Source organism: Litoreibacter ascidiaceicola (assembly GCF_900129235.1).
GTDB classification, from domain to species: Bacteria; Pseudomonadota; Alphaproteobacteria; order Rhodobacterales; family Rhodobacteraceae; genus Litoreibacter; species Litoreibacter ascidiaceicola.
The window spans coordinates 227155-283495 of record NZ_FQUV01000004.1 but is presented as its reverse complement, the minus strand read 5'-3'; the positions used below and the strand labels follow the sequence as shown (position 1 = coordinate 283495).

Here is a 56341-nt window from a genome sequence, read left to right as displayed (position 1 = left end):
TTGTTACAAGCAAGGTGGTCGGACGGCATGGAGTGGAAGCCCGGGAAGTTGGCATATTTGGCAATGTCATACAGGCCCATGGACTTGTTGTTTGCCAGACCGGATGCGTCCGCACCGTCGATGATGCCGGTTTCCAGCGCGGTAAAGATCTCGGTGAAATCCATCACGATGGGCGACGCGCCCAGCTTCTCGAAGATCTTCGTTTCCATGCCGGGAGGGGAGCGGAACTTCCAGTTCTTGAAGTCCGCGACCTTGGCGATAGGCTTGGTCGAAGCAAAGCTTTCCTGACCATAAATCCACCAGCCGATCAGCTCCATGTCATATTTGTTGTAAAGCTGCGCTGCCGCGTCCAGACCGCCGCCGTAATACAGCCAGGACAACTGCTGGTAAGGCGTGTCGTAGCCGCCCATGATGTCGCCCACGAACTGGAAGGCAGGGTTCTTACCAGTCTGGTAGGCGCCGCCTGTCATGTCGCAATCCAGAATACCGGATGCAGCCGCGTCGAAGGTTTCCACCGACTTCACAACGGAGGAGGCGTAGAACATCTCGACTTCGATGGCGCCGCCGGACATGGCTTGGATGTTCTCCACATACTCGGTCGCGAGCTTGCCCGAAATCGATTCCGGAGCGTAGTGCGTTTGGATGCGGAGCTTGGTGGTCGCGTGGCCTTCAGCGACCGCGCCAGTGGCGAGCAGGGCCAAAGCCGCGACTGAGCTCGCGGCGGTGTTCAAAATCTTCATGGTGTCCTCCCAGACGAATATATTGTTTTCGCATTCCGGATCAGACGGAGGTCTTCCCCCAATGTTGACCCTGCGTCCAATGACCCTAGCAACCGAATCTGGCGCTGCCAACAAATATTCTATTTTTTCACAAATTTTGAAATTTTATTGCAATTTCAAAATTATTTGGGATAGCTTTGAGGTCAGCCCGACCGCGCAACTGGCATTCGCCGCGAAGCTGCGCTAGATCGGCCCCGAGCAGGAGAGCATTGATGACCACCACCGCGACAGTCCCGAAGATGGATACGCCTGCGATCTATGACGACCTTCACAGAAAACTGGTCACCGCGCAATTCGACCATGGCGAGAAGCTGAAATCCGAGGAGTTGCGCCACACCTACGGCTGCTCGGCCAACACCATCCGCGAGGTGCTGTTCAGGCTGTCCACCGTGGGGCTCGTGGCCTTCGAGGAGCAACGCGGCTTTCGCGCCCGACGCACCTCGCGTGAGCGCCAGCATGACCTGACGCAGTTCCGCATTTTGCTGGAGCAGGAAGGCGCTAGCCTGTCGATGAAACACGGCGACATCGAATGGGAAGCGCGGCTTTCGGCGGCGCATCACAAACTGAGCCATATCGAGGGCGAGGTCCGGCGCACGGGCTCTGTCGAGCATGTGCTGCCGCTTTGGTCGAACGCCGAATGGGAATTCCATGACACGCTGATTTCAGCCTGCAATTCGCCACTGCTGCGCGAGACCTACAAAACGATCTACGACCAGTTCCGCCAGCAGCTGGTGTCCCGCGCCAGCAATTACGGCTATTATGTCGACAATATCGAGGAGCATCGCGCGATCCTAGAAGCCGCCCTTGCCCGCGACGAGGCGCTTTGCCGCCAACACATCCACGACCACCTTGCGCGCAACATGATCAGCTAGGGCTGACCGTGCCTAGATTGGTCGTTTCAGGTCGTCATCGAGATAGACCTGAATGATCTCCTTGAAGCTGCTTTCCGCCTTGAAGCCTAACGCAAGGGCGCGCTCGGGTGCGAAATTGCGCGGCCAGCCTTCGACGATCTTCTGGATCACCGGATCGGGCTGTGGCTTGATCAGCTTCACCACGTCGTTGCCCGCCAGATCGCGCAGCGCCTCGATTTGTTCGGCCACGGTGCAGCTGACACCCGGCAGGTTCAGGGCGCGGCGATTTTGTAGCAGATCGGTGTCCAGCGTTGCGGCATGGGTCAGGAACCCCGTGGCGGAGCGCGGGCTGGCGTGCCAGTGGCGCGTGGTGTCGGCCACGGGCAGAATGGCCTCCTGCCCGTTCAGCGGCTCGCGGATAATGCCCGAGAAAAACGACGACGCGGCGGCGTTGGGTTTACCGGGGCGCACGCAGATGGTGGGAAGGCGGATGGATATGCCGTCGATGAAGCCCTTGCGGGAAAAGTCGGAGATCATGGTCTCGCAGATCGACTTTTGCGCGCCATAGCTGGTTTGCGGTGCGGACAGGAAATCGTCGCTGATCTTGTCGGGATACGGCCCGCCAAACACTGCGATGGACGAGGTGAAGACGATGCGGGGGCGGTAGCTTGGGTCCGCCTCATGCTCCGCTCGCAGCGCTTCGAGCAACTCCCAAGTCGGGTGCATGTTGATAGCCCAGCCCTTGGTGAAATCGGCCTCGGCCTCCCCCGACACGATGGACGCAAGGTGGAAGATCACATCGGGCTTGGTTTTGGCAAGGGTTTCGGGCGTGCCTGCATCGGCGATGGAGCCTTTGATCTGTGCGGCCCCCGCGACGGGGTCCGATGGGAACGCGATGTCGTGCAAAGTGATGTCGACCGGTTGGCCGTTCAATCCGTTTGCCGCGATGTGACGGGCCAGTTTCTGGCCGACCATGCCGCCGCCACCAAGGATGAGGGCCCTCATGCTGTCACCCCGTTGCGCTTGAGAAGCTCGAGGTAGAGGCCGGAATGGTCCTTGTCCGCGCCGTCCATGTTCTCGACGAAATCAGCGAAGCGGTCGCGGGTCATCTCGGCTGTGGGCAGTGTCAGGCTCAACTGGCCGCTTTCATTGAGCAGGTTGTCGAGATCCTTGAGCTGGAATTTGGACAGGCCGCCGGGGACGAAATTGCCTTCTGTCATCCGCTCGCCATGCTGTTGCAGAATGGTGCTGTCGGCGAAGCCGCCTTTGAGCGCGGCGCGCACGGCGGCGGGATCAGCACCACCTCTTTGGACGAGCAACATCGCCTCGGCGACGGCGGCGATGGTGACCGCCACGATCGCCTGATTGGCCAGCTTGGAGAGCTGGCCAGACCCTGTGGGGCCGACATGGACGGGGCGACCCATGGCCTTCAGAACTGGCGTGGCGCGGTCGAAGGCGTCCGCATCGCCGCCTGCCATGATCGCCAGCGTGCCTGCCTCCGCGCCCTTGGTGCCACCTGAGACGGGAGCGTCAAGATGCTGGAACCCAAGACCGGCCAAATGTGCGGCCTGCGTGCGCGCCTCTTCGGGCTTGGTGGAGGACATGTCGATCCAGAGCGCGCCCGGCTTCATGGCACCGGTGACGGCGGCGTCGGTGACGAGGCTGCCGACCGCAATGCCGTCCGACAGCATGGTGATGACGACATCCGCATCGGCCACCGCACCGGTGACCGTATCGTGCACGGTCGCCCCCGCCTCCGCGAGCGGTTCGGCCTTGCTGCGGGAGCGGTTCCAGACGGCCAGCGGGAAGCCCGCTTTTGCAATATTGCGCGCCATGGGAGCGCCCATCAGTCCGGTGCCAAGTAGCGCGATTTTGTGGTCTTGCATTGAGTTCCCCGTTCAGGCTTTGGATGGCTGTTTGCGGTAACACTAAGCCAAGGCTTCGCGTGTGAAAAGCATTGAAGCGGTCCGGATTTAATTCTAGGCATTGGCGAGTCGTGCCGCCCGTCTGCTCCGGGCGCTGCATCACAACTTGTCATTTCAGAAGGGATTTTCCGTGTCAAAACTTAGACTTATCGGAAAGCGGGCAATTATAACGGCCGCTGCGCAGGGTATCGGTCGCGCCTCGGCTTTGGCCATGGCCAATGAGGGCGCGAAGGTATTTGCCACCGATGTGAATGCCGAAGCGCTGGCCGGTCTGGCCCACGAAAACATCGAGACTTTCGTGCTGGATGTCCGGGACGCGGACTCGGTGAAAGACGGTGTGGCGAAGGTAAATCCTGACATATTATTCAACTGCGCAGGGTTCGTGCATCACGGCACCGCACTGGATGCCACCGATGCGGAATGGGACTTCGCGTTCGATTTGAATGTGCGGTCGATGTGGCGGATGATGCAGGCGGCGCTGCCGGGCATGCTGGAGCGCGGTGGCGGCTCGATCGTGAATATGTCGAGCGCTTGCTCCTCGATCATCGGAGCCCCGAACCGGTTCATTTATGGCACCACAAAAGCGGCGGTGATCGGGATGACCAAGTCGGTGGCCGTCGACTACATCACCAAGGGCATCCGGTGCAATTGCATTTGCCCCGGCACGGTGGAAAGCCCGTCTTTGGAGGAGCGCCTGCACGCGTTGGGCAAGCAGGTCGGCGGCTATGAAGAAGCCAAGAAGCAGTTTGTGGCGCGTCAGCCGATGGGCCGGATCGCGACTGCCGACGAAATTGCAGCGCTGGTCGTGTATCTGGCCAGCGACGAGAGCGGGTTCACGACAGGTCAGCCGCATATCATTGACGGCGGATGGTCTGGCTGAGGTCGGGAGTTTGAGTATTTGTGACCAAATGGAAACAAGGGTGTTGCTTCTGGCGGCGCGCGTTAACCTTAACGGGATGTGAAGATGGCGGATAAGTCAAAGCTAAGATCGCAGAAGTGGTTCAACAACCCTGACAACCAGGAAATGACCGCACTTTATCTGGAGCGGTATCTGAATTACGGGCTGACCCGAGAGGAGCTGCAATCGGGCAAGCCGATTATCGGGATTGCGCAGACCGGATCGGATTTGAGCCCGTGCAACCGGCACCATATCGAGCTGACCAAACGGGTTCGCGACGGGGTGATTGCGGCGGGCGGGACTGTGATCGAGATACCCGTGCATCCTATTCAGGAGACCGGCAAGCGGCCCACCGCAATGCTGGACCGAAATCTGGCGTATCTGTCTTTGGTGGAGACGCTGTTCGGCTACCCGATCGACGGTGTCGTGCTGAATATCGGCTGCGACAAGACCACGCCCGCGCTTTTGATGGCGGCGGCGACGGTGAACATTCCGGCGGTTGCCCTGAGCGTGGGGCCGATGCTGAACGGCTGGTTTAATGGCGAGCGGACCGGCTCCGGCACGATCGTGTGGAAGGCCCGCGAGATGCAAGCGGCAGGCGAGATCGACGATGACGGGTTTATGGATCTGGTGGCGTCCTCGACGCCGTCGGTTGGCTATTGCAACACCATGGGCACGGCCACCACGATGAACTCCTTGGCAGAAGGCTTGGGGATGCAATTGCCGGGGGCGGCGGCGATCCCTGCGCCCTATCGCGAGCGCGGGCAGATCAGCTACCACACCGGTCAGCGGATTGTGGAAATGGTGCATGAGGACTTAAGGCCATCTGACATCATGACCCGAGAAGCCTTTGAAAACGCTATTGTTATCAACTCGGCCATTGGGGGGTCGACCAACGCGCCGATCCATCTGAACGGGGTGGCAAAACACTTAGGCATCGAGCTAACAAATGACGACTGGCAGGGCATCGGCCACAAGGTCCCGCTGTTGGTAAACCTGCAACCGGCGGGCAAGTATCTGGGCGAGGATTACCATCGTGCGGGCGGCGTGCCTGCGGTGATCGGTGAGTTGCTGAAGGCGGGGTTGTTGCCACATCCGGACGCGGTGACTGCCAATGGCAAGACCATGGCCGAGAACTGCGATGGGGTTCTGACGGGCAATGACGACGTGATTTACTCGATTGATGCGCCGATGTTGAAAGATGCGGGCTTTATCAACCTGAAAGGCAACCTGTTCGATTCAGCTATCATGAAGACCAGCGTGATTTCTGAGGAATTCCGCACGCGGTATCTGTCAAACCCCGACGACCCTGACGCCTTCGAGGGCCGCGCGATTGTGTTCGACGGGCCGGAGGATTTCCACCACAAGATCGACGACGAGAGCCTTGCAATTGACGAGCATTGCATTCTGATCATGCGCGGCGCGGGGCCGAAAGGGTATCCGGGCGGTGCGGAGGTCGTGAACATGCGGCCTCCGGCCTATCTGCTGAAAAAGGGTATTCATGCCCTGCCCTGCGTGGGCGACGGGCGGCAATCGGGGACATCTGGGTCGCCGTCGATCCTGAACGCATCGCCCGAGGCGGCGGATGGTGGCGGTTTGGCCTTGGTGAAAACCGGCGACCGTGTTCGGATCGACCTGCGCAAATGCACCGCTGACATGCTGGTCGACGATTCCGAGCTGAAAGCACGCGCCGAGAAACTGGTGAACGGCTCCATCGCGGTGCCGGACAGCCAGACCCCGTGGCAGGAGATTTTCCGCGCCATGGTGCGTCCGTTCTCGGAAGGGATGACGCTGGAGGGTGCCACCAAATACCAAGACATCGCGCGCAAATATATGCCGCGTGACAACCATTAGGGAGATTTAAGATGAAACTAGTACGCTACGGAGATGTGGGCGAAGAGAAGCCCGGGATGATTGACGCAGACGGTGTGCTGCGAGATTTGAGCGCGCATGTGAAGGACATTGACGGCGCGCATTTGGGCGACGCGGTGCTGCATGCGTTGAGTGAACTAAATGTTGATCACCTGCCTGTTGTAGAAGGCAACCCGCGTATTGGCCCTTGCGTCGGGAACATCGGCAAGTTCCTGTGTATCGGCCTGAACTACTCGGATCACGCGGCTGAAACGGGTGCAGCTATCCCCGAGCATCCAATCCTGTTCTTCAAAGCCAATTCTGCCATTGTGGGGCCTTACGACGACGTGATGATGCCGCGCGGGTCGACCCATACCGACTGGGAGGTCGAGCTGGGTGTGGTGATCGGCAAGGAATGCAAATACGTCTCCGAAGCCGACGCGCTGGACTATGTGGCGGGCTATTGCGTGATCAATGACGTCTCCGAGCGGCATTTCCAGACACAACTGACCGGCCAATGGACCAAGGGCAAATCCTGCGACACCTTCGGGCCGACCGGCCCGTGGCTGGTGACCAAGGACGAAGTTGGCGACGTGCAGAACCTTGCCATGTCTTTGGACGTGAATGGCAAGCGCATGCAGACCGGTAACACCAATACGATGATCTTTACCGTAGCGCAGATCATCGAGCATTTGTCTGGCCTGATGACCCTGCATCCGGGCGATGTGATCACCACCGGCACTCCTCCGGGTGTGGGCATGGGGATCAAGCCGGAGCCGGTTTACCTCAAGAAAGGTGACGTAATGGAGTTGACCATTGAAGGCCTTGGGACGCAGCGCCAGTCCGTGGGCGAAGACGCATGAGCAACCCCGGCCTGTTAAAAATTGGCGGTGCGACGGAGAAGATGATGTCGCGCCTGACGCCGGAATTCACCATCCACGAGTTCTCCGAGATTTCGGATATGGATGCGTGGGCAAGTGAACATGGTGCCTCGGTTGAGGCGGTGATGACGAACGGCCATGACGGGGTTCCGCCTGCGGTTATGGCGGCGTTGCCAAATCTGAAAGCAGTGTCCGGCTATGGCGTCGGCTATGACGCGGTGGACACGGATGCCTGTGTGGCGCGGGGCATCAAGGTGTCGCATACGCCGAACGTGCTGAATGGCGAGGTGGCGAATACCACCTTGCTGCTGCTGCTCGCAGGTTTGCGCAACTTCCGCCATGACGAGGCGTGGGCGCGCTCGGGGGATTGGGAGGCCAAGGGCAACGCGCCGTTGTCGAACTCGCCCGATGGCAAGACCATCGGGATTTTAGGGCTGGGCCGCATTGGGCAGGAGATTGCCGACCGCTTGTCGGTGTTCAACCCGACCATCGTGTACCACACACGGACCAAGAAAGACGTGCCGTATAAGTATTACGCCGATCTGGTGGAGATGGCGAAAGCTTGCGACGTGTTGGTGTGCATCACGCCGGGTGGGCCGTCGACCAGCAAGATCGTGAACAAAGATGTGCTGGAAGCTCTGGGGCCAAAGGGCATGTTGATCAACGTCTCGCGCGGCTCGGTCGTGGACGAGGACGCTTTGATTGCGGCCTTGGACAGCGGCAAGCTGGGTCTGGCTGGCTTGGACGTGTTCGAGCGGGAGCCGCATATTCCTGACGCGTTGAAAGCGTCAGATCGCACGGTGCTGTTACCGCATGTAGGCTCCGCCACGCATGAGACGCGCGCGGCGATGGGCGCGTTGACGGTGGACAACCTGTTACAATGGAAGGCCGACGGCTCGATGAAGACACCTGTTCCGGAATGCGCGCATCTATGAAAATCACCTCGGTTCAGACGCGGCTATTTAATGTTCCACTGGACGAGGTGCTGGTGGATGCCAAGCATGGCGATCACCATTTTTTCCAACTGATCACCACGACGGTGCGGCTGGAAGATGGTTCCGAAGGGACGGGCTATACTTACACGGGCGGAAAAGGCGGCACCGCGATTGCCGCGATGATCCGCGACGACCTGACCCCGTTTCTGGTTGGCCAAGATGCGCGCGACGTTGAAGCGTTGTATGACGCCATGCAGTGGCACGTGCATTACGTGGCGCGGGGCGGGATCGCCTCTTTCGCCATTTCTGCGGTGGACATTGCGCTGTGGGATTTGCGGGGCAAATCGCGTGGCGAGCCATTGTGGAAAATGGCCGGTGGCGCGTCGGATAGATGCCGGGCCTATGGCGGCGGGATTGATCTGGGGTTTGCGCTGCCCAAACTGCTGGACAGTTTACAGGTGTTTCTGGACCGCGGGTTGAACGGAGTGAAGATCAAGATCGGGCAGCCGACATTGGCCGAGGATATTGAACGCATCGCGGCTGTTCGGAAGATGATCGGGCCGGATGTGGCTTTTGCGGTGGACGCCAATTATTCAATGAGCGTCGATCAGGCGATCGAGGCGGCCAATGCGTTCAAGCCGTTCGATCTGATGTGGTTCGAAGAGCCGACTATCCCCGATGATTACAAAGGCTTTGGTCGCATTGCGGAGGCGACAGGTATGCCCCTTGCGATGGGAGAGAACCTTCATACGATCCACGAGTTCGAATATGCGGTGGCCGATGCCAAGTTGACCTATCTGCAACCTGACGCGTCGAACTGCGGCGGGGTCACCGGATGGCTGCAAGTGGCCGCACTGTGCCACGAACACGGGATATCCCCCTGCTCGCACGGGATGCAGGAACTACATGTGAGCCTTGTGGCGGCCCAACCCGATGCGGGCTGGATCGAGATGCACTCGTTCCCGATCGAGCGCTACACAACTCGACCGGTTGTGATCGAGGACCACATGGCGGTGGCACCGAACACCGCTGGGACCGGAGTGGTCTTCGACTGGGACCAACTGACTCCATTTGAGCAAAAGTAAGCGACGGCGCCGCGATCTGACGCGGCACAAGCCCCCCGTCGTTGTCCCTGATTTGGCAACGCGCTGTTTCCATATCCGGCCCCCGATGCCCCAGAATTGCCTAATTCTTTTTGCACTAACTATTCCCAGATATTTGGCGTGAGACCCGCCGCAAAGTAACCCGTGAGGAATTGAACGATGCGTAAAATAGTAATGAGCTGCGCCGCATGTGCGCTTGCACTGACTGCTGGCATTGCCGGCGCAACCGGACTTAACGGCGACGACTCTTCCGGCCTTGGTGCCCAATTGGACGAGCGCCGTGTTGACATCAAAGGCGGCGTTTTCTTTCCTCCGATGATCTTGGCGAGCGCTGGTGAAGTGATCACCATCCGCAACGAGGAAGACACCGTGCATGACGCCACCGCGATTGACGGCAGCTGGACAACCGGCCCGATCCAACCCGGAGCCGTTGCAGAAGTCACTGTCGGCGCAGACATGTTCTTGTGCTTCAAATCGACTTATAACGAGGGATATAAAGGCGCGTTCGGGTCCGTAGAGACCGGCGAAGCCCCTGAGTGCTTCGAGCTGTCCGGCGCTGGCGATGGCAGCAACGACGGCCAGAACTAATCAAGTCTGATTGGTTTAACCACTCTGGAATGAGAAAAGGCCCTGCCGGGAACGGCAGGGCCTTTTACATTTCGGCGTGCTCATTGCGGAAGTGATGCATAAGAAAGGCCGCGCGGTCGTCCCCGCGCGGCCTCCGTTTAGAAGTTACTTCTTAACGATACGTCCGTCCGTATACGGTGCCACAGGGCCGTTGGCCGCCATGTATTCCGCCAACACATCCGCCACGTCAGGCCCGAAATCATAGGCGTTGTCCGCTGTGGTGAACATGCTGAAGCCGTCGCCCCCGCCGCGCACGAAGTTGTTGGAGACCAGCTTGTAGGTCGCAGCAGGGTCAATCGCGACCCATGCGTCACCGTCCTTCACCGATACGTCCTGAATGCGGCCCTCGTTCGGGGCCACGGATGGATCCCAGCTGAACTGCAGCCCTGCCACTTGAGGGAAGCGGCCTTTGACCTCCTCAACCTGACTCACACCATTTTCCAATGCGTCGATGACGGTTTGGCCCGACACCTCGAAGGTCGATAGCGTGTTCTGGAACGGCAGCACGGTCAACACCTCGCCCATTGTCACTTCGCCTGCGTCGATCGAGGAGCGGATCCCGCCGGAGTTGGCGATTGCGATGCTCACACCCTGGTTCTTCACGCGGGCCAGCATGGCGTCGGCGATCAGGTTGCCCATCGAGCATTCCTCGACACGGCAGACGTCGCGGTCGCCGTTGAGGGTATCAGCAGCCTCGGCAACGACCTTGTTGCGGATTTCGTCCAGCGGCGCGGCCAACTCACCGATGCGCGACACGATAGCCGCGTCTTCGACCACCTGGCCGTCGATCAGGATCGGCTCGCCCTTGGCTTCGGTGATTTTGCCGTTATCGTCGAAGGTGACGTTCAACTCGCCCAAGAATTTGCCGTATGCGTAGGCCTGTACGATGGCTGTGTCGTTGACCATGACAGGATAGATGTCGACCGCACGCTCTTGGGTGTTGGACAGCAGCGTGTTGGAGTGACCGCCGACGATGACGTCAACGCCGGTGGTGTTGGCTGCGACCAGCTTGTCGACCACGAAGCCGGAGTGGCTGAGTACGATGATCTTGTTCACGCCCTCGGCGGTCAGCTTGTCGACCTCACCCTGCACCGCTTCGGATGGGTCAGTGAAGATGATATTCTTGCCGGGGGACGCCAGATCGGGCGTGTCCTGCGGTGTCAGGCCGATCAGGCCGATTTTCTCGCCGCCGCGCTCGATGGTCGTGGATTTCATCAGCTTGTCGGCCAGCGCAGGCTCTCCCGAAACGTCCGCGTTGGACATCAGAACCGGAAAGCCCACCGAATCCATGAAGCCGGCCAGAACTTCAGGGCCGTCGTCGAATTCATGGTTGCCAACGGTCATGCCGTCATATTCGAGGCCGTTCATCATCTCGGCCGCGACCTTGCCTTTATAGTAGGTATAAAACAGCGTGCCTTGGAACTGGTCGCCGCCATCCACAAGGATGGAGTTGTTGGAGCGCGACCGCGCGTCCTTCACGGCATTGACCAAACGGGCCCAACCACCGAAGCATTTGCCCTCGGTATTGTCCTCGGCAGAGCAGCCTGAATCGTATTTGCTGATCGGCTCGAACCGCGCGTGGAAGTCGTTGGTGTGCAGGATGGTGAGCGAATAGTCGGCTGCAGCAATCCCTGAAGTCAGGGTCAGGGCTGCAGCACTGGTGAGAAGGGTCTTAAGCATTTGGATGGTCCCCCAATTGGATATCTGCCGATAGAGTGGCGCTATTAATTGCCGGAGTCAAAGCCCCGTCGCGAGTTGGCGTAACGTCACCTTATGACAGGTCTATGACTTGACCAGAACTTGGGCAGCAGGCATGTGAACCGCATGCTTATTTACAAGATCATGACTGCCGATGCGTGGTCCGAATTTCAGAGGAAAGGCCGCTTTACCGGCGCGCCGATTGACCTGACGGACGGCTACATTCATTTCTCGACCGCCCAACAGGCGCAAGAGACCGCTGCCAAGCACTTTGCGGGACAGAAGGATTTGTGGCTGGTGTGGGGGGAGGCCCCCGCTGACGCCGCGTTGAAATGGGAAGTGTCGCGAGGCGGGGCCGAGTTCCCGCATTTGTATCGCGACTGGTCGTTGTCCGAGGTTTCCGGCCACGCGGCGCTGCCATGGACTGGCACCACGCATGTGTTCCCAGAGGGCATGGCATGAAGGTTTTAGAACGGATTGCCCTTGCGGGTATGCATTGCGTAGACCCCGAGCGGGCGCATGGCTTGGCCGTGCAATCCTTGAAGTTGGGCCTTGGGTTTGGCCAAGGGCCGATCTCCTCGCCCCGCTTGCGCACGACACTGGCCGGACTGGAACTGGCGAACCCCGTTGGCTTGGCCGCAGGGTTCGACAAGAACGCCGAAGTGGTCGGACCGCTGGCGCAGGCTGGTTTCGGCTTTCTGGAAGTCGGTGCTGCGACCCCGCGCCCGCAACCGGGCAACCCCAAACCGCGTCTATTCCGGTTGACCGAGGACCAAGCGGCGATCAACCGTTTCGGCTTCAACAACGAGGGCATGGATGTGATCGCGGAGCGGCTTGCGTCGCGTGTTGTCGGTGTGCCTGTGGGGTTGAACCTTGGGGCCAACAAGGACAGTCAGGACCGCGCGCAGGACTTCGCCACCGTGCTGCGCCGCTGCGGGCCGCATGTGGATTTCGCCACGGTCAACGTGTCGTCACCCAACACCGAGAAGCTGCGCGATCTGCAAGGGCGTGCGGCGCTGTCGGCGTTGCTGACGGGTGTGATGGAGGCGCGGTCCGAGCTGCGCAGCCCCATTCCGGTGTTCCTGAAGATCGCGCCTGATTTGGATGACGACGCTTTGGCGGAGATTGCCGAGGTTGCCGTTGAGACGGGCCTTGCGGGGATCATCGCGACCAACACGACCTTGTCGCGTGACGGGCTGAAGTCGCCTCACAAAGTAGAGGCGGGCGGGCTGTCAGGCCAGCCTGTGTTCGAGAAAAGCACCCGCGTTCTGGCGCAGTTGTCGGAGTTGCTGGACGGTGCGATGCCGTTGGTCGGCGTGGGTGGTGTCGGCTCTGCCGAGCAAGCCTATGCCAAGATCCGTGCGGGCGCGTCGGCGGTGCAAATTTATACCGCCATGGTCTATGGCGGGCTGTCTTTGGCAGGCGAGATTGCGCAGGGCTTGGATCAATTGCTGGAACGCGACGGCTTCGCGCATGTTGCGGACGCGGTTGGCATAGGGCGCGGCGACTGGCTTTAAGCGGCCTCGGCCTCCAGCGCGGGATAACGCAGGCTTAATGTTACTGCGCGTGCGACGAACAGCACCAGCAGGCTGAGCCACAGGCCATGGTTGCCGAACGCGGGCATCAGGATCGCCAGCGCCGCGCAATAGACCACGAAGGAGATCGCCATCATGTTGCGCATGTCGCGGGTGCGTGTGGCCCCGATGAAAATACCGTCCAGCATATAGGCCGCCACGCCCACCACAGGGGCGATGATCATGTAGATCAGGTAGCCGCGCGCCTCGGCCTGCACCTCGGGGGCGGTGGTCATGATGTCGATAATGGGCGCGCCGAATAGCGCGAAGGAAACCGCCAAAAAAGCCGTGACGATGACGCCCCAGAAGGACGTTAGGTAAGCACTACGGCGCAATCGGGGGCGGTTGCGTGCGCCCAAGGCTTGGCCCACCAATGCCTCGGCAGCGAAGGCGAAACCATCGAGCGCATAGGCGGTGATGTGCAGGAATTGCAGCAGGATCTGATTTGCGGCGAGCGTGACGTCGCCAAAATCCGCGCCAAAGAACAGAAACGAGATAAAGGCCGCCTCCAGCAAGATGGAGCGCAGCATGATGTCCGTGTTCACCGATGCCATTCGGGTCAGGCGGGTGCGGTCAAACACGCGGGGCCAGTCTTTCCACGCGGGGGTTTGGAACGCGTCACGGCAGAGCCACAGGCCAAGTCCCAGACCCGTCCATTCTGCAATGAAGGTCGCGAAGGCCACGCCCTCCACGCCCCAGCCCAGTTGCAGCACGAAGACGAGATCAAGCGCGATGTTGAGCCCGTTCATCCAAAGCTGCATAACCAGCACAGCGCGGGTACGCTCCAGCGCGATGAGCCAACCGGTGATGCCGAAAAGCGCAATGGCGGCGGGGGCGGAAAAGATGCGGATGCCCATGTAGTCACGGGCGAGGCTCTCGACCTCGGCACTGGCAGGGGACAGCTGGAACGCGCCCCAGAACAGCGGGATTTGCAATACCATGATGGCAAGGCCTGCCGCGATGCCGATCATCAAGGAGCGCGAGAGCATGGCCGAAACCTCGCCCGTCTGCCCTGCCCCGTGTGCTTGCGCAGTCAGACCCGCCGTGCCCATGCGCAAAAAGCCGAAGAGCCAGTAGAACCCAGACAGGATGATGGCGCCAATGCCAACAGCCCCGATAGGAGCCGCAAGACCCAACTGGCCGACAACGCCCGTATCCACCGCGCCCAAAATGGGCACGGTCGCGTTGGAGATCACGATGGGAAGGGCGATTTTGAGGACGCGCCCGTGAGTCAGGCTGTTAGCCATCGTCGCGGGTGGGCATCAGAAAATGCCCTGTGGCCTGCGCGAATATACGGTCGTGATTGTCCTGCCATGCCTCCACATGCACCGAGGCGTAGCGCCTGCCGGAACGGTTGACCCGCGCCCGCGCATAGGCGTCGCGCGGCAGGCCCGTGCGCAGATAGTCCACGGTGAAGTCGATAGTCTTGGGCATTGGCGGCAGGGTATCGCCGGCCAGCTTGCCCTCCTCCATGTCGGCCCATTGCGACGACCATGTCAGCTCGATGATCGAAGTGATTTCCAGAAAGGCCGCCGTCACGCCCCCGTGGATCGCGGGCAGCATCGGGTTGCCGATAAGGTCTTCGCGGTAGGGCAGCACGGCGGTGAGCTCGTCGCCGCGACGGTCGAACTGGACACCGAGATACTGGATATATGGGACGCTTTCGACGAGACCGCGCAAGGCGGCATCGCGGCGGGTTTTGATGACCTGTACGGGTTCGGGTTTCCGCATGGCTCAGGCTCCTTTCGCGCGCTGGAAGGTGAACGCGCCTGTCGCCGAAGCCACCGCGTTATCGTCATCGTCATCCAGCGCCGTTGCCCGCACAAAGGCGACCGAGCGCGTGACGTGATAGCACTCGGCCCGTGCGCGGATGCGCTGGCCGGGCGTCGCGGCGCGCATGTAGTCGATGCGCAGGTCGATTGTTGCCGTTCCCACCGGCGCGTCGCCATGCGACATCACCGCCGCCCCGCCGCAGGTATCCATCAACGCGGACACCGCACCGCCATGGATCACGCCCGTTGCGGGGTTGCCGACGAGGCGTTCGTCATAGGGCATAGAGATTATGGCAATGCCATCGCCGATTTGCTCTAGGCTCATCCCCAAGGCGCGGGAATGCGGGATTGCTTCGATGAACTGGCGGGCAAGCTTGATGCGGTCGTTTTGTGTGATCATGCGGTCATCTGTGGCAGCTTTCTGTGCCGTGGCCAAGCCGTGCGATGTTCGCATTAATCATTTTTCCGTCGTATCAGCGACTGGATTGGCGCACGCACCTATGCGAGGATGTGATTTGCGCAGCTTGTTAAACGAGACAGGGTATCTTCGATGACATCAGACAATCGCCTCACCTTTAAGGAAATGTGCGCGAAGTTTGACGTGACGCCACGCACATTGCGCTATTACGAGTATATCGAACTGCTGAGCCCCGAGCGCGACGGGCGCTCGCGTTTTTATCACCCCCGCGAAGTGGCCCGGATGAAGCTGATTATGCGGGGCCGGAAATTCGGCTTCTCGCTGGAAGACATCCGCCAGTGGCTGGATATGTATAACTCGGACCCGCAAAACCGCGCCCAGATGGAAGCCATGATCGCGTTCGCCGACCGGCAAATGGAAGAGTTGCAGAACCGCAGGCAGCAGATCGAGGACGCGATTTCCGAGTTGCAGGCTTTGCGCGATCAGGTTGCCAAGGGACTTTAGTGTCGGACACCCGACACCAGGGCATAGAGTGGCAATTGGCCGGTTTCGGGAGCATTTACGGGGAATGGAACGCGCCCGCTCCCCTTATTTCTATAGGCTTTACGGGGAATTTTAAGGTCTGCACGTCACATTTCAAAGCGCTTTGGTTTTCGGAAAGTTGCGCGAAAACCTGCCTTACCTTTCCTGACATTACGTCAACGCAGTTCTGACGCCACGTTACATTTACGTTAACGTCAACAATGCTTGTAAGGTGGCCCCACGTTCAACATGTCCATCACATCGAAACTGTAAAGTGGAGGACATCCAAATGTCTGAGGATACTATGACCATTCGGGAAATGTGCGATGCATACGGGGTTACCCCCCGCACCTTGCGTTTCTACGAAGCCAAAGAACTGCTGTTCCCTATAAGGGAGGGCCAACGCCGCCTTTTCACAAAAAGCGACCGCGCCCGCCTGAAACTGATCTTGCGCGGCAAGCGTTTCGGATTTTCCCTTGAAGAAATCCGTCAACTTCTGGACCTTTATAATATCGGCGACCAGCAAGCGACTCAGCTGGCCCTGACATATGATATCGGCAAGAAGCGTTTGTCAGACATGATCAAACAGCGCGACGAGTTGAACGAAGCCATTGAAGACCTGACCGCCCAGTTGAACTGGGGCGAAAAGATGATCGCCTCGCTTCATATGCCAAAGGCGGCCAACAGCTAACCCCGATTTTCAATTTCGCAGAGAGACTCACATGCCCAGCTACACCGCTCCAGTAAAAGACATGCAATTCGTCCTGCACGACGTCCTGAAAGTGACCGAACAGGACATCCCGGGATATGACGAATTGGAGGCCGATTTCACCTCCGCCATTCTGGAAGAGGCGGGCAAGATCTCGTCCGAAGTGTTGCAGCCGCTGAACGTGGTGGGCGACAAAGAGGGCTGCGTATTGGAAAACGGGGTGGTTCGCACCCCTACAGGTTTCAAAGAAGCCTTCGAGCAAATGAAAGAAGGCGGCTGGACCGCGCTGGATTGCGACCCTGAATATGGCGGCCAAGGCATGCCGTATATTATGGGCACCGCGGTGGGCGAAATGATGGTCTCGGCCAACATGGCGTTTAACATGTATCAGGGCCTGACCCACGGCGCCTATTCCGCGATCCACGCGCATGGCACGGACGCGCAGAAAGCCACGTATTTGCCCAAAATGGTCAGCTGCGAATGGACCGGCACCATGAACCTGACGGAGCCGCATTGCGGCACCGATCTGGGTCTGATGCGCACCAAAGCAGCGCCGCAGGACGACGGAAGCTACAAAATCACCGGCCAGAAGATTTTCATCTCGGCGGGCGAGCATGACATGGCTGACAACATCATCCATCTGGTGCTGGCCAAGATCGAAGGCGGACCGGAAGGCATCAAAGGTGTGTCGCTGTTTATCGTGCCGAAGTTTCTTGTGAATGACGATAACTCGGTCGGTGCACGCAACGGTGTTTCCGTCGGCTCCATTGAGGAAAAGATGGGCATCCACGGCAACTCCACCTGCGTGATGAACTATGACGAGGCCACCGGCTACCTGCTGGGGACCGAGCACAAAGGCATGCGTGCCATGTTCACGATGATGAACGAGGCACGGATGGGTGTGGGCCTGCAAGGCTACGCGCAAGCCGCCGTCGCCTATGAAAATGCCGTGATCTACGCCAATGACCGTCTGCAAGGGCGTGCTGTGACCGGTGCGGAGAACCCTGACGGGCCAGCAGATCCGCTGATTGTGCATCCTGACATCCGCCGCAACCTGATGGACCAGAAGTCGTTTGTGGAAGGGGCCCGCGCGTTCACCTTCTGGGGTGCGCATCTGATCGACCGCCACGTGCGTGGCGGAGACGAAGCGGCTGACGGCCTGATCTCGCTGCTGACACCTGTGATCAAAGGCTTCCAGACCGACAAGGGTTTTGAATATGCAGTTGCGGCGCAGCAAGTCTATGGCGGGCACGGCTACATTGAGGAATGGGGCATGTCCCAGTTCGCCCGCGATGCCCGTATTGCGATGATCTACGAGGGTGCCAATGGCGTGCAAGCCCTTGATCTCGTTGGCCGCAAGCTGGCGCAGGATGGCGGCAAGCATGTGATGGCGTTCTTTGATCTGGTGAAAAGCTTCATCAAGGACAATGGTGGCAATGAAGAGTTTGATAAAGCCTTCCTCGAGCCGCTGAAGGCCGCGTCCAAGGATTTGCAAGCTGCGGGCATGTACTTCATGCAGAACGGTATGAAGAACCCGAACCACGCCTTGGCTGGCTCGTATGACTTCATGCACATGTTCGGCCATGTCTGCCTTGGCCTGATGTGGGCGAAGATGGGCAAAGCCGCGATGGACGCTCTGGAGGGCGGCGCGTCTGACACCGCGTTCTACGAGACCAAGATCGCAACCGGCAAATACTACATGGCCCGCCAATTGCCCGCGACAGGTATGCATCTGGCCCGCATCGAGAGCGGGGCCGATACGGTTATGGCGCTCGACGCGGCGAATTTCTAAGGTGGCGGCGGGGTAATCCCCGCCCTACCCTTTTTTCGGAGACGCCAATGCCCAAACGCCTGAAACTGACCCGCCGTGTGAACCTTGCCATGACCGAAGACGCATGGCGCAAGCTGAAGAAGTTCAGCGCGGAGGCGGGATTGGACGAAGGCGAGGCCCTGTCGTTTCTGTTCGAGAATTTCAGCAGCGTGACGGATGAGAGCAATCTCACCCATCGCCTGCGGATTTTCAATTCCGAGCTGGAGGCGCGGAAAAAGTAACGGCGCGCGGTTTGCGAGGTTGGATGCCTCCGGCGGGAATATTTCTGCCAAGATGAAATCACAGGGTTAAGGGAGATCCGGCGATGACAGCGAAACTTTACTGCTTTGGCGAAAGCGGCAATGCCTATAAGGCGGCGCTGACTATGGAGCTGGCCGGGTTCGACTACGAGCAGGTGTTTGTGGACTTCTTCAAAGGCGAAGCCCGCACTGACGCGTTCAAGGCGATCAACCCTATGGGCGAAGTTCCCGTGTTGGTTAATGGTGATCTGACCCTGACGCAATCGGGCGTGATCCAACAATATGTGATCGACCAGACAGGCAAGCTGGGTGGTGCTGCGGCAGACAAATACGAAGTCATGCGGTGGGTGCTGTGGGACAACCACAAGCTATCGTCGCAGGCTGGCATGACACGCTTCCTGATGCATTTCCTGCCTGAAGAAAAGCGTCCGCATGATGTGATCGCCTTCATGCAGGGGCGCCTGAAAGCTGCTTACGCCGTTTTGGACGCGCATCTGGCGGGACGCGACTGGGTAGCAGGCGACAGCCTGACCGTGGCCGACCTGTCGTGCTGTGGTTATTTGTTCTACGACGAGCCGTTTGGCTTCAACCGCGCCGACTGGTCCAACATTGACGCTTGGCTGAGCCGCATCTCCGAGGTGCCGGGCTGGAAACATCCGTATGACCTGATGCAACGCGGGCTGCCTGCATGACAACAAGCGTCAACATTTTGCTGGATATCTGCCGTCTTGACCGCAATTATGCGCGTCCAGAAACGGAGAAGTTATGTTCAGCAAAATGGCCCTTGGTGGCATCTGGGCCTACCAGCAATATCTGTCGCCGAGCAAAGGGTTTCGCTGTGCATACTCGGTGCGCCATGGCGGCACGGGCTGTTCCGGCTACGCCAAACATGCGATCCGCGATCTTGGGCTATGGCGAGCGTTGCCAGCCATACGAGAGCGTTTTCGGGACTGCCGCACGGCCCATTTGGCCATCAAGGCAGCATGCGTTTGCAATCAGGCACCGCTGGACGAAGACGAACGCGCCGAGCTGGAGCGCCGCCGCCGCGACGACAAATGGTACAACAAATACGACTGCTGTAGCGCCGGTGCCTGTGAGTGCGGCTCTGCCCCGTTTGGCTGTTTCGGACGTGCGGGTGCTAGCAAGGCCGCGGCCAGCAAAGGTTGCGATGTCAACCCGTGTGACGGGGATATTGGTTTCGGTGGCTGCGACTGCGCGTCCTGCGATTGTGGGGGCTGCTCCTGCGGCTAGTGCTTTGGAGGGTCAGATATGATCCTTGCAGCCTTCCTAATTGGCATGGCCCTGTGCGGCGTCACCCTTGCGCTGATCCGCGCAGAGGACACGTTCGACAAGTTCGGCTCTGCCGCTGCGATGTTTTCCGCATGGTGCGCCTTTGGCATGTTGCTGATGGCAGGCGTTTACGGGTTGGGGCTGGTTTTGCCCGCAATTGCAGGCGGCATCGTGCTGGCGCTACGTACTCAGAAATTCGGCCAACGGCTTGGTGCCTTGGCTTCGTATAAACTCCCGTTCGGGGTTGGGGCGCTGGTTTGCAGCGTTTTGGCCTGGATCGGGGTCCTGAATCTAATGGAGGATATTCCCTATGGCTGAAGCCTATATCTATGACGCCGTGCGCAGCCCGCGCGGCAAGGGCCGCAAAGACGGCAGCTTGCACGAGGTGACCGCGGCGCGTCTGTCTGCAAACATCCTGAACGCCATCAAGGATCGCAACGGCCTTGAGGGCCACGCAGTCGAAGACGTGATCTGGGGCAACGCAACCCAAGTTATGGAGCAAGGTGGCTGCCTTGCGCGGACTGCTGTTCTTGCCTCCGAATTGGACCAGCGCATTCCTGGTCTGTCGATTAACCGTTTCTGCGCATCTGGCATGGAAGCCGTGAACATCGCAGCAAACCAGATCAAAGGCGGCGCGGGCGATGGCTACATCGCGGGCGGCGTGGAGATGATGGGCCGCGTGGCCATGGGCTCTGACGGGGCGGCGATTGCTGTGGATCCGTCGATTGCCATGGACACCTATTTCGTGCCGCAAGGCATCTCGGCGGACATCATCGCAACCGAGTATGGCTTCACCCGCGAGCAGGCCGACGCTTTGGGTGTCGAAAGCCAGCGCCGTGCCAAAGCGGCTTGGGACGACGATCGTTTTGCCAAGTCGATCATCACGATCCGCGACCAGAACGGTTTGGAAATCCTGAGCCATGACGAATACATGCGGCCCCAGACCGACATGCAGAGCCTTGGCGGCTTGAACCCTGCGTTCCAAGCCATGGGCGAAGTGATGCCGGGCTTCGACAAAGTCGCGCTGATGAAGTACCCGCATCTGGAGAAGATCAACCACATCCACCACGCGGGGAACTCGTCGGGTATCGTGGACGGCTCTGCTGCTGTGCTGATCGGCTCGAAAGAGTTCGGTGAAGCACACGGGCTGAAGCCCCGAGCGCGTATCCGTGCGACGGCCAAGATCGGCACGGACCCGACCATCATGTTGACCGGCCCTGTTCCGGTGACCGAGCATATCATGAAGCAATCGGGCATGAGCATCTCCGACATCGACCTGTTCGAGGTTAACGAGGCGTTCGCCTCCGTGGTACTGCGCTTCATGCAGGCGTTTGACGTGGACAGCTCCAAGGTGAATGTGAACGGTGGTTCAATTGCCATGGGTCACCCGTTGGGTGCCACTGGAGCGATCATCATCGGCACGTTGCTGGACGAGCTGGAACGCAGCGACAAAGAGGTGGGTCTAGCCACGCTTTGCGTCGCCTCCGGCATGGGTGCCGCCACCATCATCGAACGCGTTTGAGGATTAGGGATATGACTGACTTCACACTGAAAACAGACGCCGACGGCGTCGCAACGATTACCTGGGACACCGTTGGCAAGTCCATGAACGTGATGAACCAGCAAGGGTTTCTCGACCTCGACGCGCTGATTGACGAGGCGTTGGCAGATGACGCCATCAAGGGCGTTATCCTGACGTCCGGCAAGCCAGACAGCTTTGCTGGCGGCATGGACCTCAACATCATCGCCAAGATGAAAGAAAGCGCAGGCGACAATCCTGCGCAGGGCCTGATGGACGGCTTGATGGCGACGCACCAGATGCTCCGCAAGATCGAGCGCGGCGGCATGGACGATAAGAACAAGGGCGGCAAACCGATTGCTTGCGCCATGCAAGGCACCGGTCTTGGCATCGGGTTTGAAATCCCGCTGGCGTGTCACCGCATCTTTGTGGCTGACAATCCGAAGGCCAAGATTGGCCTTCCTGAAATCATGGTCGGCATCTTCCCCGGCATGGGCGGCACCACCCGTGTGACCCGTATGCTGGGTGCAATGGGTGCCTCGCCGTTCCTGCTGGAAGGCAAGCTGTCGAACCCGCAAAAGGCCAAGGCCGCTGGTCTGGTCCACGAAGTTGTGCCTGCTGACGAGTTGCTATCGGCTGCAAAAGAGTGGGTTTTGTCGTCGCCATCCATCGTGAAGCCATGGGACGAAAAGGGCTACAAAATGCCCGGCGGTGCGCCGTATCACCCTGCGGGCTTCATGACCTTTGTTGGCGCATCTGCCATGGTCAACGGCAACACCAAAGGGGTCTACCCTGCCGCGAAGGCGTTGCTGTCTGCGGTCTATGAAGGTGCCATGGTGCCGTTCGACACCGCCCTTAAGATCGAGGCGCGCTGGTTTACCAATGTGCTGATGAACCCGAGCTCTGCCAACATGATCCGCACGTTGTTCATCAACAAGGAAGCGCTGGAGAAAGGTGCTGTGCGTCCTGATGTGCCGGACGAGAAGGTCAAGAAGGTCGGCATCATCGGTGCGGGCATGATGGGGGCTGGCATTGCGCTGGTGTCTGCCATGGCAGGCATTGAGGTGGTGCTGATCGACGCCAAACAGGAGTCGGCGGATAAGGGCAAGGCCTACACTGCTGACTACATGGACAAGGGTATCGCGCGCAAGAAAGCGACGCCGGAGAAGAAAGAGGCCGCGCTGGCGCTTATCACTGCGACCACCGATTACGCCGCCCTCAAGGGCTGCGATTTGATCGTGGAGGCTGTGTTTGAGGATGTGGGCGTCAAAGCCGAGGTGACCAAGAAGGTGCAAGCCGTGGTTGGCCCCGACTGCATCTTCGCGACCAACACTTCTACATTGCCGATCACCGAGCTGGCGAAAGCCTCCGAAAGTGCAGAGAATTTCATCGGCATCCACTTCTTCTCGCCCGTCGAGAAGATGATGCTGGTCGAGATCATCAAAGGCAAAGGCACGGGCGACCGCGCGGTGGCAAAGGCGTTGGACTTCACACGCCAGATCCGCAAAACGCCAATCGTGGTCAATGATGCGCGGTTCTTCTACGCCAACCGCTGCATCATCCCCTACATCAACGAGGGCATCCGTATGGTCAAAGAAGGCGTGAAGCCTGCCTTGATCGAAAACGCGGCGAAGCTGGTCGGCATGCCGCTGGGGCCGCTGCAACTGGTGGACGAGACCTCTATCGACTTGGGCGTGAAGATCGCCAAGGCCACCAAAGCCGCGATGGGCGACGCCTATGACGACGCTGTGGACGAGTTGCTGTTCTGGATGGCCGACGAAGGCCGCTTGGGCCGCAAAACCAACGCGGGCTTCTACGAGTATGATGCCAAAGGCAAACGCCAGTTGCTGTGGGATGGCCTTGAAGCCAAATACCCTGTGGCTGACGACCAGCCTGATCTGACCGAGGTGCAAAACCGCCTGTTGTTCGCGCAGGTTCTGGAAGCTGTGCGCGCCATCGAAGAAGACGTGTTGATGGACATCCGCGAGGGTGACGTGGGTGCGATCCTTGGCTGGGGCTTCGCGCCTTGGTCCGGCGGGCCACTGTCATGGCTCGACATGGTCGGCACGCCGTGGGCGGCGGAAACCACCAACGCGCTGGCTGACAAATTCGGCGAGCGGTTCAAAGCACCTGATCTGCTGGAAGACATGGCGGCGAAGAACCAAAGCTTCTATGGGCGGTTTGATCCGGCCAAAGCGGCCTGATCTGAACACGAGAAAGCCCGGCCTAGTGCCGGGCTTTTTTCTTTAGCGGGACCAATTTCTCCAAGAGCAATTGCATCCAAAGTTTCAGAGAAACTTTTAGTCGTATTAAATCCAGCCTGCGGCGACTGGGCGGGCGCGGGTTTTACGGTCGCTCTCGCCCATGTTGCGCGTCAGAAGGCGGGATTGGCGGTCGTTGAGCGGAGTGAAACGCAGCACACCGTTTGGTGCTGGCAGGTCGATGAATACACCGCCTTCGACAACCAAAGTCTCGGCCCCTTCGAAGCGGATCGTGACATGGGTCAACTCCCCCTTCACACGGGCGCGGGCAATGCCGCGGTAGCCGATGAGGTTTTCAGCCCGAACGGTCACGCAGGCTTCGCCAAACAAAACACCTGCGGCGTCATCTTCGATGACAAGGCGCGTGTCCGGAGACACCATCATCGCATGGTCGTTGCCAATTGCACCCTCAGGCACCAGCAGCGGCCATTGGCCTGCATTTGCCTTGGCCGAGGCCAGCGACAGGGTCGCAACTTCGATATCGGCAATCACCTGTTCGCCGTTTTCGGCGGTCAGAACCTTATCCCCGACCGAAAGCTCTTCGACAGGCGCCCAGCGATGGCGGGTTGCGATTTTGGTTCCTGCGAAAATGCCCGCACTGGGGGCAGTCGCGAGGACCAATGGCTCTACTTTGGAGGCCTTACGGCTAGATTTGAAAAACATGTCCCACACCTGTCAGTTCATTTCTGATTGAGGTGAAGATGCGCCCCGCTCACGTCAGCGGTTGGACCGCAAAAAGGTCATTTTGGGGCGAATTGTGTCCGAATTGGGAACAGTCAGAACCGATAGTTGAAGCGCGCGATGTCCGGCGCGGCGATCTCGGTCATCAAATTACGGTCGGCGGAGCTATAGGCCTCTTTATACGCCCCGCGCTCTGAACGGTTATCATGCGGGAACGCACCAAGCTTGCAGCCAATCAACGTTTCCAGCTTTGGCAAGTCTTCGTCGAGATGCTCCAGGCGAACAAATAACGCGCAGTGTTCATCCCCCTTGGCGGTCGTGACATAGGCGCTGTAAGGCGAGGCCCGCAGCGACGCGACGGTTTGCGGATGGTTCAGGAACGGGCTGAAGTCCAACTCCTTCGCCAAGCGCACCGCCGGATGGTCGAACGTCTGTGTTCGCAACCAGTGGTAGTAGCTTACGACGCGATCCCACGGGTTGCGCACCATGGTGAACACGTTTGCCGCCTCGATCCAGTTTTCCGGCACCAATCCGACAATATCGCGCAAGGTCGCGTGTTTCCAAAGCCGCCCGGCGGCTTGCACATCCTTCAACCGCCGCCGCCGCTTTAACGCTTTGGGCGTGGCGCCCAGCATGATGTCATCTGCCTTGGCCTTTGCCTCCAAAGCCAGTGCCATTGACGTGCCGCCTGTCTTCGGGATGTGCACGAAAATGTAGTTTCGTCCGGGTGAAATGATCATGCGGCCCAATCAATTGTCATACAATTTACCTTACCGCGCAGCATTCTTCTTCCCAAGTGCAATCGGCTTCGGCACTCTTGCCCTTAAACTTACGTGCAACGGGAGAAATGACAATGGGTTGGATGTCGGACGAAACCGGACTTGAGAAATGTGCCGCAAATTACGTCCCCTTGACGCCCCTGTCCCACCTGAATCGCGCGCGCGCTGTATTTCCGGATCGCGAAGCGGTCGTTTATGGCACGACCCGCCGCAGCTACGCAGAGTATCACGCACGAGTTTCCCGTCTGGCATCGGCACTAGCAAAGCGCGGGGTTATTCCGGGCGACGTGGTCTCGACCGTGATCCCCAACCTGCCTGCACAGGCCGAGGCGCATTTCGGTGTGCCTGCCTGTGGCGCTGTGCTCAACACGATCAACACCCGCCTTGACGCCGGAACTGTCGCCTACATCTTTGATCATGGCGCGGCGAAGGTCGTTTTGTGCGACACGCAGTTTCTACCAATGGTCGAGGCCGCGAAGGCCGCCTGCAAGGGCGACCGGCCGATAATTATCGAGGTGCCGGATGAACAGGCGGGCTACCCCGCGACAGGTCGTTTTCCAACCTATGAAAAGCTGCTGGCCGAAGGGGATCCGGCCGCCCCGTGGCACATGCCCGAAGACGAGTGGGAAAGCCTTGCGCTGAACTACACATCCGGCACCACAGGGCGGCCCAAGGGCGTCGTGTATCACCATCGTGGCGCGTATCTGATGACCATGGGCACCGTGATCTCGTGGCGGATGCAGCTTTACCCGAAGTTTCTGGCCATTGTGCCGCTGTTCCATTGCAACGGGTGGAACCACACATGGATGATGCCGGTCTTGGGCGGCACCGTGCATTGCTGTCGAGATGTGACTGCCGAAGCGATTTACAGCGCTATTGCGGATGAAGGCGTCACCCATTTCGGCGGCGCGCCGATTGTGTTGAACATGATTGTGAATGCGCCGGAGGCGGAGCGGAAGTCGTTTGACCATCTGGTCGAGGTATTCACAGCGGGCGCTCCCCCTGCCCCGACCACGCTGGCAGCAATCGAAGCGCTTGGCTTCAATGTGACCCATGTTTACGGCCTGACCGAAACCTACGGCCACATCACCGAATGCCTTTGGAACCCCGATTGGGACACCCAGCCGGATGCCGACAAAGCCGCGCTCAAATCCCGTCAGGGTCTGCCGATGCCGATGATGGAATACGTGACCGTTGTGGATGACCAAAACGAGCAGGTGCCGATGGATAAAACCACCCAAGGCGAAATTGTCATGCGTGGGAATTCGGTGATGAAAGGGTACTACAAAAACCCCGAAGCCACCGAAGAGGCCTTTGCGGGGGGCCATTTTCATTCAGGCGATATCGCCATTCAGCATGCTGATGGCCATATCCAGATCGCGGATCGCGCCAAGGATATCATTATCTCGGGCGGTGAAAACGTCTCGTCGGTGGAAGTTGAAAGCGTGTTGATGTCCCACCCGGCTGTTTCGCTTTGCGCGGTGGTGGCCAAACCCGACGACACATGGGGTGAGGTTCCTTGCGCTTTCGTCGAGTTGAAATCCGGGGCGACGGCAACCGAGGCTGATCTGATCGCGCATGTGCGTGCACAACTGGCCGGTTTCAAGACCCCCAAGCAGGTCCTGTTTCAAGACCTGCCAAAGACCTCTACGGGTAAAATTCAGAAGTTCGAACTGCGTAAACAGGCGAAAGATCTCTAGCGGCTCCTCGCACCCGTCAACCCACCTCTCTGCGAGGGTCGTTCCAGCCTGCTACGTTTCGTCAGAGTTAAGGAGGTCACCAAATGGCGCATGATTATGAAAGCCCCCGCAAGGTTCCCACCTCTGCCATCATCCCGTTTATGGCGATCGCATTCGGTCTGGCTTGGGGTGTATTTGTAGTTTTGTTTCTGTTCCCTGAGGCTGTGGCCCGTCTGTTTGGTGACATCAGTGCCAGTAATCCACTGTTCATTCTCGCGGTCTATGCACCAGCGATTGCGGCATTGATCCTTGTGTTGTGGCATACCGGTCTGTCTGGGATGAAAGGTTTTCTGTCGCGACTTTTGTTGTGGCGTTGCTCATTCGGATGGGCCGCCTTTTTGCTGCTCGCAATCCCCGCCATTTACTATAGCGGAGCACTTGTGAAAGGAACTGCGCTTGCGGTCTCCTTCCCGTCTATTGGCGCAGCCTTCGCCGCGATGGCTTTCATGTTGTTGTTGGGCCCCATGGAGGAGTTTGGATGGCGCGGTTTTGCGCTCCCACTCCTGCAACGCAGAATGGCCCCGATTTGGGCCGGCCTGCTTTTGGGGTTCATCTGGGGAGCGTGGCACTTGCCCGCGTTTTTTCTGAGTGGCACGCCACAAAGCGCGTGGGGGATATCGCCTTTCCTCATCGGTTCTATTTCAGTCAGTGTCATCCTGACGTCGCTATTCAACGCGTCAGGCGGCAGCATATTTCTGTCCGCCCTGTTCCACTTCCAGCTTAACAACCCGCTTTGGCCCGACGCCCAGCCATATGACACAATCTTTTTCGTGTCGGCCGCCGCGCTGGTCGTATGGATTAATCGCGATGCGATGTTCGATCGGAGGGCGGGCCAAACTAGGATCACTGTAAAGCGCTTGGAAACTTGATTTCCGCGACATCAACCACATAAAACGGGAAATAGTCATCCGTTCCAAAATGGTTCCCCGCCTCGATATGCGTGGGCAGCCGAAAGCCAGCAAAGTCACGAAATTTGGATAAATTCCCTCCGAAAGGCTGTATCCGGTAGGACTTTTCCGGATTCGCATCACTCCACCGAGGGAAAGCCACCCAGTGCGGACGGCCGTCGTCGCCCACAGAAATGTCAATCGATTGCTCTAGCCCTCTATGCCTAATCGTTACACGCGCTGTGTTCTCATCGACCTCTTGCCACACTACACCCTCGCCCTGCAGCAATGCCGCAGGGGTCCAGAATACGGCCTCTGCCACATAACGACCGAAGGATGCTCGCATATGGTCAGGGCTGCCACCAAGGCGAGCGACGGGAATAAATCCTGCGATCCAGAACCTTGTCCAACCTGCTGCGTCGGACCCTGATATTCGCATCAGGCCCGATCGTCCGGCCATTTTCCACACAAAACCGTGGGGGGCTGCAAGCACTTGCTCGGCGCATATATCAACATATTTGGGCGAGTTTTTCGTACCGAGGCCAAACTGCCCTTTCATCTCGATCTTCGCAACCGAGAGCAAAGGAGTGCCTTCAGAGATCGCAAAGCAAAAATAACGGCGCGCGGGCTCCGGTAATCCTGCGACAAGGTCCCTCGAGAAAACTATTGGGTCGGTGGGTTGAAGGTTAACCAGGCGCTTCATCTCTACCCTATCGGCACGATAATCAAGCTGCCGCCAAACCAGCAAACCGCATATGCTGATCGCGAAAAGTGCAACTCCTAGATCGAGAACTATTCTCAAGTATTCCATTTTACCGCGCCCGCCAGTGGCATTGCCTAACCATATCCCAAAGCACTCCCATCCGCACTCACTCCGTGAAAACACACCATGCTTAGTAGCAAACCCGTTGAGCCCGAATCACTTTCAAGCTATCGTTCCCCCACACAATAAAAAAAAAGCAGGCAGCCGCGAAAAATGACGGCGTTAAAAGAGTATGATCGTCTGGAGTCGACAGGGATCTGGCGCGAAAGCCCGGACGCCCAGCGTCGCGACGTTCTGATTTCCTTCGGCGATGCCACTTTGATCATCCGTGACAAGACCGACACCGCACTGGCCCATTGGTCCTTGCCTGCAATTGAGCGTCTGAACCCCGGCGCGCGGCCTGCGCTGTTCCGCCCCGGCCCCGATGCGGGCGAGGAGTTGGAGCTGGAAGACGGCACACTCATCGACGCAATCGAGAAGGTCCGGCGGACCGTTGCGCGGCGCCGCCCGCATCGCGGCCGCCTCCGGCTTTATATCTTTACAGGATTGGTTGCCGCCATTGGCGCGCTTGGCTTCTTCTGGCTGCCGGGCGCGTTGGTGCGCCACACGGTAACAGTCGTGCCGGAGAGCAAACGGCTTGCCATTGGGACCGCGCTTCTGGGGCACATGACCCGTCTTACAGGCGACACCTGCCGCTCCAATCTTGGCACCGCTGCGCTGGCTCGATTGAAAGCGCGCGTCTTGGGAGACGGATTGCGCAAAGCCTACGTGGTGCCATCAGGGCCGGAGGGCGCGTTGTCGCTGCCCGGCGGGTTGCTGCTGTTGAACCGTATGGTCGTCGAGGATCATGATGCGGCGGATGTTGCAGCGGGCTACATGCTTGCGGCCAGCGAGCAGGCCCGCATGATTGATCCGATGGAGCTATTGTTGAAAGAAGCCGGAGGGGCTGCGACGTTGCACCTGCTGACCAGTGGTCAGATTGAAGATGACGTGCTGCGCGACTATGCCGAAACGCTTCTGTCGACCGAGCCGCCTGCGCTCAACACCGATGTGCTGCTCGACCGGTTTGCCACTGCGAAAGTTGCGGCCAGCCCTTACGCGTATGCGGTCGATGTCACTGGCGAGAGCACAATTGATTTGATCGAAGCCGACCCATATCGCGGCATTGAAGCGCCGCGGCTTATCTCGGACGGGGATTGGATCAGCCTTCAGGAAATCTGCGCGGAATAACCCGCGAAGCCGGCTTAGAATATGCCGAGTATCCGTTTTTGCTTGGCCGTAGCGCGCTTTCCGGTCGACGGGTCGATAAGATGACGCGGTACCGTGTTGGACCACACCAAGCTCATCTGTGCCTTACCGGATGTGGTGCCCACCCCGCGCAACGGGTTCAAGCGGTCATCGTCCCAAGCCCTCTTGTAGCCTTTGGGAACGGGCATCCGCGCTTCTGCGATTCTGCGGTTCGCGCCTTTCGGGCCAACTCTTTGACCCTGAATTTGCTGGTTGCTGCTTTGGGGCGAGACTTCCTCGCGGACAACACTGCGAGCCCCACCGGTTTGCGGACCGCAACGCGCCCCGTCATTGATGAACTGCGAGCTGAACTCGCTGGCACCGCAGCGATAAATGACCCTAGGTTGGACAGTGCCGCGCTTCGGGTTGACCTGCGTGCGCACAGCACGGGGTTGAGCTTGTGGCGCAGGCGTAGGTGCCACTCTGCGGACCACTCGGGTTTGTGCCTTTGGCGCCGCTTTGCGCACGACGCGGGTTTGCGCCTTCGGTGCGGCTACCGGAGCGGCCTTTCGGACGACACGGGTTGTTTTCTTGGCAGGTGCAGGGATGACCTTGGTCGTTCTTTTAACGATCTTTGCACCGGCGGGAATGCGCGGCGCTGTTGCCTGACGGACCGCAGCTTTCGGGGCCGCTGGTGCAGCAGTGCGAAGGCTGGGCTGTTGGCCGCAAACGACCTTACGAGAGCGCGAAACCCGAGGGACCCATGTCACGTTCCCGCTATAGCCTGCGCGAATGTAGACGCAGCCGCGGCTGTCTACATATTGCTTGCCTTTAAAGGATGCGGGCGGCGTCTCTGCCGGGCCGTTATCACGGCGCAAATTTTGTGCATCAGCACCAATGAGCCCCATGCTCAGCGCCAGTATCGACACGGAAAGCAGTCGCAGAAGTCGCATATCAGTCCCCACTAAATATAGTGGTCACAATGCAACAGGGACACTACCAAGTAAAGTCGGAAACTACCTTATTTTGTGCCGAACATTCGGTCACCCGCATCCCCTAGCCCCGGGACAATATATCCATTGTCATTCAAGTGACTATCCACCGAAGCTGTCACAATCGGCACGTCCGGATGCGCTTCTTTCATGCGGGCGATGCCTTCAGGCGCGGCCAGCAAGCATAAGAATCGGATGTTCGTCGCCCCTGCTTTTTTCAGCAAATCTATCGCCGCCACGGACGAGTTTCCGGTCGCCAGCATCGGGTCTACGGCGATCACCATCCGCTCGTCCATAAATTCCGGCACCTTGAAGTAGTATTGCACGGGCTGAAGCGTTTCTTCGTCGCGGTAGAGGCCGACGAACCCTACACGGGCGCTCGGGATCAGTTCCAGCATTCCGTCGAGCAAGCCGTTGCCCGCCCGCAAGATGGAAATCAAAGCAAGTTTGCGGCCTGCCAATGTGGGCGCGTCCATCTCCTGCATCGGGGTTTCGATGCGTTTGGTTTCCATCTCCAGATTGCGCGTGACCTCGTAGGCCAGAAACTGGCTGATCTCGCGCAGCAATTGCCGGAACACCGCTGTGGGGGTGTCCTTCTCGCGCATTAAGGTCAGTTTATGCTGCACCAAAGGGTGATCCACGACGGTCAGGTGAGGGATATCGGTCATGAGGCTGGCTCCAGTGCTTTGAGTAGTTTGTCGCGGGTCGCGGCGTCGCAGAATGCCGCGTTTGCGGCGGTGACGTTCACCGCGCGAATTGTTTCCTCCTCCCAGCCGAAATGATGGCCCAAAAGGTCATATTCCTCGCTGAGAGTGGTGTGGAAGAATGGCGGATCGTCCGTTGATACCGTCACCGGAACGCCGCGCTCGCGCAGCCGTTCGATCGGGTGAGAGCGCCAGTCGGCATAGACGCCAAGCGCCACATTCGAGCCGGGGCAGACCTCCAGCACAATCTGGTGTTCAGCCAGATGATCGACCAATGCGGGATCGTCGATGGCCTGAACCCCGTGGCCTATACGCTCCACCTTGAGGTCACGCACGGCCTGCCAGACGCTTTCCGCGCCTCCCCACTCACCCGCATGGGTCGTCAGACGAAGCCCCGCCTCGCGGGCCATGTCGAAGCTGTAGGCGAAATCGCCCTGCGTGCCTTGCATCTCGTCCCCGCCCATGCCGAAACCGGTGATGAACTCCCCTGCCGTCTCGCGAGCGCAAATGGCAGCGGTCTTGGCCTGATCCGGCCCGAAATGACGAATACAGGTGATGATGCCGCGCATCTCGATCTGGGGAAGTTTGGCTGCGGCTTCCTGCATAGCGTGCATATATTCGCGCCACGCGCCGACATCACCACCGCCGCAAAAGTCGGGGGACAGAAAAGCTTCTGTATAGATCACGCCCTGTTCAATGGATTGCTCCAGCACGGCTGTGGTCAGGCGGCCAAAATCGTCAGGGCCGGTGAGCACGGTGCATGCGGCCTCGTAAACGCTGAGAAACTGGTTGAAGTTCTCGAAGCGGTAGGAGCCGTCTTTGTTGAACACACCTTCCAGATTGGTGCCCTTCTCTTGTGCCAATCCACGGATAAACGCAGGCGGAGCAGCGCCTTCGATATGCAAATGCAGCTCGATTTTTGGAATGCTCATAGGAAACTCCGCCCCGGGCCACGCTCGGACAGCCCCAAATGATCCGCAACGGATGCGGCGACGTCCACGAACATGACCTGCCCGATATCCTTTGCCCCGACGCCAGCCCCGATAACGGGCACTTGCTCGCGTGTATGTTCGGTGCCTTCCCAAGTCGGGTCGTTGCCGTGATCCGCGGTGAACAGCATCAAATCACCTGCGCGCAGCTTGGCCAGAATAGGGCCGATGGCAGCGTCAAACCACTCCAGATGCGCCGCATAGCCTTCGGGGTCGCGGCGGTGGCCGTAGAGGCTGTCGAATTCTACGAAATTTGCAAAGACCAGAGCACCGTCCGGTGCCTCATCGACCAAGTTTGACAGATGGCCCATTAGCACATCGTCGAACCCTTTGCGGTTTTCGTCGACACCGCGGCCAGAGAAGATATCCCCGATCTTACCGATGCCATAGGTCGCGCGACCGTCAGCCTTGGCCCAATCCAGCAGCGTCGGCGACGGGACTTCCATCGCGTAGTCGTGGCGGTTCTTGGTGCGCTCGAAGCTGGAGGCATCCGTACCGATGAAAGGCCGCGCGATGACGCGCCCGACATTCATCGCGTGCAGAATTGGTGCCATGTGCTGGCAAAGCTGCTGCAATCGATCAAGGCCAAAGCTTTCTTCATGTGCCGCGATCTGGAACACGCTGTCGGCAGAGGTGTAGCAAATAGGCTTGCCCGTCCGCATATGCTCCTCGCCCAAGCGCTCGATGATTTCCGTGCCAGAGGCATGGCAATCGCCCAAGATACCGTCCGTGCCGCAGAACTTGGCGACCTGTGCGCTGATCTCGGGGGGGAAGCTTGGGGTCGTGTCGGGAAAGTAGTGCCAGTCCCAAGGAACTGGAACACCGGACAATTCCCAATGGCCTGAGGGCGTGTCCTTGCCCAGCGACACTTCGCGCGCAACGCCGTGCAGGCCTTCGGGCTTCACATCGGAAATCCCAACAGCCTGTCCCAACCCCAACCGCATCAGGTTTGGCATTTTCAACCCGACGCGCTCGTGAATATGAAGCAACGTGTTAGCGCCTTCATCCCCGAAGCTGGCGGCGTCAGGGGCATGACCGCAGCCAGCAGAATCCAAAACGACAAGAAAGGCGCGGCTCATATTGCCACCCGATCGACGAAAAGCTCCGGCGGTGTCACTTTTGCCGCGCCGATCTGGAACGCTTTACGCACCGCGCGTTCCGCTTTCGCGGCGGCTTCCTCGGTGGCGGCATGGACCATCGCAAGGGGAGTGGTTTTGTCGACGGCATCACCAATGCGTTTGAAGGCGGACAAGCCAACCGACGGGTCGATCTTGTCCGTCTCGCGACGACGCCCGCCACCAAGTTCAACCACTGCCAAGCCCAAGGCCCGCGTATCAACCGCACGGATATGGCCAGTTGCGAGCGGCAGGACCTCTCGCACGATATTAGCTTCCGGCAAGCAGAAGCGCCAGCTTTGGTCGAAATCCGTGGGGCCGCCCAGATAGGCGACCATGCGGCAAAACTGCTCCATCGCAGCACCCGATGTGATGGCATCGTTGAGCATGACCCAAGCTGCCTCCGCATCGGCCTTCATGTGTTTGTTATTGCCCAGAAGCTCTGCCCCCAAGGCGAGCGCCACTTCGCGCAAACGTTTTTGTCCGGTGCCGCTGAGGGCCTCCATCACGGCGCGAATTTCAACGGCATTGCCCGCAGCGGTTGCCAATGGCTGCGACATGTCGGTGATCAAGGCGGTGGTCGGGCAGCCCGCACCAGAGGCGACTTCTACCAGCGAGTAGGCCAAGCGTTTGGCTTGCGCCGCGTCTTGCAATATTGCGCCGTTGCCCGTCTTCACATCCAGCACCAGCCCTTGCAGTCCTGCCGCCAGCTTTTTGGCGAGGATCGAGGCGGTGATCAGGTCTATACTGTCCACAGTCGCGGTCACGTCACGGATCGCGTAAAGGCGACGGTCGGCGGGGGCAACCTGCCCCGACGCGCCGACAATGGCGCAGCCCACCTCGCGGACGACATGTTGCAATTTGGATGTGGAGACGTTGCTGGTATAGCCCGGAATGGCCTCCAACTTGTCGAGCGTTCCGCCCGTGTGGCCCAAGCCCCGCCCCGACACCATCGGAACGTAGGCACCACACACTGCCAAGGCAGGGGCCAAAACCATCGAGACCGGATCGCCGACGCCGCCGGTTGAATGCTTGTCGAGCACCGGGCCGGGAAGCTTCCAGCGCAACACCTCGCCGCTGTCGCGCATGCCTTCGGTCAAGCCCACGCGCCCGTCTGCCCCAAGACCTTCCATCGCCACGGCCATTGCAAAGGCACCAGCTTGCGCGTCACTCACGCCGGATTGCTCGGCCAAAGCCTTGCCGAACCAACGGCATTCAGCCGCGCTGACGGGTTGGCGGGTCCGGATTTTGCCTATGATCTGTGCCGCGTCCATGATTATGCCATATGCCCCGCGTCAAACGCGCCGGGCAGCAAGGCGGCCACGGTGGTGTGTTCGAGCGTACCCGCGGTGGTGGCCAACGTCACCGGCACGTGGCCTGCGGCAAACTCGGCCAGCTTTTGGCGACAGCCGCCACAGGGCGGCACAGGGGTCGGTGATCCGGCGACGACGCAGACCTCTGCGATCTCGCGCTCGCCTGCCGCGACCATGGCGGCGATGGCTCCGGCCTCGGCACAGGTTCCTTCGGGATAGGCGACATTTTCGACGTTGCAACCAACAAAGACCGATCCGGATTTCGTGCGCAGCGCGGCTCCGACCTGAAATTTGGAATACGGCGCGTGCGCGTTCTCGCGAACAGACAGCGCGTGTGGCAGCAAATCAGACATGAATGTCCCCCAAGACGTTTCAGCCGATAGTGAAGCGCGCGGCGCGGAGTTTCAATGCCTCGGTTGCGGGGAAAAGCACGGGGCCGTTTAAATTTTCGAAAAGAATGGCTTGCGGGCGGGGTTACCCCCGCTCGTGCAGCATCAAGACCCCTGCGGGTAGCCCAAGGTTTTCAGTGCCTCGGCGATCTCGTCAAGGATCGCTGGATCATCAATCGTCGCGGGCATTTTGAAATCCTTGCCGTCGGCAATCGCCACCATCGTGGCGCGCAAAATCTTGCCGGACCGCGTTTTCGGCAACCGGTCGACCACACAGGCCAGCTTGAAAGCGGCCACAGGGCCGATCTGGTCGCGGACCCGCTTGACCACCTCTTTGACGATCTCGTCATGCGGACGGTTCACCCCGTTGCTGAGACACAAGAAGCCCATGGGCAACTGGCCCTTCAACTCGTCGCCGACACCGATCACGGCGCATTCGGCAACGTCAGGATGACCCGCCAGAACCTCCTCCATGCCGCCCGTGGACAGACGGTGGCCCGCTACGTTGATCACGTCATCGGTCCGCGCCATGATGTAAAGGTATCCGTCCTCGTCGATCATCCCCGCATCGCCCGTTTCATAGTAGCCAGGGAAGTGAGTGAGGTAGCTTTTGATGAAGCGCTCCTCGGCGTTCCAAAGGTTCGGCAACGTGCCCGGTGGCAAGGGCAGCTTGATCGCAATCGCACCCAGCTCACCCGCCTTCATCTGGTGCCCGCCCTCGTCGAGGATTTGCACATCGTAGCCCGGCATCGCCACAGTCGGAGAGCCGATTTTGACTTTCATCGGCTCAATACCCATCGGGTTGCCCGCGATGGTGTAGCCGGTTTCTGTCTGCCACCAGTGGTCGATGATCGGTTTCTTGAGATGCTCCTGCATCCATTCGATGGTATCGGGATCGGCCCGTTCGCCCGCCAGATACACGGTCTTCAGGCAGGACAAGTCGTACTTCTTGATGAAGTCGCCATCCGGATCGACGCGTTTCACCGCGCGGAAAGCCGTCGGGGCGGTGAAGAAGCTTTTAACATTGTGCTCCTGAATGACCCGCCAGAACGTGCCCGCATCAGGGGTGCCGACCGGCTTGCCCTCGAACACCACAGTGGTGTTCCCGTGGATCAGCGGCGCGTAGCAGATGTAGCTGTGGCCGACGACCCAGCCCACATCTGAGGCGGCCCAAAACACGTCGCCGGGCTCCACGTCGTAGATGTTCTTCATCGTCCAGTTCAGCGCCACCAGATGCCCCGCTGTAGCGCGGATCACGCCTTTGGGCTGGCCCGTAGTGCCGGAGGTGTAAAGGATATAGGCCGGATGGTCGCCCGAGACGGGAACGCAGTCGGCAGGCTCAACGCCGAACTGGAAGCCGTGCCAGTCATAATCGCGGCCCTCGATCAGCTTGGCGACTTCCTGCTCGCGCTGGAAGATCACGCAGAAATCGGGCTTGTGCTTTGCCAGCTCGATCGCGCCGTCCAGCAGCGGTTTATAATGCACTACCCGACCCGGCTCGATCCCGCAGGAGCCTGCGATGATTGCCTTGGGGGTCGCGTCGTCGATGCGCACGGCCAACTCATTGGCCGCGAAACCGCCGAACACGACCGAGTGGACAGCCCCGATGCGCGCGCAGGCCAGCATGGCTTCAAGCGCTTCCGGAACCATTGGCATATAGATGATGACGCGATCGCCTGCCTCGATACCTTTGCTCTTTAGGGCACCCGCGAGGGACGCCACACGGGTTTGCAGCTCGGCATAGGTGATTTCATGCTTGGTGTGGGTGACCGGGCTATCGTAGATGATGGCCACACGGTCACCGTTCCCGGCTTCAACATGACGGTCCACGGCATTGTAGCAGGTGTTGACCTGTGCATCCTTGAACCACTCATAAAGTGGGGCGTTGTCCGAGAAGAGCGCCTTGGACGGAGGTTTTACCCAATCAATGGCATCCGCCTGCTCCATCCAGAACCCTTCCGGATCATCAAGCGAGCGTTTGTAGATGTCGGCATAGTTCATTGGGGGTCCCTCCTCATTCTTGACGCGACTTAAGCGTCAGAACGAGAAGGGTGCAAGTAACACTATGCCACAGTTTGCGCTATCAGCTGTAAAGCCGCTGCACGCCGAAACTGTCGTGGATCTCGTTTGCAGTGGCTTGGCCAATGCCCAGAGCGGTTGCCAATTCGTGCAGATACTTGGCCTCTTCGCGGTTATCCGGCTCTATGGACATCACGGACATGGAGTAAACCTGCGTCTCCAATCCTTCGGGTGTGTCCTTGGCGATTGCCGCGGCATCGACAGGCTCACTCATGGCATTGCGCACGAACGCCATGTCGGCTTCGGTAGCGTCTTCGCCGATGGTAGCCATCAGGGTTTCTCGCTCGGTTTGATCAATTTCACCGTCGCAGCGCGCCGCCATGACCATCGCGCGGATCATCAGGCCTGCGGTGTCTTCTTCGGCAGGTTCCTCAACGGGGTTATCCTGGCTCAGCAAGTCTTCGAGCGATCCGCCGGAGCCACCGCGTGCCGAAGCCAGCCCGCCAAGCAATCCGCCGATACCGCCGAGGCCTCCTGCCAAACCGCCCGTTCCGCCAGAGGCGCCACCTGTAAGGCCGCCCAACATGCCGCCAAGACCGCCAGAGCCACCGGCCCCACCCGCCATTCCACCAAGCATTCCACCCAAGCCGCCAGTGCTGGCAGTGCCGTCCGCAGACGCGCTGCTACCGCCGCCTTTCAGACTGTCCATAACTTTACCGATACCTCCGGCTTGCTGGACCTTTTGCATCCCCTTGGCGACAGCAAAACCGATGGCAACTTTGGTGACCATATTCATCAATGACATAGTGTGTTCTCCGTATTGGCAGCAGGCCGCCGCAACGGGGCCCTTCCCTTAAGAGAATGGGGGCGACACATCCATACGTCTAGGGGGAAAGTCAGACCAGTTCCGGCTCACGTCCCAAACGAGTGGCCAGCGGGGCAACGGTCAGCCCTTGCACGATGATCGAGAAGATCACGACCACATAGGTCGCTGTCAGGATTATCGGTTTCCATTCGTTATCGGGCAGTGACAGCGCCAAAGCGACGGAAATGCCGCCTTTCAGGCCGCCCCAAGTCATAATCGGGATCACGCCTTTCGAGAATTCGCGGAACGGGCGCAACAGCAGGATCGGAACGGAAACAGCCACGAGCCTCGCAAACAGAGCCAACCCGATGGAAAGAACCCCTGCCACCATTCCGTTCATCGAGAATGCGACCGCAAAGACCTCGACCCCGATGAGCAGGAACAAGACCGCATTCAAAATCTCGTCAATCAACTTCCAGAATCCGTCGACATAGCGGCGGGTAATCTCGGACATGCCGTATTTCGCGCCGACATCCCCGATCAAAAGCCCCGCACAAACGGCCATCACTGGGCCAGAAAGGTGCAGGTAGACCGCCAGAGAATAGCCGCCGAAGGCCAACGCGAGGGTGATCAGAACTTCAAGGGAGTAGTCGTCGATATGGCGCATCACACGGAAGGTCAGCCATCCCAGAACGACACCAAGCAACGCGCCGCCCACGGCTTCTTGCAAAAACAACTGGGCTGCTGCCATCAATCCGCCGCCGCCATGCGCCTCGCCATGTGCATCCACGGCTGGAAATGCGACACCGACCAGCACCAAGAAGACGACGTAGCCGACGCCGTCATTGAACAGGCTTTCGCCCGCGATCTTGGTTTCCATGCTTTTCTTCAGATTGGCTTGACGCAGAACGCCCAGCACAGCCACAGGGTCGGTCGGCGATATCAACGCTCCAAACACCAGCGCGATCATGATCGGCATGCCGGTGATCCAAGAAAAGCCGAAGCCCGCGACGACCGTGGACAACCCGACACCGAGTGTTGCCATCAGGGCGACGACCCGCCATTCGCTCCGCAAATCAGCCAGCTTCACATGCAAAGCGCCCGCAAACAGCAACAGTCCGAGCATGCCTTCGAGCAGGGCCTCTGAAAAGTCTATGGACTTCACGACCGAGCGGACTTCATCTGTCACGCCGAGTTGCGGCGCAAGCAGATCGACTGCCATGACCCCCATTGAGGCCAACAACGCCACGATCAAGATGCCAATAGAGGACGGGAGTTTGAGAACCAGATAGTTCACCGTGCCAAAAACCGCCGCCAATACCAGCAGCAGCGATGCGATTTGCAGAATGTCCATATGGTGCTCCGTCTCACTGTCCGAGTGCCTCACCCTCTCGCGGGGCGATATCGGCCAACTTATCTTATTCCGCACCTCAAGCCAGCCGCAATCGCATCGACTTGAAAGATCAGATGCGCCTGCCCTTCGATTGACAGAAGCCGCGGAAAGCGCCAAGGCCGTAGCGAACTCATTGGAGACTGCATGCCCCCCAAAACACATATCGATACCTTCGGAGCGGTCTCTCTGGTCGGACTCGCCCTGTTGCTTGCCATCAATCAGGTGGTGATCAAGGTGGCCAACGACGCCTTCCAACCCGTATTTTTTGCGGGGGTCCGCTCGGCGGGCGCCGTTTTGTGCATCCTGCTTTGGATGAAGTGGCGGGGGGTGAAATTGACCTTGCCACGCGCGGTCGTGCCATCCGCGCTGCTGATCGGTGTCGTTTTCTCGGTCGAGTTTCTGATGCTCTTCACAGCGCTGGACCTGACCACGGTGTCACGTGCCTCGGTGATCTTTTACTCCATGCCGCTTTGGTTGGCCTTGTCAGCGCATTTCCTCATTCCCGGAGACAGGCTCACCCCGCAAAAGACCTTGGGACTTGTTCTTGCCTTCGCCGGTGTCGCGTGGGCCATCTTTGATCGGGGCGACGGCGGCGAAGCGTCGTTGCTGGGCGACTTGTGCGCGTTGGGTGCGGCGATGGGATGGGCGGCGACCGCATTACTGGTGAAAGCCACGCCTTTGAAAACCGTGCGCCCGGAGGTGCAGCTGTTCTACCAAGTCGCGATCTCTGCAGTGGTGCTGCTGGCCGTGGCACCGCTTTTCGGCCCGCTGATCCGCGATCCACAACCCGTGCACTATCTGGTGCTGGCGTTTCAGATCGTGGTTGTCGTGACCTTTGGCTTTATCTTCTGGCTTTGGCTCATGTCGATCTACCCCGCCTCGGGCGTGGCGAGCTTTTCATTCCTGTCACCGGTCCTGTCAGTGCTACTGGGCTGGTTGTTGCTAGACGAAAAGATCGGCGTCTCGGTCCTCGGCGCGCTGGCTTTGGTGGCGGTCGGCATCGTGTTGATCAACCGCGCGCCCAAAATTCAGGTGCCGCAGAACGTCTGACGCACCATCTGTTGTTGGGTGGGTGCTGCTTCCAAGTCGCTAAACTCGGGGCTATCGACAAACGGGTTTTCCAAAGCCGCGTTCAGCCTGTGGAACGGTGCGTAATCGCCTTGCAACCCTGCCTGGATCGCCTCCTCAACACGATGGTTGCGCGGGATAATCGCGGGGTTAACGGCGCGCATGAGCGCGGCGTCCCCGCCATCCCAATCACGCTCCCATTCATCGAAACTGGTCGGGTCCACGAACTCTTCACGAGCCCCCTGCCCGCGCGCCAAAGCACGAAAGACGCGCGTGAAATCAGCTTGGTTATCCGCCATGCGGGTGAGCAGGTCTTGCACCATTGTCACTTGCGCATCACCGCCGGTTTCGTATCCGATCTTGGCGAAGAACACGCGTTTCCACGCCTTCGTGTAATGGTCCCCAAACGTGGCCAGCGCGTCTTGTGCCGCCGTGATCGCCTTGTCCTTGTCGCTGTCAATGAACGGCAACACGCACGAGGCCAGTTGAGCGAGATTCCAGACCAAGACCTCGGGCTGGCCCTGATAGACGTAGCGCCCGCCTTGGTCGATGGACGAAAACACGGTGGCAGGGTGATAGGCATCCATGAAGGCGCAAGGTCCGTAGTCAATCGTTAGGCCACCCACATGGGTGTTGTCGGTGTTCATCACCCCGTGGATGAAGCCCAGCCCCATCCATTTGGCGACCAGTTCGGCTTGTGCGACGATCACGGCGTTCAGGAACCCAAGTCCGTCACCTTCATCGACATGCGGGTAATGGCGGCCGATTGTGTGGTTCAGCAACAGCTCAAGCGCCTCACGGTCTTGGCGCGCGGCAAAGTACTGGAATGTCCCGACCCGAATATGCGACCCGGCCACCCGCGTTAGGATCGCGCCCGGCTGCAAGGTTTCGCGTGCGACTGTTTCGCCCGTGCTGACAGCCGCCAAGGCCCGTGTCGTCGGCACGCCGAGTGCATTCATGGCCTCGCTGACGATATACTCGCGCATCACAGGGCCAAGCCCTGCCCGCCCATCCCCCATCCTTGAATACGGCGTGGGACCGGAGCCCTTCAGCTGGATGTCCCACCGGGCGCCATCCGGCCCAACGACCTCGCCCAGCACATTGGCCCGTCCGTCGCCCAGCTGCGGTGACCAGCCACCGAACTGGTGGCCGGCATAGGCTTGGGCCAACGGCTCCGCCCCATCCGGCATGGCGTTGCCAGCCAGCATCGCAAGCCCCGCGTCAGAGCGGAGCCACTCCAGATCCAAACCCATCTGGTCGGCAAGGCCATCGTTCAACGCAATTATGGAAGGCGCCGCGACAGGTGTCGGGGGCATCTTGGTATAAAACCTGTCCGGCAATCGGGCATAGGAGTTGTCAAACTTGGGGGAGGTCACAACCGCGCAATCCGTTCGGTCAACAGGGCGAAGAAGCCTTCCGCATCCACATCCCCCATGAACATCGCGTTCGGTGTACGGTCTGTCACGCCCCACCAGTCGGCGACAGTCATGCCAAGGGTCAGTTCGGACGTGGTTTCAATCTCGACATTGACGTGGCGGCCAGAGAACAAGTCCGGCTTTAGCAGATACGCGATTACGCAAGGATCATGTAGCGGTGCTCCTTCGGAGCCATATTTCTCCTTGTCGAACCGCTCGAAAAAATCGGTCCATTCCGCCACCATGCGACCGGCCTCATTACCAAGATTACGAAACGCCTCGACGCGCGCGCGGTTGGTCAGAGCTTTGTGGGTCACGTCCAGTGGCATAACGACAATCGGCACACCAGAGGCAAAGGTGATTTTCGCGGCCTCGGGGTCGACATAGATGTTGAACTCGGCGGCGGGGGTGATGTTGCCCACCTGAAAATAGGCGCCGCCCATCAGCACAATTTCTTGCACTTTCACGATAATGTCCGGCGCCCGCTGGAAGGCCGTCGCGATATTGGTCAGCGGACCAAGCGGGCAAAGCGTGACAGTTCCGGCAGTCTCCGCGCGCAAGGTGTCGATGATGAAGTCGACCGCATGCTGATCCTGCAGTGGCATGGTCGGGTCTGGCATTACCGGACCGTCGAGGCCGGTTTTGCCGTGCACATGCTCTGCCGTGACCAGCTTGCGTGCTATTGGTGCGTTGCAGCCCGAAAACACTTTGGTGTCGGGCTTGCCCGCCAACTCGCATACGATGCGCGCGTTCTTTTGCGTCAAAGGCAAAGGCACGTTGCCCGCCACCACAGTGACACCAAGCACGTCCAATTCTTCGGGCGAGGCCAATGCCAGCAGAATTGCCACAGCATCATCCTGCCCCGGATCGGTGTCGATGATGATCTTGCGCGGAGTGCTCACAACGGTCTCACTTTCAGCTTCGTCAATCTGTTATGCAACCGCTCCACCACCTCGAACCGGAACCCGTGGAACGAGAATACCTGCCCTCTGGTAGGAATGGATTGCGCCTCGTGGATCACCAGCCCTGCGACCGTGTTGGCTTCCTCGTCCGGCAGCGACCAGTCCGCCATGCGGTTCAGATCGCGGATGGTCATAGCGCCCTCCACCAGATAGCTGCCATCTGTTTCCGGCTTCAACGCCTCGACTTCAGCCACGTCGAATTCGTCGGTAATCTCACCCACGATTTCTTCGAGGATATCCTCAAGCGTTATGAGACCCTGCAGAGCGCCATATTCGTCGACCACTAGTGCAAAATGCGTATGTAAGCGCAAAAACTGCCGCATTTGATCGTCCAGTGCGGTAGTTTCGGGTACGAAATACGGCTTCCGCACAACATCCATAATGTCGAAATCGCTCAGGCTTCGAGAAGCCCGGTCTTGGCCGCGCAGGGTTTTGTCGACCGCACGCAGCAAGTCTTTTGCGTGCATGACACCCACAATATTTTCCTGCTCATTGCGGTAAACAGGCAAGCGGGTGTGGGGGCTACGCAGGCATTGGCTGATAATTGCCTCCGGTGCGTCTTCAGCATTGATCATCTCGATCTCCGAGCGGTGGAGCATGATTTCCTCCACGTCCCGCTCGCTGAGGTCCAATGCGCCCAGCAGCCGGTCACGCTGTTCTTTATGGACGACGCCCTCCTCGTGGCCCAGCGCCAATGCGCCGGCAATTTCCTCGTGAACCGAGAGGATGTGACTGTCGGGATCGGTCTCGACGCCGAACAGGTTCAGCATGCCGCGCACCAAAGCCCGCACGGCGGTCACCATGGGGGCGAAGACCAAGACCACGACGGAAATCGGCCCTGACACTTTGGCCGCTGCGGTCTCGGAATTGGTAATCGCGTAGGTCTTGGGCAGCACCTCGGCAAAGACGAGCACCAACAGGGTCATGACCAGCGTGGCCCAAGCCACGCCACTTTCGCCGAAAATCTTTGTGAACAAGGCAGTTGCCAAAGACGCCGCGAGAATGTTCACGAGGTTGTTGCCCAGCAAGACCGAGCCGATCAGCCGCTCGTTATCCTCGGTGATTTTCAGCGCGCGTACAGCCCCGGGCGACCCTTTGTCTGCCTGACTGCGCAGTTTGCCGCGTGACGCAGCCGTCAGCGCCGTCTCGGAGCCAGAAAAGAACGCCGACAACAAAAGCAGCACCACAATGCCGCCTGACGTCACCCAGAAAGCGGTATCAAAGATCGTTGAAGTGTCGTCCATTCTGGTTTTCGGTCCTGTAAAAGAAAGCTAAGTGAGAGTTATGGGGTGCCAAGCCCCCTGCTTCAAGGGAAACCGCCATGCCCAATATCCGCGATCTAGGCGAACTGACCGGCGAAGTCCTGCTGTTCGGTGGCGTTTATTCCAACCTGCAAGCCTTGCACGCGCTGATGGAGGTCGCGTCAGCGCGCGGCATTCCCGCCTCGCACTGCCTCTTTGCAGGCGATGCCGTTGCTTATGGCGCGGACGCGCTGACCTGTGCGAAACGATTGCGGGATTGGGATTGCCCGTCCATCCGGGGCAATTGCGAGCAGCAACTGCTTGACGGGGCCGCAGATTGCGGCTGCGGGTTCGAAGACGGCACGGCCTGTGACATCGCGTCAAAGACATGGTTCGAACATGCCGCGCGGCAATTGGGGGCGCGCGCAGCGGAGTTTTGGCAGAGCACGCCGGACTGGCTGCGGTTTAGACATGCGGGCAAGCAGTATATTGTTGTCCATGGGGGTACAGACGATGTGGCGCGGTTTATCTGGCCCTCCGATGACATCGACACATTCGACCGAGAAATCTCGGCGATCCAAGCTCAAACCGGCCCGATTGATGGCGTCATCGCAGGGCATTCGGGTGTTCCATTTGAACGGGTCATATCCGGCACGACGTGGATCAATGCCGGCGTCATCGGGATGCCGCCGCATGATGGCAGACCCGAAACCCGCTATGCAATTCTGTCCGAAGACGGGGTGCGCTTCCACGCGTTAAACTATGACGTCGAGGCGGCAGCGCAGGCGATGGAGCAGGCTGGACTTGTGCAAGGGTATGAGGTCGGGCTGAGGTCCGGCATATGGCCCAGCGAAGACATCCTGCCCGCAGCATTAAGGCGTTAACCGCCTAACCGTTTGCCAACGGGTGATGCTCCATCACCAGCTCTTTCAAACGCTCGTCCAGAACATGCGTGTAAATCTCGGTCGTTGAGATATCTGCATGTCCAAGCAATGTTTGAATGGCTCGCAAATCCGCACCATTGGCAAGCAGATGGGTGGCAAATGCATGGCGCAACGTATGCGGGGTCACCTTTGACGGATCCACCCCGCCCGTGACGGCAAGTTCCTTGATCAGCATATAGAAGCGGTGGCGGGTCAGGTGACCTGATTTGCCACGCGACGGGAACAGGAATTTGGACGCAGGCTTGCCCTTGGATTGGCCAGCGGCATCCATCTCGTCGCGCGTCTCGATCCAGACAGCCACCGCATCGCGCGCCGACGCGGCAAGTGGAACCATGCGTTCCTTGCCCCCTTTGCCCCTGACCAGCAACATCCTCGGATCACCGCGCGCCGCTGATACAGGCAAGGTCACCAGCTCGGTCACGCGCATCCCCGTCGCATATAGCAGCTCCATCAGACAGGTGTTTCGCAATCGGTCTTCCTGACTGCGTGCCGAGGTTTGTGCAGCACCTAGCAAGCGGTCGACCTCCTCGACGCTCAACGTCTTGGGCAGCGACTTCTTGCGCCCCGGCCCTTTGATCTGGATCGCGGGATTGTCCTCGCGCCAGCCCTCTTCATAGGCGAAACGGTAAAGCTGTTTGACCGCTGAAAGGCGCCGTGCACGGGTGGATTGGGCGAGCCCCTGATCATCGCAATGAATGAGATAATCTTCGACATCTGCCCGCGATGCGGTCTCGAAAGACGGGCCGCGATCGTTCAGCCATCCGGCGAAGTCGATCAGGTCACGCCCATAGGCCAAAAGCGTGTTCTCGGACGCGTCCAGTTCGGCGGCTTGAGCGTCCAGAAACGTCTCGATCCAGCGCGACATGGCGGGTGGCAAACTCAACTGCGTGGCCGCGTGATCAACGCATAGAGCGCCATGCGGCGGGCGATGTCGGCAAAGCCCAGATGCCGAAGCGTGCGAAGCCCGTTTTCCAGCGCCAGCGGGTCGGCGCTAGCCCCGTCTTCCATCATTTTGACGGCTTTCAGTGTTGCCAGCCCAAGATTGCCGTTCTTGATCATGGGTTCCAGATCACTCGCAGGCCCTGCGGCCGTGAAAGCAGCAGCGACCGCCCCTTCCAAGGCATCCAGATTGCCGGATTGCGCCACTTCACCAATCGTCGCCACATCCCCCCGCGCAACAGCGCGCCATAATGCTGGCGTGTCAGCGGAGATGGTATCGGAGTTGGCAGCAGCCTCGTAAGCGGGCGACAGTAGCGCCAGTCGCGTCGCGTCTTCGCGGACGGGGTCGAGCAGCGGCAACCCCAAGAGCGCCTCCCCGAACATGCTGGCCAATGCAGGCTCTAGCCCCGCGCGGCGCATTGCACGCACCGCCGCGGGCAATTGTGCAGCTACCGCGTTCGGATCACGAGCCCTCAACGCCGCCTCAAACGCTTGAACCGCGTCCACGCGATCCCAAACGCCACCAGACGCCGCAGGTTGACGCTCTGTGTAGATGGCCAAAAGGCGCGAAGGCAATATCGCCCCGGTGCGCGCCAGCCGTTCAGCTGCGGTGATCCGGGGTTTCCAGCCGCCGTTTTCAGACAGCGCGGCAAAGGCAAAAGCATTGGGCAGCGCCGAAAGCGACAGAGGCTCGCCAATGGCTTCATGCATCCGGAAATTGAGAGGCGTGACCCGTGTGGGTGTCGGCAGCGGGGCTTCCCGCTCAAACAATTCGGGATCAAGGAACCGCGCCATCAGGGCATCTTCCGCAGGCGTCATCACATCGAGCGCTTTGGCGGTGTTGAGCGTGAGATTCGCGGCGTCCCAATCGCCAGCCCGCGCCATGCAAAAGATGCGCGCGGGATATGTGGGCGACAAATCCGGCTGACGTAGCATCCGCGTGCAAGCTGCGTCCTCTTCCCCCGTCAACAAACTGACATCGAACCAGCGCTGGAACAACGCTGCGGTCCCTGGATCGGCACGATCCAACAAAGCTTTGGCCTGATCCAACGCGCCCAAGGCCAGCAGCTCGTCGACCCGCGCGCGGAACAAGATGTCGTCATTGCTGCTGTCGATGGGCGGTGCAAGCTCAGCCAGAAGCAGACGACGCATCAACTCTGCCAAAGGCGGGGGCAGATCGGGTCGCAAGTCACTTAACGCAGCCGCGAGAGCTTTGGAGCTGGTTGTTCCCCAAAACCGCAGGGGAATTCCGGTGACGGAGCTTGGCACCAACCCCACCGCGTCACGGCTGGGTGCCCCCAAAGTCGTCGTCACCACCGAAGCGGGCGTCGCAGAGCGCGCCACATCATCTACGGCTTTGGCTTGGGGTAAATTCGGCGGCACTACGGTCTTCGGGGCCTCGACCACATTCGACAACCAGCCGATTGCGGACAGCGGCTCATCGGCGCGCGCCCGCTCAAGCGGCATCGCAATAAAACTCAAAACAGCAAAGGCTACGGCAAAATTACTAATTGGCATCCAAAGTGACCGGTTGATTCACCTCGACCCGACTTGGAGTTAGGTCGCCCAAATAGGCATAGCCGATGATCCCGACAATTCCTACCACGATCAGGAAAATCAAAGCTTTTAAAAGCCGTATCACGCTGCATCTGCCTTTTGTCTGGGGCGATTTTTGTTGTCGCCCTTTGCGCCTGTTGGTTGATTCATATATGGCTTTTTCGGCAAGTTCACTCCATTCAGAGTAGAAATAAGTAAATTGAGCGAGAGAATGCCACCCAAAGCCATGACCCTGACACGCCCCTTGGTCCTCGTGGGCATGATGGGCGCTGGAAAAACGGCCATTGGCGGGGCTGTGGCCCGCATTTTGGGCGTGCCATTTCTGGACAGTGACGAAGAGCTGGTGCGTGCGGCAAACCGCTCGATCGCCGAGATTTTCGAACGCGACGGCGAAGCCTTTTTCCGCGCACGGGAAACAGAAGTGATCTCGCGCTTGCTGGACGGTGAGCCGGCTGTGCTGTCTACCGGTGGCGGCGCATTCCTGAGCGAGGCCAACCGCGCATTGATCGACGAGAAGGCGGTGTCGGTCTGGCTACGCGCCGAATTGTCCCTTCTATGGTCCCGCGTTCGGCATAAAACCACCCGGCCTTTGCTGCGCACGGCCGACCCGCTCGCCACGCTCACCGAAATCTACGAGACGCGCAATCCGATCTATGCGCAAGCGCAACTGAGCGTCGAAGCCCGCCCCGAGTACTCCATTGACGACATGGCAGAGCAAGTCATCGCAACCTTGCACGACGCAAACCTCCTGAAAGAAGCCAACACGTGACACATCCGCACGAAACCGTTCACGTCGCCTTGGGCGACCGCAGTTACCGCATCGAGATTGGCCACGGGGTGCTGGCAAACTCCGGCGCATGGGTCTCCCCCCTGCTGAGCCGCCCTCGTGTGGCCGTCGTCACCGATAGCACGGTCGGCCCGCTTCATTTGGACAGCTTGAGCGACGGGTTGGCCGCCGAGGGGATAGAGATGACCCATCTCACCCTGCCCGCCGGCGAGGCGACAAAATGCTGGCGCTACCTCTCTGAGACCGTCGAGTGGCTGCTGGAGCAAAAAGTAGAGCGCGGCGATATGGTCCTCGCCTTCGGAGGCGGCGTCATTGGTGATCTGGTCGGATTCGCCGCCGCTATTCTGCGTCGGGGCGTGCGGTTTGTGCAAATCCCCACGTCCTTGCTTGCTCAAGTGGACAGTTCTGTCGGTGGAAAAACGGCGATCAACTCGCCGCATGGCAAAAACCTGATCGGGTCGTTTCACCAGCCGTCTTTGGTCCTGGCCGATGTCGCTGTCCTTGGCACCTTAACCGAGCGCGATTTTCTGGCGGGATATGGCGAGGTGGTGAAGTACGGGCTATTGGGGGACGCGTCGTTCTTTGAGTGGCTTGAGATCAACGCCCCGACGCTGGCCGCCGGAGACGTCGCCAAACGTATCGAAGCTGTCCGCTGGTCCTGTCAGATGAAAGCCGACATTGTCGCGCGGGACGAAACCGAACAAGGCGACCGCGCCTTGCTCAACCTCGGCCATACCTTCGGTCACGCATTAGAGGCCGCAACGGGCTATTCAAATCGCTTGCTCCATGGAGAAGGCGTTGCCATCGGCTGTGCGCTGGCTTTCGAGGTCTCGTCGCGCCTTGGCCTGTGTTCGCAAGAAGACCCCAGCCGCGTCCGCGCGCATCTCAAGGCGATGGGCATGAAAACAGACTTGAACGATATTGAAGGCGACTTGCCGGATGCGGACGGGCTGTTGGCGCTTATGGGGCAAGACAAGAAGGTCACACAAGGCACGCTGAACTACATCATGGCGCGTGGCATTGGCGAGGCCTTCGTCACATCCGATGTCGACACCTATACCGTGCGTCGCGTGTTACACGAAGCGCTCACCTAGCCCTATCATTGCTTCAAAAATACCTCGGGGGTGTGGGGGCTGGCCCCCACAAAATCAGCTTCCTAAAATCACGCGGACGTAATTCCGTGTCTCGCGATACGGCGGCACACCGCCATGCTTTTCAACAGCGCCCGGCCCTGCGTTATAGGCGGCAAGCGCCAAACGCCAGCTTCCGAACTTGCGGTACATCTGCTTGAGGTACCGCGCTCCGCCCTCAAGGTTCTGCTTCGGATCACGCGGGTTCACCCGTAGCTTGCGCGCGGTTCCGGGCATCAACTGTGCCAGACCAATCGCGCCCGCATGGGAAACCGCGTGCGGTTTCCAGCCACTTTCCTGCTGCACGAGCCGCAGGAACAAATCCGTAGGAATTCCATGCTTGCGCGCCGCGCTTTTCGCGTCTTCAAGGTAGACGCCTTTATACGAGCCGCGATAGCGTGGGATCGCCGTGGAGACGCCGTAGGAAATCTTTTTGGTTCCCGGCTGCAACTTTGTGGAGGCTTTGTATTGCGACGACAAACGCCCGTCGAGGAGCCGGGCTTGCGAGCTGAAAATCTTTGACCGGTTGCTGGTCGAGCCTGATGACGCGAGTCCCTCGGCCACTGTAACCTGTGGGAATGACGGCACCATTACTGAGAATGCCGCCAATGCTACCAAGAGCTTACGCATTTACACCGATCCCGTCACCACATCAAACTGCGCGCAATATAGTCGAATAATCGACATTCGCCACCCCCTGCGCAAATTTGCGCCTACCATAGAGTGTGGTTGTAAGTCTCCCATTAACCAAATACCGACGATATAAGAGCACCAAAGCAAGATTCGGGAGACGCACGCACATGGCCGGTTCAGTTAACAAAGTCATTCTTATCGGCAACCTCGGGCGCGATCCCGAAGTCCGCACGTTCCAAAACGGTGGCAAGGTATGCAACCTGCGGATTGCCACATCCGAGACGTGGAAAGACAAGAACACCGGCGAGCGTCGCGAGAAAACCGAGTGGCACTCGGTCGCGATTTTTCAGGAAGGTCTTGTTCGCATCGCCGAACAGTACTTGAAGAAGGGCTCCAAAGTTTACATCGAGGGCGCATTGCAAACCCGCAAGTGGCAGGACCAAAGCGGTGCTGACAAATATAGCACCGAAGTCGTGTTGCAAGGATATGGCGGCACCCTGACCATGCTCGACGGCCCAAGTGGCGGTGGTGGCGGTGGCAACTACGGCGGTGGCGGTGGTGGCGGAAGCTACGGCGGCGACCCTATGGGTGGCGGCTATGACAGCGGTCCATCTGGCGGCGGCGGTGGTCAATCCAACCCGTCGAGCGATATCGACGACGAAATCCCGTTTTAGAACATTTAGAACAATCATTAAAAGGGGCCGGTCGGGCCCCTTTTTTCATGTCTTGGACTTACTATCTGGCCGCTTGCGCCACAGCAAAATGGTCCCGAAGAGGAGCGCCAGAAAAATCGCACCGGGGACAAGCACGAAAAGTTGCAAGTCCTCCCCCGACATTTGCCAAGGCATCTTTGCGCGGCACTTTCCGCTGGTCGAAAACGCGCAAGCCATGGCCGAGACATACATGTACCCGAAGACCCACAGCCCGCCGAAGCAGGCTGTGAGAACGGTCATGGTCACCGCCATCACACGCTTTAGACGACCCGCTTGCATTTAAGCCGCGGCGGAAGTTGGGCCCTGACCCCGACGACGGCGATTGCGCTTACGCTTTGGCGCGCCACCGGACGGGGCCTCGCCACCTACCGCTTTGGGCTTTCCTTGGCCGCGACGTCCGCCGCCACCTCCACCGGGACGACTACCGCCACGATTACCACCGCCTCCGCGCGCGGGTTTTTTCTCTTCTTCATGGGGCGCCCAGCGGCGACCGCCCGCAACAGGGATGGTGATCTTCAACATCTTCTCGATGTCTTTCAATTCACCCATTTCGTCCGGCGCACAGAAGGCGATTGCCTCCCCTTCACGGCCCGCACGCGCGGTCCGGCCAATGCGGTGCACGTAGCTTTCAGGGACATTTGGCAGATCGTAGTTATACACGAAGCCCACCCCCGGAATGTCGATCCCACGGGCTGCCACGTCGGTGGCCACCAAGACGCGTAGCTGACCGGACTTGAACTGGGCCAACGAGCGGTCACGGTGGTTTTGCGACTTATTGCCGTGAATAGAACCTGCAGCGAAGCCCTTGCTATCAAGCAGCTTCATCAGCTTTTCCGCACCATGTTTGGTGCGGCAGAACACCAATGCGAGGTCGTCACGGTGCTTGTCCATCAGCTCGATCAGCAGGTCGTTTTTCGCGGCCTTGGCGATGTAGTGAACCGACTGGGTGATTTTGTCCGCGGTCTTACCGGGTGCCGCAACTTGCACGCGGCGCGGGTGGTCCAGATAGGTCGCGGCCAACTCTTCCATCAGCTTCGGCATGGTGGCTGAAAAACACAGGGTCTGGCGCTCTTTTGGCAGCAACGGTGCAATCTGGCGTAGGGCGTGGATAAAGCCCATGTCGAGCATCTGGTCAGCCTCGTCGAGGACAAGATACTTCGCATCCCCCAACACCACAGCCTTTTGCTGCAGAAGGTCGATCAAACGACCCGGTGTGGCGACTAGAATATCCGTGCCGCGTTCCAGCGCTTTTTTCTGCGGGTTAATCGAGACGCCACCGACGACCATGTTGATCTTCAGGTGACCACCGCCTTGAAACATCTTCAGGTTGTCGCAGATTTGCTTGGCAAGCTCGCGGGTCGGCGCAAGGATCAGGCCGCGCACGGTGCGCGGGGCCGGCTTGGTGCCTATTTTAATCAAGTTATGGATCATCGGCAGCCCGAAAGCTGCGGTCTTGCCAGTGCCTGTTTGGGCCAGGCCCATGACGTCGCGGCCGGTCAGGATGATCGGAATCGCTTCTTCTTGGATCGGGGTCGGGTTCGTAATGCCGTTTTCTGTAAGTTTCTCGGCAATTTTCGGGGAGATCCCCAAAGCTTCAAATTTGTTCAAGTCATGTCCTCTCGTGACATGTGGGCCCCACGCCTGAATCGGCGGTGAGGTCGCGTTAAAATGGTCGTGGAGGCGTTTCCTCCACCGGACCCATTCGCGTGAATATCGGGAACGTGTGTGCTGCGGCGGTGCAGTGCCTTGCTGGTTTTGCAAAGCTCACGCGGCACCATAAGTGCGCAGGCTTGAAGGGCAAATGCGCCCTGAGGGACGATAAGTCAAGCCTTAGGCGCTATTTGGGCTGGAGGCTTGGCGGTGCCGTGCCTAAAATGCATGGTAACGACGAAGAGGGCCACGACCTATGGGAAAATCCATCATCAGCCGCTCGGCAGAACGCGGGCTGCGCATGACCGGACAACGCCGTGTGATTGCGCAAGTGCTGGAGGAAGCGGACGACCACCCCGATGTGGAAGAACTCCACGCGCGCGCGTCGGCCTTGGACGCAGGGATCTCGATTGCCACAGTGTACCGCACGGTAAAGTTGTTTGAGGAAGCCGGTTTGTTGGAGCGGCTGGAGTTCGGCGACGGGAGGGCGCGCTATGAAGACGCCGAACGCGACCACCATGACCACCTCATCGACATGCAAACCGGTGAGGTAATCGAATTTGTCGACCCCGAGATCGAAGAACTTCAAGAGAGGATCGCCAAACGTCTTGGATACAAGTTGAAGGGACACCGCTTGGAACTTTACGGAGTCAAAGACACATGAGCGAACGTCCTACTCAAGAGCAACTGATAGAAATTGTTGAGCCTTTTCAGAGAGGTGATCTTGAAGCTGCGCTGTCGAAGGCAAAAGAGCTGGATAACGCCTTTCCGGATTTTCCCATCACGCAGAACCTCACGGGTCTGATCCTGAAGGAGATGGGGCGCTTGGAAGAAGCGCTTGCGCCACTGCGTGCTGCGGTAAAGCAACGCCCGGACTACGCGGAAGCGCAAAACAATCTGGGCATCGTGTTGAGTGACTTGGGGCGCTTCAAAGACGCCGCCAAGCATTATCTGGCGGCAATTGACCAGAAGCCCGACTATGTGGAAGCGCTCAACAATCTGGGCTGCCTGATGAAAGACATGGATCGCAATGCGGATGCGTTGACCCTGTTTGATCGCGCGATCGCAATTGCACCCGACTACGTTGAAGCGGTGTGCAACAAAGGTGACGTGTTGATGCATCTTGGGGATCGGGAAGCGGCGGCGACGTGTTTTCGGCGCAGTTTGGAACTGAACCCCGGATTTGTTGTCGCGCACCAAAACCTTGCCGAATGCCGACGCTACACTGCCGGCGATCCCCATATCAAAGAAATGGAAGCGCTTTTGTCCGCCGGTGGATTGGAGGCCGAGGCGGAGATGCGTCTGAATTTCGCATTGGGCAAAGCCTATGACGACATTGGCGAATATGACCGCGCATTCAAACATTTCGACGCCGCCAACCATGCGCGGGGCGCAGTGACGCCTTACGACGCGACCGCCGATCAGAAGCTATTCAAACGCATTAAAGGGATATTCGCAGAATCCGTGCCCGAACTGTCGGTTCCGGTTGCCAGACGTCGGCCAATCTTCGTTTTGGGCATGCCCCGCTCCGGCACATCGTTGACAGAACAAATCCTCGCAAGTCATTCGAAGGTGTATGGCGCGGGAGAATTGGGACTTTTAAACAATGTGTTGGGCCGCACCAACGCATTGAACCAGCCGATGAGCGAAGCGTTGCTGCGAGAAATCCGTGCGGGATATCTGGGCGGGCTAGCCGACGCGGACACGGATGCATCCGTGATCACCGACAAGCTTCCGCTGAACTTCCGCTGGATCGGATTTATTCTTAAAGCCTTACCGGAAGCCAAAGTGATCCACTGCGCGCGGGACGCGCGGGCCGTCTGCTGGTCGATTTATCGCCACAGCTTCGTGACACCGGGCAATGATTATCGGTACTCGCTAGAGAATATCGCTCAGTTTTACCATCTGTATCAGGATCTTATGGCATTCTGGCACGAGCGTTTTCCTGGTCGGATTCTGGATATGGATTACGAGCTTTTGACTGAAAATCAAGAACGCGAAACCCGGCGTATTTTGGATTTTGCCGGTCTCGAGTGGGAAGATAACTGCTTGAGTTTCCACAAGACCAAGCGCGCTGTCCAAACGGCATCCACGGGTCAGGTTCGACAAGAAATGTATCAGGGAAGCTCAGAGGCATGGCGCAATTACGAAGCCCATCTGACTCCGCTTCTTGCAGGCTTAGGCGTACGCCCCGAGCAGCCTTGAAAACGTCTCTCCTACAACCTCGCTTGAGGTTGTAGGAGTTCTTACCTGCGTTGACGATTGCACGAGCGACACTTGATACACCGGTCGTTAGCGCTAACAGACTCTCACTTGCTCTGGACACAGAGCGTCTTTATACCCTGCCGCAACGGCAACCTGACCTTAAGGACTCCCCTGCTATGAGCACAATTATTGACATTCACGCCCGTGAAATTCTCGACAGCCGGGGCAACCCGACCGTGGAGGTCGACGTCACACTGGAAGACGGCACCATGGGGCGGGCCGCGGTTCCAAGCGGGGCATCGACTGGTGCATACGAAGCCGTCGAAAAACGCGATGGCGACAAATCCCGCTACATGGGCAAGGGCGTCTTGGACGCAGTTGCCGCTGTGAACGGCGAGTTGGCAGAAAACCTGCTGGGCGAAGACGGACTGGATCAGGTTGGCCTCGACGAGCTGATGATTGAGCTGGACGGCACCGACAACAAAGGCCGTCTTGGTGCCAACGCGATTTTGGGCATTTCCATGGCGACTGCGAAAGCTGCTGCCGACTACACCTCGCAGCCGCTCTTCCGCTACATCGGCGGCACCTCGGCGCGCGTTTTGCCGGTGCCAATGATGAACATCATCAATGGTGGCGAGCACGCCGACAACCCGATCGATATCCAAGAGTTCATGATCATGCCGGTCGCGGCAGAGAACATCCGCGAAGCTGTGCGGATGGGATCGGAAGTGTTCCACACACTGAAAAAAGAGCTGTCCGCAGGTGGCTATTCAACGGGCATCGGTGACGAAGGTGGCTTCGCCCCCGCAATCTCCTCGTCGCGTGAGGCGTTGGATTTCATTCTGAAAGCCGTGGAAAAAGCAGGCTACAAACCGGGCGAGGATATCTATCTGGCGCTGGATTGCGCCGCGACAGAGTATTACCGCGACGGCAAATACGACATGAAGGGCGAAGGCAAAGTTCTCTCTTCAGAGGAAAACGTCGACTATCTGGCAGCACTTGTCGCAGATTACCCGATCATCTCGATCGAGGACGGCATGGGTGAAGACGATTGGGACGGCTGGGCGGCACTAACCGCCAAGTTGGGTGACAAAATCCAACTGGTAGGCGACGATCTGTTCGTGACCAACCCTGCCCGCCTTGCAGAAGGCATCAAGCGCGGCTCGGCCAACTCGATGCTGGTGAAAGTGAACCAGATCGGGACGCTGACAGAGACGCTGAAAGCCGTCGAAATGGCGCATCGTGCGGGCTTCACCAATGTGATGTCGCACCGGTCCGGCGAGACTGAAGACGCGACGATTGCCGATTTGGCTGTGGCAACCAACTGCGGTCAAATCAAAACCGGCTCGCTGTCGCGCTCGGACCGTTTGGCAAAATACAACCAGCTGATCCGCATCGACGAGATGCTGGGTGAAACAGCGGAATACGCCGGGCGCTCGATCTTGAAGGGATGAGTGCCAGCCGCGCAATACTGACCCATGCGTGGCAGATGATCATAGCAAAACCAAGCGTAACACTACGCTTGGTTTTGGTGCCATGGGCCATCAGCACAATCGCTTTGCTCGGCTTGAACTACGCGGAGTATGGCTATCTTGCAGGGGATATCTTCTACGATCCAG

58 protein-coding genes (2 of these 58 running past the window's edge) are annotated in these 56341 nt (G+C 59.2%); 31 read left to right on the top strand and 27 right to left on the bottom strand.

Going from position 1 to position 56341, the window contains the following annotated elements; translation table 11 throughout:
- Positions 1-740, bottom strand: partial view of a TRAP transporter substrate-binding protein gene (locus BUB72_RS10280; RefSeq protein WP_073143586.1) — the 5' portion only. Its footprint begins 286 nt before the window's first position; the window shows 740 of its 1026 coding nt (coding positions 1-740); it begins with the start codon at positions 738-740; the stop codon falls past the left edge of the window.
- Positions 741-801: 61 nt separating this feature from the next.
- On the opposite strand from BUB72_RS10280, the gene BUB72_RS18825 reads away from it, so the two are divergent.
- Together BUB72_RS18825 and BUB72_RS10275 are read left to right on the top strand one after the other, a co-directional pair.
- A complete protein-coding gene (locus BUB72_RS18825) occupies positions 802-966 on the top strand; it encodes a hypothetical protein (protein WP_175549148.1) in 165 nt (54 codons plus the stop codon).
- Between the two features lie 25 nt (positions 967-991).
- Entirely contained in the window at positions 992-1651 is a 660-nt protein-coding gene (locus tag BUB72_RS10275) for a GntR family transcriptional regulator (protein WP_245814795.1), read from the top strand.
- Between the two features lie 12 nt (positions 1652-1663).
- On the opposite strand, the gene denD is transcribed toward BUB72_RS10275, so the two are convergent.
- Together denD and BUB72_RS10265 are read right to left on the bottom strand one after the other, a co-directional pair.
- On the bottom strand, positions 1664-2635 hold the full coding sequence (gene denD / locus BUB72_RS10270) for a D-erythronate dehydrogenase (protein WP_073143584.1): 972 nt from the start codon (positions 2633-2635) through the stop codon (positions 1664-1666).
- On the bottom strand, positions 2632-3516 hold the full coding sequence (locus BUB72_RS10265; protein ID WP_073143582.1) for an NAD(P)-dependent oxidoreductase: 885 nt from the start codon (positions 3514-3516) through the stop codon (positions 2632-2634). Before BUB72_RS10265 ends, denD begins: the two co-directional genes overlap by 4 nt.
- Positions 3517-3685: 169 nt before the next feature.
- Between BUB72_RS10265 and BUB72_RS10260 the strand changes: the two genes are divergently transcribed.
- The 6 genes from BUB72_RS10260 to BUB72_RS10235 all read left to right on the top strand — a co-directional run bounded on the left by BUB72_RS10260 (position 3686) and on the right by BUB72_RS10235 (position 9811).
- Entirely contained in the window at positions 3686-4435 is a 750-nt protein-coding gene (locus BUB72_RS10260) for an SDR family oxidoreductase (protein ID WP_073143580.1), read from the top strand.
- Between the two features lie 84 nt (positions 4436-4519).
- Positions 4520-6307, top strand: a complete 1788-nt coding sequence (locus BUB72_RS10255; protein ID WP_073143578.1) for an IlvD/Edd family dehydratase — start codon at positions 4520-4522, stop codon at positions 6305-6307.
- A gap of 11 nt (positions 6308-6318) precedes the next feature.
- Entirely contained in the window at positions 6319-7167 is an 849-nt protein-coding gene (locus BUB72_RS10250; protein WP_073143576.1) for a fumarylacetoacetate hydrolase family protein, read from the top strand.
- On the top strand, positions 7164-8120 hold the full coding sequence (locus BUB72_RS10245; RefSeq protein ID WP_073143573.1) for a 2-hydroxyacid dehydrogenase: 957 nt from the start codon (positions 7164-7166) through the stop codon (positions 8118-8120). Before BUB72_RS10250 ends, BUB72_RS10245 begins: the two co-directional genes overlap by 4 nt.
- Positions 8117-9205, top strand: coding sequence for a mandelate racemase/muconate lactonizing enzyme family protein (locus BUB72_RS10240; protein WP_073143571.1), 1089 nt, complete (start codon positions 8117-8119; stop codon positions 9203-9205). Before BUB72_RS10245 ends, BUB72_RS10240 begins: the two co-directional genes overlap by 4 nt.
- Before the next feature lie 177 nt (positions 9206-9382).
- Entirely contained in the window at positions 9383-9811 is a 429-nt protein-coding gene (locus BUB72_RS10235; RefSeq protein ID WP_139250656.1) for a cupredoxin domain-containing protein, read from the top strand.
- A gap of 144 nt (positions 9812-9955) precedes the next feature.
- Here the strand turns inward: BUB72_RS10235 and BUB72_RS10230 are convergent, their stop codons facing one another.
- Positions 9956-11530: a bifunctional metallophosphatase/5'-nucleotidase gene (locus tag BUB72_RS10230; RefSeq protein WP_073143566.1), complete on the bottom strand. Its 1575-nt coding sequence runs from the start codon at positions 11528-11530 to the stop codon at positions 9956-9958.
- A gap of 144 nt (positions 11531-11674) precedes the next feature.
- Here BUB72_RS10230 and BUB72_RS10225 point away from each other — a divergent pair, with 144 nt between their 5' ends.
- Positions 11675-12010, top strand: a complete 336-nt coding sequence (locus BUB72_RS10225) for a DUF952 domain-containing protein (RefSeq protein WP_073143563.1) — start codon at positions 11675-11677, stop codon at positions 12008-12010.
- Positions 12007-13065, top strand: coding sequence for a quinone-dependent dihydroorotate dehydrogenase (locus BUB72_RS10220; protein ID WP_073143561.1), 1059 nt, complete (start codon positions 12007-12009; stop codon positions 13063-13065). The genes BUB72_RS10225 and BUB72_RS10220 overlap by 4 nt, the downstream gene beginning before the upstream one ends.
- On the opposite strand, the gene BUB72_RS10215 is transcribed toward BUB72_RS10220, so the two are convergent.
- Genes BUB72_RS10215 through BUB72_RS10205 form a run of 3 tightly spaced genes read right to left on the bottom strand, consistent with a single transcriptional unit; the run spans position 13062 to position 15294 of the window.
- Complete coding sequence (locus BUB72_RS10215; protein WP_073143558.1) at positions 13062-14369, bottom strand: MATE family efflux transporter; 1308 nt, start codon at positions 14367-14369, stop codon at positions 13062-13064. The two genes, BUB72_RS10220 and BUB72_RS10215, sit on opposite strands and share 4 nt — an antisense overlap.
- Positions 14362-14853 carry a PaaI family thioesterase gene (locus BUB72_RS10210; protein ID WP_073143556.1) on the bottom strand — a complete coding sequence of 164 codons (492 nt, stop codon included), beginning with the start codon at positions 14851-14853 and terminating at the stop codon, positions 14362-14364. The genes BUB72_RS10215 and BUB72_RS10210 overlap by 8 nt, the downstream gene beginning before the upstream one ends.
- 3 nt (positions 14854-14856) lie before the next feature.
- A complete protein-coding gene (locus BUB72_RS10205; protein WP_073143741.1) occupies positions 14857-15294 on the bottom strand; it encodes a PaaI family thioesterase in 438 nt (145 codons plus the stop codon).
- Between the two features lie 150 nt (positions 15295-15444).
- Here BUB72_RS10205 and BUB72_RS10200 point away from each other — a divergent pair, with 150 nt between their 5' ends.
- From BUB72_RS10200 to BUB72_RS10160, 9 genes are all read left to right on the top strand, one after another.
- Complete coding sequence (locus BUB72_RS10200) at positions 15445-15816, top strand: MerR family transcriptional regulator (RefSeq protein WP_073143553.1); 372 nt, start codon at positions 15445-15447, stop codon at positions 15814-15816.
- Positions 15817-16123: 307 nt separating this feature from the next.
- Positions 16124-16525, top strand: a complete 402-nt coding sequence (locus BUB72_RS10195) for a MerR family transcriptional regulator (protein WP_073143551.1) — start codon at positions 16124-16126, stop codon at positions 16523-16525.
- Positions 16526-16556: 31 nt separating this feature from the next.
- Entirely contained in the window at positions 16557-18335 is a 1779-nt protein-coding gene (locus tag BUB72_RS10190; protein WP_073143549.1) for an acyl-CoA dehydrogenase C-terminal domain-containing protein, read from the top strand.
- Between the two features lie 47 nt (positions 18336-18382).
- Positions 18383-18595, top strand: a complete 213-nt coding sequence (locus BUB72_RS10185; protein ID WP_073143546.1) for a hypothetical protein — start codon at positions 18383-18385, stop codon at positions 18593-18595.
- An 83-nt stretch (positions 18596-18678) separates the two neighbouring features.
- On the top strand, positions 18679-19305 hold the full coding sequence (locus BUB72_RS10180) for a glutathione S-transferase family protein (RefSeq protein ID WP_073143543.1): 627 nt from the start codon (positions 18679-18681) through the stop codon (positions 19303-19305).
- A 73-nt stretch (positions 19306-19378) separates the two neighbouring features.
- The gene (gene yidD / locus BUB72_RS10175) at positions 19379-19864 is read left to right on the top strand and encodes a membrane protein insertion efficiency factor YidD (protein WP_073143541.1); all 486 of its coding nucleotides are present in this window, start codon (positions 19379-19381) and stop codon (positions 19862-19864) included.
- An 18-nt stretch (positions 19865-19882) separates the two neighbouring features.
- Positions 19883-20221, top strand: coding sequence for a hypothetical protein (locus BUB72_RS10170; protein WP_073143538.1), 339 nt, complete (start codon positions 19883-19885; stop codon positions 20219-20221).
- The gene (locus tag BUB72_RS10165) at positions 20214-21425 is read left to right on the top strand and encodes an acetyl-CoA C-acetyltransferase (protein WP_073143536.1); all 1212 of its coding nucleotides are present in this window, start codon (positions 20214-20216) and stop codon (positions 21423-21425) included. Before BUB72_RS10170 ends, BUB72_RS10165 begins: the two co-directional genes overlap by 8 nt.
- Before the next feature lie 11 nt (positions 21426-21436).
- Positions 21437-23626: a 3-hydroxyacyl-CoA dehydrogenase NAD-binding domain-containing protein gene (locus BUB72_RS10160; protein WP_073143534.1), complete on the top strand. Its 2190-nt coding sequence runs from the start codon at positions 21437-21439 to the stop codon at positions 23624-23626.
- A 105-nt stretch (positions 23627-23731) separates the two neighbouring features.
- Here the strand turns inward: BUB72_RS10160 and BUB72_RS10155 are convergent, their stop codons facing one another.
- Both BUB72_RS10155 and BUB72_RS10150 read right to left on the bottom strand, forming a co-directional pair.
- Positions 23732-24346, bottom strand: a complete 615-nt coding sequence (locus tag BUB72_RS10155) for a Hint domain-containing protein (RefSeq protein WP_073143532.1) — start codon at positions 24344-24346, stop codon at positions 23732-23734.
- 113 nt (positions 24347-24459) lie between these two features.
- Positions 24460-25104, bottom strand: coding sequence for a sulfotransferase family 2 domain-containing protein (locus tag BUB72_RS10150; RefSeq protein WP_073143529.1), 645 nt, complete (start codon positions 25102-25104; stop codon positions 24460-24462).
- Between the two features lie 113 nt (positions 25105-25217).
- Between BUB72_RS10150 and BUB72_RS10145 the strand changes: the two genes are divergently transcribed.
- Positions 25218-26843: an AMP-binding protein gene (locus BUB72_RS10145; RefSeq protein WP_073143527.1), complete on the top strand. Its 1626-nt coding sequence runs from the start codon at positions 25218-25220 to the stop codon at positions 26841-26843.
- Between the two features lie 83 nt (positions 26844-26926).
- On the top strand, positions 26927-27751 hold the full coding sequence (locus tag BUB72_RS10140; protein WP_073143524.1) for a CPBP family intramembrane glutamic endopeptidase: 825 nt from the start codon (positions 26927-26929) through the stop codon (positions 27749-27751).
- On the opposite strand, the gene BUB72_RS10135 is transcribed toward BUB72_RS10140, so the two are convergent.
- Positions 27726-28580 carry a DUF6544 family protein gene (locus BUB72_RS10135; RefSeq protein WP_073143522.1) on the bottom strand — a complete coding sequence of 285 codons (855 nt, stop codon included), beginning with the start codon at positions 28578-28580 and terminating at the stop codon, positions 27726-27728. The two genes, BUB72_RS10140 and BUB72_RS10135, sit on opposite strands and share 26 nt — an antisense overlap.
- 165 nt (positions 28581-28745) lie before the next feature.
- On the opposite strand from BUB72_RS10135, the gene BUB72_RS10130 reads away from it, so the two are divergent.
- Positions 28746-29762 (top strand): hypothetical protein, encoded by a 1017-nt coding sequence (locus tag BUB72_RS10130; protein ID WP_073143520.1) that lies wholly within the window; start codon positions 28746-28748, stop codon positions 29760-29762.
- A gap of 14 nt (positions 29763-29776) precedes the next feature.
- Here the strand turns inward: BUB72_RS10130 and BUB72_RS10125 are convergent, their stop codons facing one another.
- The 9 genes from BUB72_RS10125 to BUB72_RS10085 all read right to left on the bottom strand — a co-directional run bounded on the left by BUB72_RS10125 (position 29777) and on the right by BUB72_RS10085 (position 39439).
- On the bottom strand, positions 29777-30712 hold the full coding sequence (locus tag BUB72_RS10125; protein ID WP_073143518.1) for a hypothetical protein: 936 nt from the start codon (positions 30710-30712) through the stop codon (positions 29777-29779).
- Positions 30713-30780: 68 nt separating this feature from the next.
- The gene (upp, locus tag BUB72_RS10120; protein WP_073143515.1) at positions 30781-31419 is read right to left on the bottom strand and encodes a uracil phosphoribosyltransferase; all 639 of its coding nucleotides are present in this window, start codon (positions 31417-31419) and stop codon (positions 30781-30783) included.
- Positions 31416-32387 carry an adenosine deaminase gene (locus BUB72_RS10115; RefSeq protein ID WP_073143513.1) on the bottom strand — a complete coding sequence of 324 codons (972 nt, stop codon included), beginning with the start codon at positions 32385-32387 and terminating at the stop codon, positions 31416-31418. The genes upp and BUB72_RS10115 overlap by 4 nt, the downstream gene beginning before the upstream one ends.
- A complete protein-coding gene (locus tag BUB72_RS10110; RefSeq protein WP_073143511.1) occupies positions 32384-33523 on the bottom strand; it encodes a phosphopentomutase in 1140 nt (379 codons plus the stop codon). The genes BUB72_RS10115 and BUB72_RS10110 overlap by 4 nt, the downstream gene beginning before the upstream one ends.
- Positions 33520-34833 carry a thymidine phosphorylase gene (locus BUB72_RS10105; protein WP_073143509.1) on the bottom strand — a complete coding sequence of 438 codons (1314 nt, stop codon included), beginning with the start codon at positions 34831-34833 and terminating at the stop codon, positions 33520-33522. The genes BUB72_RS10110 and BUB72_RS10105 overlap by 4 nt, the downstream gene beginning before the upstream one ends.
- 2 nt (positions 34834-34835) lie before the next feature.
- The gene (locus BUB72_RS10100; protein ID WP_073143507.1) at positions 34836-35225 is read right to left on the bottom strand and encodes a cytidine deaminase; all 390 of its coding nucleotides are present in this window, start codon (positions 35223-35225) and stop codon (positions 34836-34838) included.
- Positions 35226-35366: 141 nt separating this feature from the next.
- Positions 35367-37262 carry a propionate-CoA ligase PrpE gene (gene prpE / locus BUB72_RS10095; protein ID WP_073143506.1) on the bottom strand — a complete coding sequence of 632 codons (1896 nt, stop codon included), beginning with the start codon at positions 37260-37262 and terminating at the stop codon, positions 35367-35369.
- An 82-nt stretch (positions 37263-37344) separates the two neighbouring features.
- Entirely contained in the window at positions 37345-38085 is a 741-nt protein-coding gene (locus BUB72_RS10090; protein WP_073143505.1) for a DUF533 domain-containing protein, read from the bottom strand.
- Between the two features lie 91 nt (positions 38086-38176).
- A complete protein-coding gene (locus BUB72_RS10085) occupies positions 38177-39439 on the bottom strand; it encodes a cation:proton antiporter (RefSeq protein ID WP_073143502.1) in 1263 nt (420 codons plus the stop codon).
- Positions 39440-39622: 183 nt separating this feature from the next.
- Between BUB72_RS10085 and BUB72_RS10080 the strand changes: the two genes are divergently transcribed.
- Positions 39623-40528, top strand: a complete 906-nt coding sequence (locus BUB72_RS10080; RefSeq protein WP_073143500.1) for a DMT family transporter — start codon at positions 39623-39625, stop codon at positions 40526-40528.
- On the opposite strand, the gene BUB72_RS10075 is transcribed toward BUB72_RS10080, so the two are convergent.
- Genes BUB72_RS10075 through BUB72_RS10065 form a run of 3 tightly spaced genes read right to left on the bottom strand, consistent with a single transcriptional unit; the run spans position 40507 to position 44167 of the window.
- Entirely contained in the window at positions 40507-41922 is a 1416-nt protein-coding gene (locus tag BUB72_RS10075; RefSeq protein WP_073143497.1) for a protein adenylyltransferase SelO, read from the bottom strand. The two genes, BUB72_RS10080 and BUB72_RS10075, sit on opposite strands and share 22 nt — an antisense overlap.
- On the bottom strand, positions 41919-42863 hold the full coding sequence (locus BUB72_RS10070) for a nucleoside hydrolase (RefSeq protein WP_073143495.1): 945 nt from the start codon (positions 42861-42863) through the stop codon (positions 41919-41921). Before BUB72_RS10070 ends, BUB72_RS10075 begins: the two co-directional genes overlap by 4 nt.
- The gene (locus BUB72_RS10065) at positions 42860-44167 is read right to left on the bottom strand and encodes an HlyC/CorC family transporter (protein WP_073143493.1); all 1308 of its coding nucleotides are present in this window, start codon (positions 44165-44167) and stop codon (positions 42860-42862) included. Before BUB72_RS10065 ends, BUB72_RS10070 begins: the two co-directional genes overlap by 4 nt.
- A gap of 77 nt (positions 44168-44244) precedes the next feature.
- Between BUB72_RS10065 and BUB72_RS10060 the strand changes: the two genes are divergently transcribed.
- The gene (locus tag BUB72_RS10060; protein WP_073143491.1) at positions 44245-45048 is read left to right on the top strand and encodes a metallophosphoesterase family protein; all 804 of its coding nucleotides are present in this window, start codon (positions 44245-44247) and stop codon (positions 45046-45048) included.
- A gap of 4 nt (positions 45049-45052) precedes the next feature.
- On the opposite strand, the gene BUB72_RS10055 is transcribed toward BUB72_RS10060, so the two are convergent.
- Together BUB72_RS10055 and BUB72_RS10050 are read right to left on the bottom strand one after the other, a co-directional pair.
- Positions 45053-45973, bottom strand: coding sequence for a site-specific tyrosine recombinase XerD (locus BUB72_RS10055; RefSeq protein WP_073143488.1), 921 nt, complete (start codon positions 45971-45973; stop codon positions 45053-45055).
- 14 nt (positions 45974-45987) lie between these two features.
- Positions 45988-47529, bottom strand: a complete 1542-nt coding sequence (locus BUB72_RS10050; protein ID WP_175549147.1) for a hypothetical protein — start codon at positions 47527-47529, stop codon at positions 45988-45990.
- A 301-nt stretch (positions 47530-47830) separates the two neighbouring features.
- Here BUB72_RS10050 and BUB72_RS10045 point away from each other — a divergent pair, with 301 nt between their 5' ends.
- On the top strand, positions 47831-48373 hold the full coding sequence (locus BUB72_RS10045) for a shikimate kinase (RefSeq protein WP_245814787.1): 543 nt from the start codon (positions 47831-47833) through the stop codon (positions 48371-48373).
- The gene (aroB, locus tag BUB72_RS10040; protein ID WP_073143480.1) at positions 48370-49485 is read left to right on the top strand and encodes a 3-dehydroquinate synthase; all 1116 of its coding nucleotides are present in this window, start codon (positions 48370-48372) and stop codon (positions 49483-49485) included. Before BUB72_RS10045 ends, aroB begins: the two co-directional genes overlap by 4 nt.
- A gap of 54 nt (positions 49486-49539) precedes the next feature.
- On the opposite strand, the gene BUB72_RS10035 is transcribed toward aroB, so the two are convergent.
- Positions 49540-50151 carry a lytic transglycosylase domain-containing protein gene (locus BUB72_RS10035; RefSeq protein ID WP_073143478.1) on the bottom strand — a complete coding sequence of 204 codons (612 nt, stop codon included), beginning with the start codon at positions 50149-50151 and terminating at the stop codon, positions 49540-49542.
- Between the two features lie 170 nt (positions 50152-50321).
- Here BUB72_RS10035 and ssb point away from each other — a divergent pair, with 170 nt between their 5' ends.
- Positions 50322-50828 carry a single-stranded DNA-binding protein gene (ssb, locus tag BUB72_RS10030; protein ID WP_073143475.1) on the top strand — a complete coding sequence of 169 codons (507 nt, stop codon included), beginning with the start codon at positions 50322-50324 and terminating at the stop codon, positions 50826-50828.
- A 45-nt stretch (positions 50829-50873) separates the two neighbouring features.
- On the opposite strand, the gene BUB72_RS10025 is transcribed toward ssb, so the two are convergent.
- Positions 50874-51107: a methionine synthase gene (locus BUB72_RS10025; protein WP_245814786.1), complete on the bottom strand. Its 234-nt coding sequence runs from the start codon at positions 51105-51107 to the stop codon at positions 50874-50876.
- 39 nt (positions 51108-51146) lie between these two features.
- Entirely contained in the window at positions 51147-52475 is a 1329-nt protein-coding gene (locus BUB72_RS10020; protein WP_073143473.1) for a DEAD/DEAH box helicase, read from the bottom strand.
- A gap of 298 nt (positions 52476-52773) precedes the next feature.
- Between BUB72_RS10020 and BUB72_RS10015 the strand changes: the two genes are divergently transcribed.
- The 4 genes from BUB72_RS10015 to BUB72_RS10000 form a co-directional block, all read left to right on the top strand.
- Positions 52774-53181: a Fur family transcriptional regulator gene (locus tag BUB72_RS10015; RefSeq protein ID WP_073143470.1), complete on the top strand. Its 408-nt coding sequence runs from the start codon at positions 52774-52776 to the stop codon at positions 53179-53181.
- On the top strand, positions 53178-54722 hold the full coding sequence (locus tag BUB72_RS10010) for a tetratricopeptide repeat-containing sulfotransferase family protein (protein WP_073143468.1): 1545 nt from the start codon (positions 53178-53180) through the stop codon (positions 54720-54722). The genes BUB72_RS10015 and BUB72_RS10010 overlap by 4 nt, the downstream gene beginning before the upstream one ends.
- A 176-nt stretch (positions 54723-54898) precedes the next feature.
- Positions 54899-56176 carry a phosphopyruvate hydratase gene (gene eno, locus BUB72_RS10005; RefSeq protein WP_073143465.1) on the top strand — a complete coding sequence of 426 codons (1278 nt, stop codon included), beginning with the start codon at positions 54899-54901 and terminating at the stop codon, positions 56174-56176.
- Between the two features lie 35 nt (positions 56177-56211).
- Positions 56212-56341, top strand: partial view of a hypothetical protein gene (locus BUB72_RS10000; protein ID WP_073143463.1) — the 5' portion only. 653 nt of this gene lie beyond the right edge of the window; the window shows 130 of its 783 coding nt (coding positions 1-130); it begins with the start codon at positions 56212-56214; its stop codon lies off the right edge, out of view.

Bases quoted from the DNA above. Each gene is read 5' to 3' on its own strand.
- BUB72_RS10180 (WP_073143543.1), top strand. From the start codon at position 18,679: ATGACAGCGAAACTTTACTGCTTTGGCGAAAGCGGCAATGCCTATAAG.
- BUB72_RS10255 (WP_073143578.1), top strand. From the start codon at position 4,520: ATGGCGGATAAGTCAAAGCTAAGATCGCAGAAGTGGTTCAACAACCCT.
- BUB72_RS10245 (WP_073143573.1), top strand. From the start codon at position 7,164: ATGAGCAACCCCGGCCTGTTAAAAATTGGCGGTGCGACGGAGAAGATG.
- BUB72_RS10015 (WP_073143470.1), top strand. From the start codon at position 52,774: ATGGGAAAATCCATCATCAGCCGCTCGGCAGAACGCGGGCTGCGCATG.
- BUB72_RS10265 (WP_073143582.1), bottom strand. From the start codon at position 3,516: ATGCAAGACCACAAAATCGCGCTACTTGGCACCGGACTGATGGGCGCT.
- eno (WP_073143465.1), top strand. From the start codon at position 54,899: ATGAGCACAATTATTGACATTCACGCCCGTGAAATTCTCGACAGCCGG.
- BUB72_RS10195 (WP_073143551.1), top strand. From the start codon at position 16,124: ATGTCTGAGGATACTATGACCATTCGGGAAATGTGCGATGCATACGGG.
- BUB72_RS10215 (WP_073143558.1), bottom strand. From the start codon at position 14,369: ATGGCTAACAGCCTGACTCACGGGCGCGTCCTCAAAATCGCCCTTCCC.
- upp (WP_073143515.1), bottom strand. From the start codon at position 31,419: ATGACCGATATCCCTCACCTGACCGTCGTGGATCACCCTTTGGTGCAG.
- BUB72_RS10155 (WP_073143532.1), bottom strand. From the start codon at position 24,346: ATGTTTTTCAAATCTAGCCGTAAGGCCTCCAAAGTAGAGCCATTGGTC.
- BUB72_RS10085 (WP_073143502.1), bottom strand. From the start codon at position 39,439: ATGGACATTCTGCAAATCGCATCGCTGCTGCTGGTATTGGCGGCGGTT.
- BUB72_RS10055 (WP_073143488.1), bottom strand. From the start codon at position 45,973: ATGTCGCGCTGGATCGAGACGTTTCTGGACGCTCAAGCCGCCGAACTG.
- BUB72_RS10200 (WP_073143553.1), top strand. From the start codon at position 15,445: ATGACATCAGACAATCGCCTCACCTTTAAGGAAATGTGCGCGAAGTTT.
- BUB72_RS10110 (WP_073143511.1), bottom strand. From the start codon at position 33,523: ATGAGCCGCGCCTTTCTTGTCGTTTTGGATTCTGCTGGCTGCGGTCAT.
- BUB72_RS10150 (WP_073143529.1), bottom strand. From the start codon at position 25,104: ATGATCATTTCACCCGGACGAAACTACATTTTCGTGCACATCCCGAAG.
- BUB72_RS10190 (WP_073143549.1), top strand. From the start codon at position 16,557: ATGCCCAGCTACACCGCTCCAGTAAAAGACATGCAATTCGTCCTGCAC.
- BUB72_RS10205 (WP_073143741.1), bottom strand. From the start codon at position 15,294: ATGATCACACAAAACGACCGCATCAAGCTTGCCCGCCAGTTCATCGAA.
- BUB72_RS10060 (WP_073143491.1), top strand. From the start codon at position 44,245: ATGCCCAATATCCGCGATCTAGGCGAACTGACCGGCGAAGTCCTGCTG.
- BUB72_RS10080 (WP_073143500.1), top strand. From the start codon at position 39,623: ATGCCCCCCAAAACACATATCGATACCTTCGGAGCGGTCTCTCTGGTC.
- BUB72_RS10135 (WP_073143522.1), bottom strand. From the start codon at position 28,580: ATGGAATACTTGAGAATAGTTCTCGATCTAGGAGTTGCACTTTTCGCG.
- BUB72_RS10105 (WP_073143509.1), bottom strand. From the start codon at position 34,833: ATGGACGCGGCACAGATCATAGGCAAAATCCGGACCCGCCAACCCGTC.
- BUB72_RS10125 (WP_073143518.1), bottom strand. From the start codon at position 30,712: ATGCGACTTCTGCGACTGCTTTCCGTGTCGATACTGGCGCTGAGCATG.
- BUB72_RS10130 (WP_073143520.1), top strand. From the start codon at position 28,746: ATGACGGCGTTAAAAGAGTATGATCGTCTGGAGTCGACAGGGATCTGG.
- yidD (WP_073143541.1), top strand. From the start codon at position 19,379: ATGTTCAGCAAAATGGCCCTTGGTGGCATCTGGGCCTACCAGCAATAT.
- BUB72_RS10010 (WP_073143468.1), top strand. From the start codon at position 53,178: ATGAGCGAACGTCCTACTCAAGAGCAACTGATAGAAATTGTTGAGCCT.
- BUB72_RS18825 (WP_175549148.1), top strand. From the start codon at position 802: ATGTTGACCCTGCGTCCAATGACCCTAGCAACCGAATCTGGCGCTGCC.
- BUB72_RS10100 (WP_073143507.1), bottom strand. From the start codon at position 35,225: ATGTCTGATTTGCTGCCACACGCGCTGTCTGTTCGCGAGAACGCGCAC.
- BUB72_RS10185 (WP_073143546.1), top strand. From the start codon at position 18,383: ATGCCCAAACGCCTGAAACTGACCCGCCGTGTGAACCTTGCCATGACC.
- BUB72_RS10025 (WP_245814786.1), bottom strand. From the start codon at position 51,107: ATGACCGTTCTCACAGCCTGCTTCGGCGGGCTGTGGGTCTTCGGGTAC.
- BUB72_RS10170 (WP_073143538.1), top strand. From the start codon at position 19,883: ATGATCCTTGCAGCCTTCCTAATTGGCATGGCCCTGTGCGGCGTCACC.
- denD (WP_073143584.1), bottom strand. From the start codon at position 2,635: ATGAGGGCCCTCATCCTTGGTGGCGGCGGCATGGTCGGCCAGAAACTG.
- ssb (WP_073143475.1), top strand. From the start codon at position 50,322: ATGGCCGGTTCAGTTAACAAAGTCATTCTTATCGGCAACCTCGGGCGC.
- BUB72_RS10065 (WP_073143493.1), bottom strand. From the start codon at position 44,167: ATGGACGACACTTCAACGATCTTTGATACCGCTTTCTGGGTGACGTCA.
- BUB72_RS10235 (WP_139250656.1), top strand. From the start codon at position 9,383: ATGCGTAAAATAGTAATGAGCTGCGCCGCATGTGCGCTTGCACTGACT.
- BUB72_RS10140 (WP_073143524.1), top strand. From the start codon at position 26,927: ATGGCGCATGATTATGAAAGCCCCCGCAAGGTTCCCACCTCTGCCATC.
- BUB72_RS10225 (WP_073143563.1), top strand. From the start codon at position 11,675: ATGCTTATTTACAAGATCATGACTGCCGATGCGTGGTCCGAATTTCAG.
- BUB72_RS10165 (WP_073143536.1), top strand. From the start codon at position 20,214: ATGGCTGAAGCCTATATCTATGACGCCGTGCGCAGCCCGCGCGGCAAG.
- BUB72_RS10220 (WP_073143561.1), top strand. From the start codon at position 12,007: ATGAAGGTTTTAGAACGGATTGCCCTTGCGGGTATGCATTGCGTAGAC.
- prpE (WP_073143506.1), bottom strand. From the start codon at position 37,262: ATGAACTATGCCGACATCTACAAACGCTCGCTTGATGATCCGGAAGGG.
- BUB72_RS10045 (WP_245814787.1), top strand. From the start codon at position 47,831: ATGACCCTGACACGCCCCTTGGTCCTCGTGGGCATGATGGGCGCTGGA.
- BUB72_RS10230 (WP_073143566.1), bottom strand. From the start codon at position 11,530: ATGCTTAAGACCCTTCTCACCAGTGCTGCAGCCCTGACCCTGACTTCA.
- BUB72_RS10160 (WP_073143534.1), top strand. From the start codon at position 21,437: ATGACTGACTTCACACTGAAAACAGACGCCGACGGCGTCGCAACGATT.
- BUB72_RS10145 (WP_073143527.1), top strand. From the start codon at position 25,218: ATGGGTTGGATGTCGGACGAAACCGGACTTGAGAAATGTGCCGCAAAT.
- BUB72_RS10090 (WP_073143505.1), bottom strand. From the start codon at position 38,085: ATGTCATTGATGAATATGGTCACCAAAGTTGCCATCGGTTTTGCTGTC.
- BUB72_RS10115 (WP_073143513.1), bottom strand. From the start codon at position 32,387: ATGAGCATTCCAAAAATCGAGCTGCATTTGCATATCGAAGGCGCTGCT.
- BUB72_RS10210 (WP_073143556.1), bottom strand. From the start codon at position 14,853: ATGCGGAAACCCGAACCCGTACAGGTCATCAAAACCCGCCGCGATGCC.
- BUB72_RS10240 (WP_073143571.1), top strand. From the start codon at position 8,117: ATGAAAATCACCTCGGTTCAGACGCGGCTATTTAATGTTCCACTGGAC.
- BUB72_RS10035 (WP_073143478.1), bottom strand. From the start codon at position 50,151: ATGCGTAAGCTCTTGGTAGCATTGGCGGCATTCTCAGTAATGGTGCCG.
- BUB72_RS10275 (WP_245814795.1), top strand. From the start codon at position 992: ATGACCACCACCGCGACAGTCCCGAAGATGGATACGCCTGCGATCTAT.
- BUB72_RS10250 (WP_073143576.1), top strand. From the start codon at position 6,319: ATGAAACTAGTACGCTACGGAGATGTGGGCGAAGAGAAGCCCGGGATG.